Here is a 55942-nt window from a genome sequence, read left to right on the forward strand (position 1 = left end):
CCCTGCGCCGGCACCGGCGCGGCCGGCGGTGCGAGCGGGTTCGCCGGAGCGGCGCCCGGCCGCGGCGTGGCCGGGTCGAGACGGGGAGCCACGGCGGTCGGCGGCAGCGCGCTGCCGCCCTTCATCAGCGCGGTCGGCGCGTCGGCCCCCACCGCGGGCGGCGGGGTGTCCTCGTCGTCCGTGCCCGACAACGGCGGCGCGAACACGGTCGCCGGCAACGGCACCGCCCCGTCCGCACCCCCGGAACTGGCGTTCGCGTCCACCCACGGGCTACTGCCCGACGGCGAAGCCGGAGGGGCGACCGGCGCCGGAGCGGGGACGGGCGCGGGCGCGGGGACGGGCGCGGGAGCGGGCGGAGCCGGCGGCGCGACGGGCGCGTCCTGCACCGCGGGGGCCGCGGGGGCCACCGGCACGGAAGCCGCGGGGGCCGCGGGCGCGGAAGCCGCGGGAGCCGCAGGGGCCGCGGGCGCGGAAGCCGGCACCCCGTCCATCGCCGTCGGCTCGTACGCGGGACCGGACTCCCCGGCGCCGCCTCCAGAGCAGGCACCGACACCGGCACCGACGCCGATCCCGACGCCCTCGCTCGCGTCCACCCCCGACAGCGCCACCGAAGCCGAAGGCACCGCGTCCGCCGCGCCCACCGCCTCCGACGAGTCGTCCGCAGGAGTCGACGAACCGCCGGTCTCCTGCGAGGCGTTCGGTCCGTTGGGGAGGCCGATCTTGTCGGCCGCGTCCTGGAGCCACTCGGGCGGGCTCAGCAGGAACGACGTCTGGTTGAGGTCGATACGGGCCGCGGGCACGGCCGCCTGGGCCGGGACGTCGTCGGCGGAGCCGTACTCCTCCTCGTACCGGCGGATCACCTCGCCCACCGGCAGTCCGGGCCACAGCGTCGCCTCGCCGCTGTCCCGGGCGATCACGAGCCGCTGGCGGCCGCCGTCGGACGTGGGGCCGCCCTCGCGGTCCTCCGCCCACACGACGAAGCCCAGCTCGAACTCCCGTACCCGCACCTCGCGGTGCTGGTAGGACGGCAGTTCGCCGTTGATCCACTCCTCGGCGCGCTCCTGCGCCTGCGCGAACGTCACCACAGCCAGCTCACTCCCCTACCGGGACCACGGGCACGGCACGCGCGAAGCCACCGTCCACCATCAGGTTCGCCACCGTCTCCAGCTCCGGCGGATTGCCCGCGAGCCGCTGGAGGAACGCGTCGAAGTCCGCGCCGCACGGCAGCAGCAGCCGCTCCACGCGCTCCGCCACGGACCAGCCCGCCGCCACCTCGCCGGAGTCCCGCGCGTCGTCGTACGCGCAGAACCACACCGAACCGACCGCCTGACCGCGCACCTTCACCGCGATCAGACCGCCCTGGACGAAGGCGACGCCCAGATAGTCCTTCGTCAGGTGGTCGCGCAGACACTTGTTGACGTAGACGAGGTCGTTGACACCCGCCTCCTCGCGCACCGTGAAGAACGGCTGGTCGACGAGGAGCCCCAGCTCCGCGTCGAGCGCCGCGCCCACCGGGGCGCACCCGCCGGCCGCCTTCAGGAAGGAGCGGTACGCCCCCGGCAGCCGGTAGCCGAGATCCTCCTCGACGCCCTGGAGCTGCTGCTCCGACACCGACACCACGCCCTTCGGCAGCCCGAAGTGCGCCGGCCGGGTCTCCTGCAGCGGCCGCGTGCCGCGCTTCGAGTGGTCGACGGCGGCCGTCGCCACCCCGCCGTGGTGGCGCAGCAGCGCCTTCACCTCGACCGGCACCAGCTCCATGCGGCGGCTGCGCGCCACGTGGTGCCAGGTCCAGCCGTGCGGCGTCGCGACCGACGGGATGGTGTCCCACAGCTCGTGGCCGGTCGCGGCCATCGCCGCGTTCGCCGACACGTAGTCCGTGAGCCGCAGCTCGTCGACGCCGAAGCCCTCCGGCGGGTCGGCGATCTCGGCCGCCGCGCGCGCGTACGGCGAGAAGTCCGGGTGGCCGTGCTCGTCGACCCGTACCCCTCGGGGGTGACGGGAGGCACGGACCGGGTCCGGGAAGTGCACGACCTGCCCGGCGTAGGCCGCGTTCGGTGGCGCGGTGTGCCCGAGCCGACTCGTCATGGCGGATGCCCCCTGCATGGCGTCGCTGACTGCTACTACCGACTGATCCCGCACAGCCTATGCGCTGCCACAAGAGCCGTAACGGCCCCCGCCCGACGGTGACCAAGTGTCACGACGCCATGACAGTCGCACCATGATTCCGACACACCGAAAGCGCGTTTCGGCGCCCCAGCTTCCCCATATGGCTCCCTATTTGGCAGGCTGTCCACGCAACTCGGGGGATTGCAGGAGGGGAAGACCAGCACCATGCACGCAGCAACGACGCCCACACAGGGTGACCCACGCCTCAACTGGAGCAGCAGCGCCGAGGCCACACGCGCGCCCTTACTGCGTCACCGCCGCGACGGAATCCTCCCCACCGTGGGGGCCGCCCTCTCCGTCCGCGGTGAGACCCTCACGTGCACCGCGGGCCGCGGCGACCGGCCGCCCGTCCTGCACGCCCTCGTCCAGGACTTCCTGGACACGCTGACCAGCAGCCAGCGGGAACGCTTCACCGGCCGGTGTCCGGAGGCGATCCTGCTCTCCCGGCACCTCACCGCGACCGAGAACGCCCGCTCCAAGCGCGCCCAGCGTAAGGCGCTCACCCCCGGCGAGGCCCGCCGGTCCCTGAAGGCGGCCAAGGTCACCGCCCGCCGCATCAGGGAGGACGGCGACCCGCTCCACGGCAGTTACGCCGCGCCCTGCCGTTCCTGTACGGCGATGCTCGCCCACTTCGGCGTCCGCGCCGTCGACCCCACCACGCCTGTCGAGAACGGCTGACCGTGCCCATGTCCGACCACCTCAGCACCACCCGCTTCCCCGTCAGCGTCGACGCCGCGCTCCGGGAGGCCGGCTGGCAGCCCGGCCGCTGGGACATCAAGCTCGCCGAGGAATGGGCCGACGCGCTGCGCGCCCACGTCTCCCCCGCCGGGCACCGGCACTGCGTCTTCCCCGCCGCCGTCGAGGCCTGGGCCGAGTTCGGCGGGCTGCGGATCACCGCGCCCGGCCACGGCCGGCAGATAGCGCCCGCCACGGTCCGCTTCGACCCGCTCGCCGGCCTCCACCTGTCCCGCACCCTCGCCGACCTCGGACGCGCCCTCGACACCGAGCTCGCCCCGCTCGGCGAGGAGGGCGAACACCAGGCCGTCCTCGCCATGGACATCGAAGGCCGCGTCTACAGCCTCGACCACGCCGGCGACTGGTACCTCGGCAAGGACATCGACGCGGCGCTCGCCACCCTCGTCACCGGAGCCCACCCGACCCGCCTCACGGCGCACTAGACCCCGGCGCCGAAAAAAGCGGCGCCGGAACCGGAACCGGAACCGGCAGATGCCACGTCACCGGCAGCGCCACCCGCACCGGTCTACGCGACCGGTTCCTCCACGGCCACCGGCAGGACCGCCGACACCCGGAACCCGCCGGCGTCCGTCGTGCCCGACACGAACACGCCGCCGAGCCGGAGCACGCGCTCCCGCATGCCGACGAGGCCGTTCCCGCCGCTGGGCAGCCGTACGTCTGCATCGCCCGCGTCCGACGGACAGGGGCCGTTCTCGACCTGCATGGCGACCTCGCCGTCCCGGTGCGCCAGCCGCACCACGACGGCGGCGCCCACCGCGTGCTTGTGGACGTTGGTCAGCGCCTCCTGCACCACCCGGTACGCCGTCCGCTCCACCTCGGGGGCGTACGAACGCGCCTCGCCCATCACCACCAGCTCCACGGCCGCGCCCGCGAGCCGGGACTGCTCACAGAGCGCCTCCAGGGCGTCCAGGCACGGCCCGTCGTCGGCGGCGGCCTCGGCGGCCGCGGCAGCGGCCCGTCCCACGGCGGCGAGCGGCACCGCGGCGGGAGCCGCCGGGGCGGCCCCCTCCCGGAGCACGCCCAGCATCTCCCGCAGTTCGGTGAGGGCCTGCCGCCCCATGTCACCCACGAGGGCCGCGTTCCGCACCGCCTTCTGCGGGTCCTTCAGCGCCACCGCCTGCAGCGCCGCCGCGTGCACGACCATGAGCGACACGCGGTGCGCCACGACGTCGTGCATCTCCCGCGCGATCCGCGTCCGCTCCTCCTGCCGCGCCCACTGCGCCCGCTGCTCCGCACGGTCCGCGAGGAGCGAGAGCTCCTGCTCCAGGCTGTCCGCCCGCTCCCGCAGGCTCTCCATGAGCCGGCGCCGCGCCCCTATGTACAGGCCGAACAGCACCGGCGGGGCGTTGAGCCCGAGGGTCATGAAGAGCGACACGCTCGGCACGTACCAACCACTCGGGTCGAAGTCCTGGGTGCCGTCGTCGACCTGGGCCACGTCCTGCCGCAGCCGCACCACGGTCACGACGAACACGGCCAGCGTCGACATCCCGGCCAAGACGGCGGTGATCCGGCGGGGCACCTCGGAGGCGGCGAGCGAGTACAGCCCGACGATCCCCATGAGGAAGCCCATCTCGGCGGGCGCCACGGCGATCGAGACGAGCACGACCGCGATGGGCCAGCGCCGCCGCACCAGCAGCACGGACCCCACGATCAGCCCGAACACCACGCCCACGGGCACGGGCAGGCCCGCCTTCCCGGCGAACCCCACCCCCTCGATCGCGCACTCCAGCGCCGATACCAGCGCGAGTCCGACGTCGAGGACGACGCTCCGTCCTCTCCCCCACCACCACCAACTCCCGACGCCCTCGGCGTCCCGGTCTGCCCCCGTTGTGGTCATGGCCACCACCCTACGGGCGGGTCGTCCGATCATCCGGGCAGGCGGGCTCCCGCCCGTACCGTCGCGACGGAGGGGCCTGGTACGGCATAGTGGGAGGCCGCCGGGCGGACGGACCGACAGATCGTCCGTTCGGTGGCGTACACCATCCCCTGTGGTGTAATCGGCAGCACTGGGACCTTTGGAGTCCTATGTCCGGGTTCGAGTCCTGGCAGGGGAGCACGGAGCGAGCGGGTCCTGACCACCACGGTCAGGACCCGCACTCATGTCCGCCCCCTTGCCCCCCGGTATCCTTCGTGGGTCCACCACCCAAAGCCGAAGGGCATACCCGTGAGCGCCAACCGCCCGGCAGCCGTCGTCGTCCTCGCAGCGGGTGAGGGCACCCGTATGAAGTCGAAGACTCCCAAGGTCCTGCACGAGATCGCCGGGCGGTCCCTCGTCGGGCACGTCGTGTCCGCCGCGCGGGAACTGGAGCCCGAGCACCTCGTCGTGGTCGTCGGCCACGCCCGCGAGCAGGTGAGGGGACACCTGGAGGAGCACTACGCGGGCACCCGCACCGCCGTCCAGGAGGAGCAGAACGGCACCGGGCACGCGGTGCGGATGGCGCTGGAGGAGCTGGGCAAGGCGCCCGACGGCACCGTGGTCGTCGTCTGCGGCGACACCCCGCTGCTGTCCGGCGAGACGCTGAAGGCGCTGGCCGGCACCCACGCCGGCGACGGCAACGCCGTGACCGTGCTGACCGCCGAGGTGCCCGACTCCACGGGCTACGGGCGCATCGTCCGCGACGCCTCGGGCGCGGTGACCGAGATCGTCGAGCACAAGGACGCGTCGGACGAGCAGCGCGCCATCCGGGAGATCAACTCGGGCGTGTTCGCGTTCGACGGGAAGCTCCTCGCCGAGGCGCTCGGCCAGGTGCGGACGGACAACAGCCAGGGCGAGGAGTACCTCACCGACGTCCTGTCGATCCTGCGCGAGGCCGGCCACCGGGTCGGCGCCTCCGTGGCGGGCGACCACCGCGAGATCCTCGGCATCAACAACCGGGTGCAGCTCGCCGAGGCGCGCGCCCTCCTGAACCAGCGGCTGGTCGAGCGGGCGATGCTCGCCGGCGTGACCGTGGTCGACCCGGCGTCGGTGCTCGTGGACGTGACGGTGACGTTCGAGCCGGACGCGGTGATCCTGCCGGGTACGCAGCTGCTCGGCGCGACGCACATCGGCGAGGACGCCGAGGTCGGCCCGAACACGCGCCTGACGGACACCACGGTCGGCAAGGGCGCCCGGGTGGACAACACGGTCGCCTATTCGGCCGTGATCGGCGAGTCCGCCTCCGTGGGCCCGTTCGCCTACCTGCGCCCGGGGACGAACCTCGGCAAGAAGTCCAAGGCCGGCACGTACGTCGAGATGAAGAACGCGACGATCGGCGAGGGCACGAAGGTCCCCCACCTGTCGTACGTGGGCGACGCGACGATCGGCGAGTTCACGAACATCGGCGCGGCGAGCGTCTTCGTGAACTACGACGGCGAGGCGAAGCACCACACCACGATCGGCTCCCACTGCCGTACGGGTTCGGACAACATGTTTGTGGCTCCCATCACCATCGGGGACGGTGCCTACACCGCCGCCGGGTCCGTGATCACGAAGGACGTGCCGGCCGGTTCGCTGGCGGTGGCCCGGGGCCAGCAGCGGAATATCGAGGGTTGGGTGGCCAGAAAGCGGCCCGGCAGCGCTGCCGCGCAGGCCGCTCAGGCCACGTCGGAGGACTCCGCCGGCGAAAGCTGACCGGAAACGGGTACGTCGAACTCGGCGTACCGTGATACGTGCACACAAATTCGGCTGGTTCGCACATGCGCTCGACAGGCGCGGGATCGCGGCCAGAGAACACGTCTGAGGAGACAGTGCTGTGACCGGGATCAAGACGACCGGCGAGAAGAAGCTCATGCTCTTCTCCGGCCGCGCCCACCCCGAGCTGGCCGAGGAGGTCGCGCACCAGCTGGGCGTCGGTCTCGTTCCCACCAAGGCGTTCGACTTCGCCAACGGTGAGATCTACGTCCGCTTCCAGGAGTCGGCGCGAGGCGCCGACTGCTTCCTGATCCAGAGCCACACGGCTCCCATCAACAAGTGGATCATGGAGCAGCTGATCATGATCGATGCTCTCAAGCGGGCCTCGGCCCGGAGCATCACCGTGATCATCCCGTCGTACGGCTACGCCCGTCAGGACAAGAAGCACCGCGGCCGCGAGCCGATCTCGGCGCGCCTGGTGGCGGACCTGCTGAAGACGTCGGGCGCCGACCGCATCCTGACGGTCGACCTGCACACCGACCAGATCCAGGGCTTCTTCGACGGCCCCGTGGACCACCTGTCCGCCCTCCCGGTCCTCGCGGACTACGTGGGCGCGAAGGTCGACCGCGACAAGCTGACGATCGTCTCCCCGGACGCGGGCCGCGTGCGGGTCGCCGACCGCTGGTGCGACCGCCTCGACGCCCCCCTGGCGATCGTGCACAAGCGCCGTGACAAGGACGTCGCCAACCAGGTCACCGTGCACGAGGTCGTCGGTGACGTGAAGGGCCGCGTCTGCGTCCTGGTGGACGACATGGTCGACACCGGCGGCACCATCTGCGCCGCCGCGGACGCCCTGTTCGCGCACGGCGCCGAGGACGTCATCGTGACGGCCACGCACGGCATCCTGTCGGGCCCGGCCGCGGACCGCCTCAAGAACTCCAAGGTCAGCGAGTTCGTCTTCACGGACACGCTGCCGGTGCCGGGCGCCCTGGAGCTCGACAAGATCACGGTGCTCTCGATCGCGCCGACGATCGCGCGCGCGGTGCGCGAGGTGTTCGAGGACGGTTCGGTGACGAGCCTCTTCGAGGAGCACTGAGCCACGGAGTGACGTCGAGGGCCGCTTCCCCGTCCGGGGGAGCGGCCCTCCGCCGTCTCCCGCGGTGATCGATTGGGCGGTGGGGCCGGGGGCCGGTAGACTGCCGTAGTTGCTCGGCGAGGGAGGCCGTACCCCCATGGGGTCACGGCGGTCCGTTATCGACGCGCTCTTCGTAGCAGGCCATCGCCAGTCGTGGCCGGGTGACCTTTCTTTCGTCACCTTTCTACGAGGAGTGCACCATGTCCGAGGTCAAGCTCGCCGCTGCCGTCCGCACCGAGTTCGGCAAGGGCGCCGCCCGCTCGATCCGCCGCAACGCCCAGGTCCCCGCCGTCGTCTACGGCCACGGCTCCGAGCCGGCGCACGTGACCCTCCCGGCCCACGACCTGGGTCTGGCGCTCCGCACGCCGAACGTCCTGCTCTCCCTGGACATCGACGGCAAGACCGAGCTGGCGATCCCGAAGGCCGTCCAGCGTGACGCCATCAAGGGCTTCCTGATCCACGTCGACCTGCTGCTCGTCAAGCGCGGCGAGAAGGTCACGGTCGAGATCCCGGTCCAGGCCGAGGGCGAGCTGGCCGCCGGTGGCAACCTGCTGGAGCACGTGCTCTCCACCCTGTCCGTCGAGGCCGAGGCCACCCACCTCCCCGAGGCCGTCACGGTCTCCGTGGAGGGCCTGGAGGCCGGTGCCTCCGTCCTCGCCGGCGACATCACCCTGCCGAAGGGCTCGACCCTGGCGACCGACCCCGAGGCCGTCGTCCTCCAGGTCCTGTCCGCGCAGGCCGAGGAGCCGGCCGCCGAGGCCGTGGCCACCGAGGGCGCCGAGGCCTGAGCCGTAGGCTCTGCCTGACGTGACGGGGTGACGGGCCGTGCGGCCCGTCACCCCGTTTCTCTTGCACGGAAGCACGCACGCGCGTGGACGGATACGAGGAGACCTGACGCACATGACGGACGACGCCAACGCCCCCTGGCTGATCGTCGGCCTCGGCAACCCCGGGCCCGAGTACGCGGCCAACCGCCACAACATCGGCTTCATGGTCGTCGACCTGCTCGCCGAGCGGATGCGCGGTTCCTTCAAGCGCGCGCAGAAGGCCCAGGCGCAGGTCGTCGAGGGCCGGATGGGCCCTCCCGGCCCCGAGAACCGCCGTGTGATCCTCGCGAAGCCGATGTCGTACATGAACCTCTCCGGCGGCCCCGTGACGGCGCTGCGGGACTTCTACAAGGTGCCGACGGCGCACGTCGTCGCCGTCCACGACGAACTGGACATCGACTACGCCACGCTGCGCCTGAAGCTCGGCGGCGGCGACAACGGCCACAACGGCCTCAAGTCCATGACGAAGGCCATGACCGCCGAGTACCACCGCGTCCGCTGCGGCATCGGCCGCCCGCCGGGCCGCATGCAGGTCGCCGACTTCGTCCTCAAGGACTTCTCCTCCACGGAACGCAAGGAACTCGACTGGTTCGTCGACCGCGCGGCCGACTCCGTCGAGTGCCTGGTCGCGGAGGGCCTGGAGCGGGCCCAGTCCGCGTACAACTCGTAGCCCTCCGGCGGTCGGAACGTACGACTGTACGATCGCGGGTCATGACGCACGTCCGTAACGCCGCCATGGCCCTCGTCGCCCTCCTCCTCGTCGTCGCGGGCGCGTGGACCTCCTGGAACTCGGCCCAGCACGTCCTGCTCGCCAAGGGCCGCGAGCACGGGACGCTGACGGTGACCGGCTGCACGGAGGAAACCTGCAGCGGCGCCTACACACCTGAGGACCCGTCGTCGACGCGCCGGACGCTGACGATCGCGCGCTCGGTCGCGGCGGAGAAGGGCACCACGATCCCCGTCGTCGTGAAGCCCGGCACGGACGAGGGCGTACGCACCGGCTGGGGCGGCGGGTTGCACGCCTGGCTCCCGCTCGGCGGCGCACTCCTCCTCGCGGCGCCGCTCATCGGCGGCGGTCTGCGGCTGCCGCGCACGGCGTGGTCGGTCGCGGGGGCCGGCGGAGCACTGCTCGTCGCGGCTTTCCTCGCACTCTGACCGGATTGCGCCGGGTTCCTGGCGCAATCGTTATGGAGCTCTGGGTTAAGGACGGCTTAAGGGGATGGATAGGCTGCCTCAGCCACCTCCCACGGCATCCTCATCCCACAGATGGACGACTGCACATGCGACGTACCCTCATATCCTCTGGCGCGCTCGTCGCGGCCGTAGCGGGGTCCCTGGTCCTCGCCCCTGCGGCCCTCGCCTCCGACGGCGCCAACCACCCGACCCTGCGCCAGGAGCTGCCGCTGAAGGCGGCGGACTTCGAGAACACCGAGGCCGAGTGCCTCGGTGTCCCGGCCAACCAGGACGGCTGGCACTTCGTCCTCCCCGGCGGCACCGCCGACTTCGTGGAGCTGAAGGTGACCTTCGTGCCGGGTGGCACGCAGACCATCACCGACTTCAGCAAGTTCGGCAACCCGGCGGGCAAGCACGCGTACGTGGCCTCCGCGCCGGGTGCCGAGCTGACGAACGTCGAGGCGACGATCACGGGTGGCCCGCTCCCGGGCAAGGGCAACAAGTTCCCGCTCTCCCACACCTGCCCCGCCACCCCGGTCACCGAGACCACCACCCCGGGCACGGAGACCACCACTCCGGGCACGGAGACCACGACTCCCGGCACGGAGACCACCACCCCGGGCACGGAGACCACGACTCCGGGCACGGAGACCACCGCCCCCGGCACCGAGAGCCCGACGCCGGGCGAGACGACGCCGGGTGGCTCCGAGTCCCCGTCGGCGTCCACGTCGGCCGGTCAGACCGGCGGCTCGGACACCAAGGGTGAGGGCGACCTCGCCGAGACCGGTTCCAGCGCCCCCGTGGGGATGCTGGCCGCCGCGGCGCTGGCCCTCGCGGCCGCCGGTGCGGTCCTGGTGACCCGTCGTCGCAAGGCGCAGCAGTAACAGCGCCGTAGCGGCATACGCCTGTGCCCCCGTCGGATGTCCGGCGGGGGCACAGTCATGAACGGGGTACGGGTCAGCCGGTGTTGCGGAGGCCCGCGGCGACGCCGTTGACCGTGAGGAGGAGGGCCCGCGCGAGGAGCGGGTCCGGGTCCTCGCCGCGCTCGGCGTCCGCGCGCTGGCGGGCGAGGAGGGCGACCTGGAGGTACGAGATCGGGTCGAGGTAGGCGTCGCGGATGGCGAACGTCTGCTGGAGGACCGGGTTGGAGTCGAGGAGCTGCTCGCCGCCGGTGATCTTCAGGACCTCGGCGACGGTCAGCGCGTGCTCGGCCTCGATGGTGTCGAAGACGTGCTTGAGGTCGTCGGGGACCAGGGTGTCGACGTAGTGGCGGGCGATCCGCAGGTCCGTCTTCGCGAGCGTCATCTCGACGTTGGCGAGGAAGTTGCGGAAGAAGTGCCAGCGTTCGTACATCTCGCCGAGGACCGGGTCGAGGCCGGCCTCGCGCAGGGCCTTGAGGCCGGAGCCGACGCCGAACCAGCCGGGGACGATCTGCCGGGACTGGGTCCAGCCGAACACCCACGGGATGGCCCGCAGTCCGTCGAGTCCGGCACCCGAGTCGGGGCGGCGCGAGGGACGGGAGCCCAGGTGGAGGTCGGCCAGCTGGTCGACCGGGGTGGCCGCGAAGAAGTACGAGGGGAGGTCCGGGTCCTCGACGAGCCTGCGGTACGCGGTGTGGGCGGCTTCCGAGACGGTGTCCATGGCCGCGTCCCAGCGGGCGAGGGACTCGTCGGACTGGCGCGGCGAGGTGTGCAGGGCGGAGGCCTGGAGCGTGGCGGCGACCGTCAGTTCCAGGTTCTCCCGCGCCAGGGACGGGATCAGGTACTTGTCGGAGATGACCTCGCCCTGCTCGGTCACCTTGATCTCGCCCTCCAGGGTGCCCCAGGGCTGGGCGAGGATCGCGTCGTGCGAGGGGCCGCCGCCGCGGCCGACGGTGCCGCCGCGGCCGTGGAAGAGGCGGAGGCGGACGCCGTAGCGGTGGGCGACGTCGCGGAGCCTGCGCTGGGCGCGGTGGATCTCCCACTGGGAGGTGGTGATGCCGCCGAACTTGGAGGAGTCCGAGTAGCCGAGCATGACCTCCTGGACGTCACCGCGGAGCGAGACGAGGCGCCGGTAGGAGGGGTCGGCGAGCATCCCGTCGAGGATGACGTCGGCGGCCTTGAGCTCGTCGGTGGTCTCCAGGAGCGGCACGATGCCGATCTTGGCCCAGCCGCCGTGCAGGTCGATCAGGCCGGCCTCGCGGGCGAGGACGGCGGCGGCGAAGACGTCGTCGGCGCCCTGGCACATCGAGATGATGTAGGACTCGATGACCTCCGGGCCGAAGCGCTCGAAGGCCTCCTTGATGGTGTGGAAGACGCCGAGCGTCTTCTCGCCGGCGGCGTCCAGCGGCGCCGGGGTGGGGGCGAGCGGGCGGCGCGAGCGGAGCTCCTTGGCGAGGAGCTTCTGCCGGTAGTCGCGGGGCATGTCGGCGTACCGCCAGGACTCCTCGCCGAGGCGGTCGAAGAGCTGCCCGAGGGCGTGGTGGTGGGCGTCGGCGTGCTCGCGGACGTCCATGGTGGCGAGCTGGAGGCCGAAGGCGGAGAGGGTGCGGATGGTGCGGTCCATCCGGCCGTCGGCGAAGAGGCCGCCGCGGTGCTCGCGCAGCGAGGTCTGGATGAGGGTGAGGTCGCGCAGGAGCTCGGCGGTGCCGAGGTAGTCGCGGCCGTCCTGGTGCGGGGTGCCGGTGGCGAGGCGCTCGCGGGTGTTGACGAGCTTCTGCCGGATGCAGGTGGCCTTGAGCCGGTAGGGCTCCTCGGCGTTGAGGCGCTTGTAGCGGGGGCTGATCTCCGGGAGGAGCTCCAGGTCGCGCTGGAGGGAGTCCAGGAGTTCCTGGGTGGCTCCGGCGTAGCGGATGGAGTTGGAGAGCAGTCCGCGCAGGTAGTCGACGAGTTCGAGGGCGTCGGTGATGCCGTGCTCGTGCTGGAGGATCAGGACGTCCCAGGTCACCTGCGGGGTGACGTTGGGGTTGCCGTCGCGGTCGCCGCCGATCCAGGTGCCGAAGGTCAGCGGGCGGGTGCCGGCGGGGAGTTCGACGCCGACGCGCTCCAGCTCGGCGGCGAGGTCCTCCAGGACGTCGCCGACGGCGTTGGCGTGCAGCTCGTCGAGGTAGTAGATGGCGTTGCGGGCCTCGTCGGCGGGCTCGGGGCGGACGACCCGGAGTTCGTCGGTCTGCCAGATGAGGTCGATGTTCTCGGCGAGCCGCAGGTCGTGGCGGCGCCGGTCGGCCTCGATGACCGGGGTCTCCAGGAGGGCGGCGATCCGGCGCAGCTTGTTGAGGACGGAGCGGCGGGCGGCCTCGGTGGGGTGCGCGGTGAAGACGGGCCGGACGTTGAGGTTCCTGACCGTCGCGCGTACGTGCTCGGGGTCGCCGTCCTTGAGCATGTCGACGGTGCGGGCGAGGAGGCTGCCCTCGGCGGCGCGCTTCTCGCGCATCTCGCGGCCGCGGTGGACCTGCTCGGTGACGTTCGCCAGGTGGAAGTAGGTGGAGAAGGCGCGCACCAGCTTGGCTGCGGTCTCCAGCTCGACGCCCTGGAGCAGCTCGGCCGCGGCCTCGCCGTCCTCCCGGGTGAGGCGGCGGACCTTCTCGACGAGGTCGAGGAGCTCGTGGCCCTCCTGGCGGACGAGGGTCTCGCCGAGGAGGTCGCCCAGTCGGCGGATGTCGGCGCGCAGCTCGGTGCTGGCGGTGGGGGTCTGGTCGGCACTGCTCACAGGTGCGGCTCCTTGCAGTGTTTCAGCACGTCTGGAGGGTTCTGGAGGCTTGCGGACCGCGCTGTCCGACGCACCCAGGATAGGTGTCCAACCCGTGGACGGCGGGCAGGGGCCTGTTGTGCCCTCTTGCCGCGCGCCCCGGCGCTGCCATACTTACGACGCCGTAGGTTACGGAGCCGTAGCCTCGGCCGTGTCTTTCCGTACTTTCTCGCACATTCCCCCCACTCTCACCCTCACCCCCAGGGGACATCCATGACCATGAGCCCCGAGGTGACCTCGGCGCCCGAGACGTCCGACGGCACCACGGCCCTGCCCTACGCCACGCTCGGAGGCGACCGCAAGGGTTCGACGGAGCAGCTCGCGCTGCTGCTCTTCATCACGGTGCCGTTCGTGGCACTCCTCGCGGCGGTGCCGCTGGCGTGGGGCTGGGGGGTGAGCTGGCTGGATCTGGGCCTGATGGTCGTCATGTACTTCGTCGGCTGCCACGGCATCACGATCGGTTTCCACCGCTACTTCACGCACGGCGCGTTCAAGGCGAAGCGGCCGCTGCGGATCGCGCTGGCGATCATGGGGTCGCTGGCGGTGGAGGGGCCTCTGGTGCGCTGGGTGGCCGACCACCGCAAGCACCACAAGTTCTCGGACGCCGAGGGCGACCCGCATTCGCCGTGGCGGTTCGGCGAGACGGTGCCGGCGCTGATGAAGGGCCTGTGGTGGGCGCACATCGGCTGGATGTTCGACGAGGAGCGGACTCCGCAGCACAAGTACGCGCCCGACCTGATCAAGGACCCGGCGATCCGGGCGATCTCCCGCCAGTTCGTGCTGTGGACGGTGGTGTCGCTGGCGATCCCGCCGCTGGTGGGCGGTCTGGTGACGTGGTCGTGGTGGGGCGCCTTCACGGCGTTCTTCTGGGGTTCCCTGGTGCGGGTGTCGCTGCTGCACCACGTGACGTGGTCGATCAACTCGATCTGCCACGCGGTGGGCAAGCGTCCGTTCAAGTCGCGTGACCGCTCGGGCAACGTGTGGTGGCTCGCGGTGCTGTCCTGCGGCGAGTCCTGGCACAACCTGCACCACGCGGACCCGACGTCGGCCCGGCACGGGGTGCTGCGCGGCCAGATCGACTCCAGCGCGCGGCTGATCCGCTGGTTCGAGCAGCTCGGCTGGGCGACCGACGTGCGCTGGCCGGCGAAGTCCCGCATCGAAGCCCGCCGCCAGGGCGCGTCCGCAGACGCGGCATGATGGAAGGCGTGGCGATCGAGGGCAGTACCAGCGGTACCGGCGGCAGCGGCGGAGAGCAGAAGCCCCGGCGCGGTCGCCGGGTGCGGATGACGGGCGCCCAGCGCCGGGAGCAGCTGCTCGACATCGGTCGCACGCTCTTCGCGGAGAAGGGCTTCGAGGGCACGTCGGTGGAGGAGATCGCGGCGAAGGCCGGGGTGTCCAAGCCGGTGGTGTACGAGCACTTCGGCGGCAAGGAGGGGCTGTACGCGGTCGTCGTCGACCGGGAGATGCGGCAGCTCCTCGACGGGGTGACGGGCGCGCTGACGGCCGGGCATCCGCGGGAGCTCCTGGAGCAGGCGGCGTTCGCGCTCCTCGACTACATCGAGAACTACACGGACGGTTTCCGGATCCTCGTGCGGGACTCCCCGGTGGCGCAGTCGACGGGCACGTTCGCGTCGCTGATCAGCGACATCGCCACGCAGGTGGAGGACATCCTGGGCCTGGAGTTCAAGGCCCGGGGCTTCGACCCGAAGCTCGCGCCGCTGTACGCGCAGGCGCTGGTGGGCATGGTGGCGCTGACCGGCCAGTGGTGGCTGGACGTGCGCAAGCCGGCGAAGGCCGAGGTGGCCGCGCATCTGGTGAACCTGGCGTGGCACGGGCTGGACGGCATGGAGCAGAAGCCGCGGCTGATCGGGCACCGCAGGAGCTGACGGGCCGGGCGGGGGCCGGGGGCACGGGGACCTGACGCGGTCGGGAAAAAGCGGTGGCTTCCCCATACTCGAACAGGAGTACACTCCGGTCCACATCCGAGGGGGGTGTCCGCCCTCCGTACGTGCCGACTGCCGTACGGACGCGCCGCGGACCCCTGCCACGGGCCCTGTTCTCGTTCCCCAGGGGGGGATCTTTTGCGTTCCGCATTCTCCGGGCGCGCGCGTCGCGTCTCGACCTGCACCGCGCTCGCCCTGTCCGCCGGCATGCTGCTGGCGTCTCCGGCGGTGGCCGAGCCCGCGCCACGTCCGGCCGCGCAGCTGCCGCAGCGCGACCACACGGCCCTGAAGCTCGACTGGTCGGCGCTGTCCGGCACGGCCAAGGCCGGTACGGCCCAGGCCGACGCAGTCATCGCGCCGCGGTTCGACGTGGACGGCGACGGTCGTTCGGACCTGCTCAACCGCGAGTGGACCGGCCAGCTGTACGCGGTGCTGTCCCAGGCCGTGTCCCCGACCGATCCGTGGCTGGGCTCCGGGGGCTCCGGCGTCCTGAAGCACGACATCGTCCCGATCGGCGATCTGAACGGCAACGGCGCCCCCGAGGTGCTGACCGTCTCGAAGTACGGCCAGCTGGAGCTCTTCTCCGACGCCACGGCGACGTACGGCCAGCACCGGTGGACGGGCAACGGCTGGACGATCTACAACAAGGTCTTCTCGCCCGGCGACGTGAACGGCGACGGCAAGGCGGACCTCATGGGCCGCCAGCACAACGGCGAGCTGTACCTGTACCTGGGCACCGGTTCGCTGACGGCGCCGTTCGGGCCGCGCGCGAAGGTGGGTACCGGCTGGAACCTGTACGACCAGGTCGTGGGTCTCGGCGACAACGACGGCGACGGTCTCGGCGACGTCCTCGCCCGGACGCTGAGCGGGCAGCTGTTCTTCTACGGCAGCAGCGGCGACAAGGCGGCCCCGTTCAAGACCCGCAGGTCCGTCGGCACCGGCTGGGACACCTACAACCAGCTCGTGCCCGTCGACGACCAGAACGGCGACGGCAAGGCCGACCTGCTCGCCCGCGACAAGGACGGCAACCTCTGGCGCTACCTGGGCCTGGGCGACGGCCGCCTCGGACCGCGCGCGCAGGCCGGCTACGACCGCGGGTCACGGCAGGTCGACCAGTTCAGCGGCTCGGGCGCGATCGCCGGCTCCGGCAAGAACGCGGTCCTGGCGCGGGACAAGGCCGGCACGCTCTTCGTCTACTACGCCGACAACAACGGCCTCCTCGGCAAGCGGAACCAGGGGGGCGACGGCTGGAACGGCTACTCCCTGTCGTTCGCCTCGTCCCTCGGGCAGGACACCGACGCCGACTTCCTGAAGCTGGTCCAGGGCTACCTGTACGGCAACGACGACACCATCCTCGGCACCGGCTGGCAGATCTACGACAAGATCGCCGGCGTCGGTGACCTGAACGGCGACGGCAAGGGCGACCTGCTGGCCCGGGACGGCGCCGGCAACCTCTACCTGTACCGGGGCAACGGCGAAGCCGCGGGCCTCTACGGCCGGATCAAGGTCGGCACCGGCTGGGCCGGCTACAACGCGATCGTCGGCGCGGGCGACTACTCGGGCGACGGCCGTCCGGACGTGATCGCGCGGGACGGCTCCGGCAGGCTGTTCCTGTACCGGGGCACCGGCAAGGCCGACGCGCCGTTCGGGGCGCGGACGCTGGTCGGCACCGGTTGGACGTACGCCCGGATCGTGGCACCGGGTGACCTGAACAGCGACGGCAAGGCCGACCTGCTCGCGGTGAACGGGGCGGGCGAGCTGTGGCGCTACCTGGGCGTCGGAGACGGCACCTTCAAGCCGCGCGTCCGGATCGGCACCGGCTTCCAGACGTACAACGCCATGTACTGAACCAGCAGGTAGACGGTGAACGCGGGCGCCCCGCACCGGAGTTCCGGTGCGGGGCGCCCGTGCGTCGCGTGCCTCACGTGCCGTGCGCGTCCCCCTGGCTCATCCCCGCTTGCGCGCGACCGCGAAGATGCGCCGGAAGGGGAAGACCGTGCCGTGCGGACCCGGCGGGTAGGCCTCGCTCAGGAGGGCGCGGTACTGGTCGAGGAAGGCGTCGATCGCCTCCTGGTCGTCGCCGAGGGTGGTGAGGACGGGTCGCAGCGCGGTGCCCTTGACCCAGTCGAGGACGGGGTCCTCGCCGTGGAGGAGCTGGCTGTACGTGGTCTCCCAGACGTCCGTCTCGCAGCCGAGGTCGGTCAGCCGGGTGAGGTACTCGGACGGGTCGAGTATGTGGACGAAGCGACGGCCCTGGCCGCCGAGGCGCTCGCGCCACTCGGGGGTGTCGCAGAGCTCGCCGAGGAGGGCGTGGCTGGGCGAGGTGAAGTTGCCCGGGACCTGGAAGGCGAGGGTGCCGCCGGGGTGGAGTCCGTCGACCCAGGAGGCGAGGGACTCGGGGTGGTTGGGGACCCACTGGAGGGCCGCGTTGGACACGATCAGGTCGTAGGGCTCGGCGGGGGTCCAGTGGGCGGCGTCCGCGGGCCGGAAGTCGAGCCAGCCGCCGCCGCGGGTGGTGCCCGCCCAGTCCTTCTCGGCGCGCTCCAGCATCTCCGGCGAGAGGTCGAAGCCGGTGATGTGCGCGTCGGCCCACCGGTCGGCGAGGAGGGCCGTCACGTTGCCGGGGCCGCAGCCGAGGTCGGCGATGCGGGCGGGCCGGTCCTGGGCCGGCAGGTGCGGTATTCGGGCGAGCAGGTCGAGGAACGGCCGGGTGCGGTGGCCGGAGTGACGGAGGTACTGCTGCGGATCCCAGGTTGGTGCGGCGGATTCCACGGAATGCATGTTCGAAGCCCCCTTGCTGGCACGTGTTGCCGAAGCGGAACGGAGTTCCGGCCGGGTCCCTTCCCCGTAGTCCAGGGAAATATATCTTGACTTCAAGATACTTGATATCGAGAAACTCGAACACAAGAGACTTTATGTCAACAGACCCTCTACACTGATCGTCATGGAGGACGAGGTCGACCGGCTGGTCGCTGCATGGCGCCGTGAGCGCCCCGACCTCGACGTGGAACCGCTCGAGGTGCTCAGCCGCGTCTCACGGCTCGCCCGGCACCTCGACCGCGCCCGTCGGCTCGCCTTCTCCGAGCACCAGTTGGAGCCCTGGGAGTTCGACGTCCTCACCTCGCTCCGCCGGGCCGGCGCGCCCTACCAGCTCTCCCCCGGCCAGCTCCTCACCCAGACCCTCGTGACCTCCGGCACCATGACCAACCGCATCGACCGGCTCACCAAGAAGGGCCTGGTCGAGCGGCTGCCCGACCCCAGCGATCGACGCGGGGTCCTCGTCCGGCTCACCCCCGAGGGCCGCGACCGGGCCGACGAGGCCCTCGCCGGCCTCCTCGCCCAGGAGCGCGCCATCCTCGCCCAGCTCTCCCGCGCCCAGCGCGGCGACCTGGCCGCACTGCTACGCCGGCTGACCGCCCCGTTCGACAACGTCCCCGGCTAGCGCGGGAGCCGGCTCGGCCGGCCCGACGCCCGCCCGGCGGGCCAGCGCCACCGCCGCCAGGGTCGAGTGCACGCCCAGCTTCCCCAGCACGTTCTGCATGTGCGTACGGACGGTGTGCGGGGAGAGGAAGAGCCGCTCGGCGACCGCCTTGCGGCCAAGCCCCGCGACCATGCAGCGCAGCACCTCCGCCTCGCGCGGGGTCAGCGACTCCACCAGGCGCTCGCTGTCCGTCCGGTGCTTGCGGGCCGCCGTCAGCTCCCGCAGGACCCCCGTGAGCAGCGCGGGCGGCAGATGCGTCTCGTCCCGCAGCACCCCGCGGACCACGGCGAGCAGCCGCTGGAGCGAACAGTCCTTGGCGACCCAGCCCGAGGCCCCGGCCTGGAGCGCGAGCGCGGCCCGGTGCGGGTCGTCCTTCTCCGCGAGGACGACGGTACGGACGGCGGGCTGGACCCGGCGCACGCCCGCGACCAGGGAGATCCCGTCGACCGCGGCCTCGGGGTCGTCCGGTGCCCGGCCGGCCGCCGCCGCACCGGAGGGCCCCGCGCCGAGTTCGGCGTCGACGAGGAGCACGTCGAACCTGCGCCCCTCCGCGACCCCGCGGTCCAGGCAGCGCAGCGCCGCCGGGCCGCTTCCCGCGGCGGCGACGTCGACGTCGGGCTCCGCCGCGAGGGCCGCGGCCAGCGACTCGGCGAAGATGCGGTGGTCGTCCACCACCAGGACCCGGATACGTGCCACGGACACCCCCATGTGTCGAGGAACGGACCGGCGCGGTACGGCGCCGGAGGCGGGCCCGCCGATCGCCCGGCCGCCGCCGTGCGTTGACTACCCCTCTGCCGGCGCCGTACCCGACGGGTCTCGACCCCTGAAACAGCACCGGCCCCCACCGGCGCTGCCCAACAGAGTAGGGGCGGGGCGGCACGGTGGGGGCCGTTTGGCGTAACTGCGCGAAGTCGTCCGGGTGCGGGGCCCGGTTCAGAGCCGGCGCGCGCCCGCCGACGGCACGGCGGGGAAGATCCCCGGGGCCGCGAATCCGGCGCCGGCGAAGGCCGCGCCGACGGCGGCGGCGACCTCGTCCGCCCGGTCGGCGTCGACGAGGACGACGGCCGAGCCGCCGAAGCCGCCGCCGGTCATCCGGGCGCCGAGCGCCCCCGCCGCGTTCGCCGCCTCGACCACGAGGTCGAGTTCAGGACAGGACACCCGCAGGTCGTCGCGGAGGGAGGCGTGCCCCTCCGTGAGGACCGGCCCGACGGCCCGGGTGTCGCCGGCGTCGAGCAGGGCGATGACGCGCTCCACCCGGGCGTTGTCCGAGACGACGTGCCGGACGTACCGCAGAATCGTGTCGTCGCTCAGAAGGGCGAGGGATTCAGGCAGGTGCACGGCGCTGACGTCGCGCAGGGCCTTCACACCGAGCGCCCGCGCACCCGCTTCACACCCGGCGCGCCGCTCCGCGTACGCGCCGTCTCCGAGCGCGTGCTTCACGCGGGTGTCGACGACGAGCAGCCGGAGCCCCTCGCCGGCCAGGTCGAAGGGGACCTGCCGGTACGAGAGGTCCCGGGTGTCCAGATGGAGGGCGTGGCCCTCCTCGGCGCAGGCGGAGGCCATCTGGTCCATCACGCCGCAGGGGACGCCCGCGAAGGCGTTCTCGGCGCGCTGGGCGATCCGGGCCAGTTCGGAGCGGGAGAGCCCGAGCCCGAACAGGTCGTTCAGGGCCAGCGCCGTGACGACCTCCAGGGCCGCCGACGAGGAGAGCCCGGCGCCGGTCGGCACGGTCGACGTCAGGTGCACGTCCGCCCCCGTCACCGGGTGCCCGGCCTCCCGCAGCGCCCAGACGACGCCGGCCGGGTAGGCCGCCCAGCCGCCGCCGGACAGCGGCTCCAGGGCGTCGACCTCCAGCTGCACGATCCCGCCGTCGATGTCGGCGGAATGCAGCCGCAGGACGCCGTCGTCACGGCGGGAGACGGCGGCGACGGTGGTGTGCGGCAGCGCGAGGGGCAGCACGAAGCCGTCGTTGAAGTCGGTGTACTCACCGATGAGGTTGACCCGCCCGGGGGCGGCCCACACCCCGTCGGGCGCGGCGCCGTACAGCGCCTCGAAGCCGGCGGCGACGCTCATGCCCGTCCCTCCTCGCGGAGCCGCGCGAACGCCCAGGCGTCGGCGACGACGGCGGCCAGGTCGGGGCGGGACGGCGTCCAGCCGAGCCGCTCGCGGGCCGTGTCGGCGGAGGCGACCAGGACGGCCGGGTCGCCGGGCCGGCGGGCGGCGGTGATCTCGGGGACCGGGTGGCCGGTGACCGCGCGGACGGTCTCGACGACCTCGCGGACGGAGAAGCCGTTGCCGTTGCCGAGGTTGCAGATCAGGTGCTCGCCCGCGGTCATGGCGCCGAGCGCCAGGAGGTGGGCCTCGGCGAGGTCGGCGACGTGGATGTAGTCGCGGACGCAGGTGCCGTCCGGGGTCGGGTAGTCCTCGCCGTACACGGAGATCGCCTCGCGCTCGCCCAGGGCGACCTGGAGGACGAGCGGGATGAGGTGGGACTCGGGGTGGTGGCGCTCGCCGAGCGAGCCGTACGCGCCGGCGACGTTGAAGTAGCGCAGCGAGACGGCGGCCAGGCCGTGGGCGGCGCACTCACCGCCGATCATGTGGTCGACGGCCAGCTTGCTCGCCCCGTACGGGCTGGTGGGCGAGGTGGGCGCGGACTCGGTGATCGGGACGGTCTCCGGTTCGCCGTAGGTCGCGGCGGTGGAGGAGAAGACGAGCCGGCGCACCCCGGCGTCGCGCATGGCCGCGAGCAGGGCCATGGTGCCGCCGACGTTGTTCTCCCAGTACTTCTCGGGCTTGGCGACGGACTCGCCGACCTGCGAGAAGGCGGCGAAGTGCAGGACGCCGTCATAGGAGGCGTCGAGCCACTTCGCCGCGTCCTGGATGCGGCCCTCGACGAACTCGGCGCCGTCCGGGACCCCTTCGGCGAAACCGGTGGAGAGGTCGTCGAGGACGGTGACGCGGTGGCCCCGTTCCAGGAGGTGGGCGGCGACGACGCTGCCGACGTAGCCTGCGCCTCCCGTCACCAGGTACCTCTTCGCGTGCGTGGTCATGCGCTCGCCACCTCTCGGAGTCGTCGGGCCGCGTCTTCCGGCCGTACGTCGTTCATGAACGCGCCCATGCCGGACTCGGTGCCCGCGAGGAACTTCAGCTTGCCAGAGGCCCGTCGGACGGTGAAAAGCTCCAGGTGCAGTCCGAAGTCCTCGCGCCGCTCGTCCGTGAACGGCGCCTGGTGCCAGGCGGCGATGTAGGGCGTCGGCGGCTCGTCCGGGCCGAAGAGCCGGTCGAAGCGCCTCAAGAGTTCCAGGTAGACCTGTGCGCACTCTGTGCGGGCGGCCTCGTCGAGGGCGAGCAGGTCCGGGACCCGGCGCTTGGGGTGCAGGTGGACCTCGTACGGCCAGTGGGCGGCGTACGGCACGAAGGCGATCCAGTGCTCGGTCTCCAGGACCACCCGCTCGCCGTCGGCGCGCTCGCGGGCTACGACGTCGTCGAAGAGGTTCCGTCCGGTCGCCGCCCGGTGCTCGTCGGTGCGGCGCCGCATGGCGGCCGTCCGGGGGGACACGTAGGGGAAGGCGTAGATCTGGCCGTGCGCGTGCGGCAGGGTGACGCCGATCTCCCGGCCGCGGTTCTCGAAGCAGTAGACCTGCTGGACGCCGGGCAGGGCGGAGAGCGCGGCGGTCCGGTCGGTCCAGGCGTCGAGGACGAGCCGGGCCCGCTCCTCGGTGAGGTCGGCGAAGGAGACCGTGTGGTCGTCGGTGAAGCAGACGACCTCGCAGCGGCCGACGCCGCCGGAGAGGGAGGGGAAGCGGTTCTCGAAGACCACCACCTCGTAGTCCGCCTCCGGGATCTCGCTCTCGCGGCCGTCCCTGGCGGGGCAGAGCGGGCAGGCGTCGGCCGGCGGGTGGTAGGTGCGGGCCTGCCGGTGCGAGGCGACGGCGACGGGGTCGCCGGTGAGCTCGTCGTACCGGATCTCGGAGCGGGAGACGACGGGGGTGAGGGGGCGCGGGTCGACGGCGGTGCGGACCGCGTCGTCGCGCGTGTCGTAGTAGATCAGCTCGCGCCCGTCGGCGAGCGTGGTGACGGTCTTCTTCACGGGGCTACCCTCCGGGCGGGATCAAACAGAACCACGCACAAAGAATCACATTCAAACATCCGCGTCAATGGCGAAGCCGGGCCCCGCTCCCGGGACCCTCAGCCCTGCCACCTCGAAGGAAGCCCCGCCGGAGGCCTCAGCGGGGGCCGCGCTGCCCCGGAACCGCCCGGTCGAGCAGCCCCGTCCTGGCCGCCAGCGCCGCCGCCTCCAGACGCGATCCGACCCCCAGCTTCATCAGGACCCGCTGCACGTGCGTCCGCGCCGTGCTCGGCGCGATCCCCATCCCCGCCGCGATCAGCCGGGTGTCCTCCCCCTCCGCCACCCGGACGAGCACCTCCACCTCCCGGTGCGTCAGCATCCGCAGCAGCCGCTGCGCCTCGTCGTCCGGCTGGGCGGCGGGGTGCAGCAGCTCCGCGAAGGCGCCCTGGAGCAGCGCGGGCGCCACCGCCGACTCCCCCGCCCTGGCCTTCACCAGGGCGCGCTCGACGCCCTCGATGCGCTCGTCGTGCCGGACGTACCCCGAGGCCCCGGCCGCGAACGCCGCCGCGATCCCGCGCGGCGACGGCACCGGACCGAGCACCACCACGGCCACCTGCGGCCGCTCCCGCTTGATCCGCACGACCACGTCGAAGGCGCCCGGCGCGGCCGGTGCGGCCGTGCCGAGCAGGCAGACCTCCGGCCCCCGGCCCACCACGAGGTCCGCGGCCGCCGCCACCGGCGCGCCCGCCGCGAGCACCCGGTGCCCGCGCAGCTTCAGCGCCGAGGCGAGCGCCTCCGCCAGCAGGCGGTGGTCGTCGACCACCACGAGGCGTACGCCCATCCCGGTCATCCCCCATCCTCCGGGCCCGCCGTCCCCCGGCCGGCCCGCTCGACCCCGAATTCTTCGCCACCCGGCGCGGTGCGCAAACAGCCCGGCACGTCGGGGTGAAACCGACACGCCGGGCTGTTCCCGTCTCACGAACGTCCGTGCGACGTCCGTGTGTTCATCGGGTGCTGTACGACACCGCCAGGTACTTCTTCTCGTCCGGCGCCGACGCCCGCGGCTTGGAGATCATCATGGCGGACATGAACAGGCGACCGTCGCCGTACAGGATCTCCGAGTAGTCCACGGAGAAGCTGTTCTCGATGTCGCGGATCGTCTTGTCCGCCGGGTTCTCCAGGAGCAGCGTCTCCTTCATCGTGCCGCCGTCGATCGACACGATCCGGCCGCCCTTGTCGTACGGGGGCTCCTTGTAGGCGATGAGGTTGCCGCCGTCCATCCGGAGCGGGACCAGGGTGTACTTGTCCCCGGCGTCCGCCTTCTCCGGCAGCGTGCGCCCGGTGTTCAGGTCGAACGCGATGACCTCGTTGGTCTCGTCGCCGTACTCGCCGGTGCTGCCCTCGTGCTCCTCGGTCGGCACGTAGAGCCGGCCGTTGCCGACGAGCGCCTGGGAGCAGGACTCGACCTTCGTCGAGCGGCAGCGGGCCCCGTACTGGTCCGCGTCCGCCGTGATCTTGGCCTTCAGCTTGCCGGTCTTCTCGTCCAGGGAGAAGAAGTCCGAGATGCCGCTGCCGTCGCCGGCGGACTCGCCGACGTCGGCCGCGACGACCAGCGGCTTGGTGGAGACCACCGACGCGTACTTCACGCCGGTCGGCATCTTGTACTGCGAGAGCGGGGCGCCCGTCGTCGGGTTCAGGTTCTGGATCATCACGTACTGGCTGTCGTACGGACCGCACTTGCGGACCGCGACGAGGCCCTCGCCGCCGCCGTACCCCAGGTCGTAGCAGTTCTGGCTGTTGGCCTGCGGCTTCCAGCGCGGGTTGCCGTTGGCCGCGTCGAAGGCGGCGCCGCCGTCGGTGCCGCCGGCCGCGACGGTCGTCCCGCTGAGCGTGACCTCGCCGAACCGGACCTTCTGGTCGCCGCCCGTGCCGCCGGTGACCGACGACGACCACAGCAGCTTGCCGGTGTTCAGGTCGACCATGCCGACCTCGGTGCACAGCTGGTAGTAGCGCGGCGCGACCCGCTTGCTGGCCTCGAAGAGGATCGGCACCTTGTGGTCGGCCGTCATGTGCCGCGAGGAGCCGCAGACCTGGCCGGTCAGCGGCAGCGTCCACAGGACCGTGCCCTTGTCGAGGTCGTAGGCGACCATCGAGTTGACGCCCGTCTTCACGTACGCCTTGTCCGTGATCCAGGAGCCGGACATGTCGGTGACGTCCGGGACCTTCGGCTCGATGACGTCGAAGGCCTTCTTGCCCTGGGTGTTCGCGGGCGCCTTCTCCTTGCCGCCACCGCCGAGGCCCTTGGTGTCACCGGAGCCGCCGCCGGTGGCGCCCTGCGAGGTGCCGCCCGTGCCCTTGGCCTCCTCGTCCTTGCCGTCGCCGCCGGAACCGGCGTACCAGATGCCGACGCCGATGATCACCGCGACGGCGACGACCGCCGCGATCACGATCTGGAGCTGGGCGGACAGCTTCTTCCCACCCGGCGCCGAGGGGGCGGGCGCCGGCTGCTGGTAGCCGCCGTAGGGCTGCTGCGGCTGCGTCGGGTAGCCGTACGGAGGCTGCTGCGGCTGCTGGTAGCCGCCGTACTGCGGGGCCTGCTGCGGCTGCTGGGGCTGCGTGGGGTAGCCGTACGGCTGCTGCTGCGGCGGAGCGGGGGGCTGCTGCGGGTAGCCGTAGCCGGGGTCCGGCTGCGGCTGCTGCGGCGGCTGCTGGGGGTACCCGTAGCCCGGCTCGGGAGCGGGCTGCTGCGGGTAGCCGTACCCCGGCTCGGGCGTCGGTGCGCCGAAGCCGCCCTGGGGATCCGGGGGTTGGTTCGGCGGCGGCGGGGGTGGCTGCGTCATCGGTCCGTGCACCTCACTTGCTGAAGGCCATCATGGTCTTGACCTGCATCTCGTCCTTGTCGTTGGACGCCGACACACGTCCGCTCGCCACCACGAAGGTGCCGCTGCCGTAGGCGTAGCCCGCGCTGTAGAAGCTGCCCTCGATGTCGGAGGCCGAGACCGGGTGCTGGAGCACGATCTTCGGCGCGCCGCCGGTCGGCGCGAGGGTGGCGACGGCCCCGCCCTGGTCGTACAAGGGGGTCACGTACAGCAGGACGTCGGAGCCCTCCATGCGCAGCGGGGTCACCGACCGGCCCTCGGGCGCCTTGGCGCGCCACTTGGCCTTGCCGTTCTTCAGGTCGAAGGCGACGACCTCGTTCGTCTTGCCGTAGCCGCCCTCGGTCGCCATGTAGAAGGTGTTCGCGTCGGCGGCGACTCCGGTGCAGCCCTGGAGGTTCTTGCCGAAGATGACGAAGCTGCCGCCGCAGTCGGGCGCGAACTTGTCCTTGCCGCCCTGGATCTGCGAGCGGAGCTTGCCGTTGGCGTCGAGCGCGAAGACGGTCCACTTCTTCTGCTCGCGCTGCGTGGCCGAGACGACCAGCGGGTCGACCGAGTAGACCTTGTCGACCTCCCAGTCCGCCTCCAGCTTGAAGGTGAACCTGGGCTTGCCGGTGTTGGGGTCGACCTGGCCGACCGCCTGGATCTTCTTGGTGGTGCTGCCGGACGGGCAGTCCATGGCGGCGATCAGCTTGCTGCCGCCCGCGTAGGCGAAGGGCTTGCAGCCGGTGGTGGCGCCCTTGAAGAGCTGCCGGCCGTCGGCGAGCGAGAAGCCGTACGCGCTGCTGGTGCCGGCCGCGGTGACCGTGTTGCCGCTGATGGCCAGGGTGTTGTCGGAGAACGCGAAGAAGCCCGTGGCCTTGGGCACGGCCTTCTTCCAGCCGGCCTTGCCGGTCTTCAGGTCGATCTTCTGGAGCTCGGTGCACTTGGCGCCGTCCTTGGCGCTCTCGGCGTACCCGAACACCATGGAGCCGTCGGCGGCGGGCTCCGGCGGGGCCGCGCACAGCTCGAACGGCACGTCGACGTGCCACTTGCGCTTGCCGTCGCTCAGGTTGTAGCCGTCGACGCCCTTGTACATGGCCTTGACGACGGTGTCGCCGACGATCCACGGGCCGAACACGTCGGAGCCGTTGCGGGGCAGGTCGACGTCGTTCTTGATCAGCCAGGCGACCTTGTCCTCGCCGGGCTTGCGGTCGGCGTTGAGGTCGTCGTCGCCCTCCCGGCCGTCGCCGGAGCCGTCGCCCTGGTCCACCGACTCGGTGGGCTTCGGAACGGCGGAGGTGCTGGCGGAGGTGGTGGGCCCGGCGATCGGGCCCTTCTCGTCGTCCCCGCCGGAGACGACCGCCCAGGTCGTGACGGCGGCGACCAGGACGGCTCCGGCGGCCACGGCCGCGACGATGCCGGTCCGGCCCTTCAGACCGCCGCCACCGGAGGCGGGCGGCGGGGTGGGCGCGCCCGGGTACATCGGCTGGGTGGGGTAACCGCCGTACGGGCCCTGCTGCTGACCCTGCTGCGGGTAGCCGTACGGCTGCTGCGGCTGGCCGTACGGGCCGGGCTGCTGGCCGTACGGACCCGGCTGCTGCGCGTACGGGCCCGGCGCGGCCGGCTGGCCCGGCTGCTGGCCCGGCGCCTGCGGGTAGCCGTACCCGGGCTGCGTCGGCTGGCCGTACGGACCCGGCGCGGCGGGCGGCGGGGTCTGCGGCGCCGGCGGTGCCTGCGGCGGGACCGGCGGCACGGGCGGCATGCCCGGGGTCGGGCCCTGGCTCGGGCCCTGGCTCGGGTCCTTGGGGGCTCCGAAGCCCCCCGGCGGCTGGTTGCTGGGCGGCTGGGTCATCAGCGGTCTCCCCCTTGACGTGAACGGGTTTTCTTTCTACCACTCACGCGATGGCGCAAAAGCGACCGGTCCGCCCCTTGTACCCAAGGGAGGACCGGCCTGTGATGCCCTCGTTATGCGTCCTCGGCCAGTTCGAGCCAGCGCATTTCCAATTCCTCGCGCTCCCCGGCGAGTTCCCGGAGCTCCGCGTCGAGCTTCGCCACCTTCTCGAAATCGGTGGCGTTGTCGGCGATCTGCGCGTGCAGCTTCGCCTCCTTGTCGGAGACCTTGTCGAGCTGCCGCTCGACCTTCTGCAGCTCCTTCTTGGCGGCGCGCGCGTCGGCGGCGGAGACGCCGGGCTTCGCCTGCGCGGGCGCGGCGGCGGGCGCCGGGACGGACGCCTCGATCATCCGCCGGCGCCGCTCCAGGTACTCGTCGATGCCGCGCGGCAGCATCCGCAGGGCCCGGTCGCCGAGCAGCGCGAACGTCTTGTCGGTGGTGCGCTCGATGAAGAACCGGTCGTGGGAGATGACGACCATGGAGCCCGGCCAGCCGTCGAGAAGGTCCTCGAGCTGGGTGAGGGTCTCGATGTCGAGGTCGTTGGTGGGCTCGTCGAGGAAGAGGACGTTGGGCTCGTCCATCAGCAGGCGCAGCAGCTGGAGGCGGCGGCGCTCGCCACCGGAGAGGTCGCCGACCGGCGTCCACTGCTTCTCCTTGGAGAAACCGAACTGCTCGCAGAGCTGCCCCGCCGTCATCTCACGGCCCTTGCCGAGGTCCACGCGGTCGCGGATCTGCTGCACGGCCTCCAGGACCCGCAGGGTGGCGGGGAGTTCGGTGACGTCCTGGGAGAGGTAGGCGAGCCGGACGGTCTTGCCGACCACGATCTTCCCGGCGGCCGGCTGCGCCTCGCCGTCGGTGGTCGAGGCGTCGGCGAGGGCCCGCAGGAGTGAGGTCTTGCCGGCGCCGTTGACACCGACGAGGCCGATGCGGTCGCCGGGGCCGAGCTGCCAGGTCAGGTGCTGGAGGAGGGTCTTGGGACCGGCGGTGACGGTCACGTCCTCCAGGTCGAAGACCGTCTTGCCGAGGCGGGCGTTGGCGAACTTCATCAGCTCGCTGGTGTCGCGCGGCGGCGGCACGTCGGCGATCAGCTCGTTCGCGGCCTCGATGCGGTAGCGCGGCTTGGAGGTACGGGCGGGGGCGCCGCGCCGCAGCCAGGCCAGCTCCTTGCGCATCAGGTTCTGCCGCTTGGTCTCCTCCGTGGCGGCGATCCGCTCGCGCTCGGCGCGGGCGAAGACGTAGTCGGAGTAGCCGCCCTCGTACTCGTGGACGTCACCGCGCTGCACGTCCCACATGCGGGTGCAGACCTGGTCGAGGAACCAGCGGTCGTGGGTGACGCAGACGAGCGCCGAGCGGCGCGTCTGCAGGTGCTGGGCGAGCCAGGAGATGCCCTCGACGTCGAGGTGGTTGGTGGGCTCGTCGAGGACGATCAGGTCCTGGTCCTCGATGAGGAGCCTGGCGAGCGCGATGCGCCGCCGCTCACCGCCGGAGAGCGGGCCGATGACGGTGTCCAGACCGTTCTCGAAACCGGGCAGGTCGAGCCCGCCGAACAGACCCGTGAGCACGTCGCGGATCTTGGCGCTGCCGGCCCACTCGTGGTCGGCCATGACGCCGATGACCTCGTGCCGGATGGTGGCCTTCGGGTCGAGCGAGTCGTGCTGGGTGAGCACGCCGAGGCGCAGCCCGCCGCTGTGGGTGACGCGGCCGGTGTCGGCCTCCTCCAGCTTGGCGAGCATCCGGATGAGGGTGGTCTTGCCGTCGCCGTTGCGCCCCACGACCCCGATCCGGTCCCCCTCGGATACGCCGAGCGAGACGCCGTCGAGCAGGGCACGGGTGCCGTACACCTTGCTGACTGCCTCGACATTGACCAGGTTGACGGCCACGTTGACTCCTGTACGGGGGATCGATCGACGTCCCAGGGTACGTCGCCGGGCCCTTCCCACCCGACGGGTGGCATCAGCGGTAGCATGAGGAGCATGAGCGAGCCCACCCAGAAGTACTCGATCAGCATGCCCCGGGACCTCGCGGAAGCGGCACGCGCGCGCGGAGGCCCCTCCGGGCTCTCGGCCTACGTCGCCGCCGCCGTCGCCCGTCAGATAGAACGGGACGACCTCAACGAGCTCATCGCCGTCGCCGAGGCCGAGCACGGACCCGTCACGGACGAAGAGGTCCAGGCGCGGCGCGAGCAGCTGCGGCAGGCACGCGCGGCACAGACCGGGACGGCACCCGGCCGGTCGAGTGCGGCGTGACGCCACCCCGCACCGAAGCCGCCCCCGGCGGCACCCTGGTGCTCGACAGCGAGGGACTCGCCAGAGCCGTTCTGCGTGACCGCGAGGTCACGGGCTGGCTCGCTCTCGCCCGCGCCGACGACCTGCGGGTCGTGGCGAGCGCGGCCACGCTGGTGGAGGTGATGCACCCCCGCATCAACCGGGCCGCGCTGGAATGGACCCTGTCCCGCATCGTCGTCGAACCCGTGACCGCCGCCCTCGCGCGCCACGCGGCGGCCCTGCTCGGCGAAGCCGGGCTGCACGGCCACGAGTACGCCATCGACGCGATGGTCGCCGCGACGGCCCTCTCGGCCCCGGGGCCGGTCACCGTACTCACGTCCGACCCGGAGGATCTCCTCACCCTCTGCGGAGGCCGGGCGACCGTCATCGCGATCTGATCCGCCCCGCCCGCTCCACCAGCAGCCACCCCACCAGCGCGAGACCGACCGCCGCGGGCGCCGTGACCGGGACGGCGATCAGGGTCGCCGCGTGACCGTCGAGCAGCCCGGCGAAGCCCGTCAGGGAGAGGCCGAGGACGCCGAAGAGCGCCAGCGTGATGCCGAGGGCCGCGAGGGGGCCGCCCGAGTCGGTCGCCGGGGCCGCCGGGGCGGGAGCCTCGAAGCGGCGGAAGACCGCGACGAGCAGCGCCGTGAGCACGGCGGCCGCCGCGAACCGCAGCGGGACCTGCGCCCACCAGCCGGCCGACGCCGGGGCCGGAAGCTCCACGCCGAGCCCGAGCATCGCCCCGTACACGCCGAGCATCGCCGTCAGGTGCCACAGGAACGCCGTCATCGCGATCCCGTTGGCGGCGACCACCGTCCGCCACACCCCGGCGCGGGCGGTGAAGCGGGCCCCCGGGCCCTTCAGGAGCTCGACCGCGCCGACCAGCCACAGACCGTGGCAGAGCAGGGCGAGCGTCGGCGGGGCCATGTTCGACACCTTCTCGCCGGGCATCCCCACCATGGACAGCGGATAGGGGCCGAGGGCGACGAGCGCGGTCGCGCCGGCCAGGCCCGCGCCGGCGAGCAGCGCCGGGCGGCGGATCATGCCGTCGGCGCGCAGGAAGCCGAGCTGGTGGACGGCCAGCCACACGAACGCGAAGTTCAGGAACTCCACGAACGGCACGTCCGCCGCGAACCGCAGCACGTCCACGACGACCGCCCCGCCCGCGAGCACGGCGAACGCGCCCCACCCCCACCGCTCGTGCAGCCGCAGCAGCGGCGGGGTGAACGCCACCATCGCCAGATAGATCCCGATGAACCACAGCGGCTGCGTGACCAGCCGCAGCGCCACTCCCGCGAGCCCGCCGTCCGCGCCGGTCAGCTGGAGCACCAGCGCGGCCGCCCCCCACACCCCGACGAACACCATCGTCGGCCGCAGCAGCCGCTGCAGCCGGGCCCGCAGGAAGGCCGCGTACCGCGGACGGGAGCGGTGGGCCAGGGCGTGCGAGAACCCCCCGACGAAGAAGAACACCGGCATCACCTGGAACACCCAGGTCACCGCCTGGAGCGCCGGCACCACGGCGAGCAGGTTCCCCACCCGCCCGTCACCGTCGACCGCCGCCATCAGCCAGTGGCCGAGCACCACGACCCCGAGCGAGGCGACCCTCAGCAGATCGACGTACCGGTCCCGCGTCGCCGGCGTGGCCGCCGCGACGTCCCGCGCGCTCATTCCCATGCGGCCACGCTCCCGCGACCGCCCTCCGGGCGACAGGGCGCGGATACTCAGCCGGCCGCTGAGTAGCGGGAGACGGCGCCGGACGAAGCGGCGCCGGCCGCGCACGTCGAGCGTGGGGCCCGCGCCGGACGGCCGCCGAGCACCGCGCCCGGCGCTCCTCCCGCGTCAGACGGGCAGGACGACCGCGCCTCGGGCCGGGGAGGTCGCCGGGCGCGCCGTGCGGCAGGTGCCCGAGGCGATCAGGGCGGCTGCGACGGTCTCGGCGGCCTCCGCGTCCTTCACGAGGAAGGCGGTCGTCGGGCCGGAGCCGGAGACCAGCGCGGCGAGGGCGCCCGCTTCCGTGCCGGCCGCGAGCGTCGCGGCGAGCGAGGGGCGCAGGGAGAGCGCCGGGGCCTGGAGGTCGTTGGCGAGGGCGCCCGCGAGGGCGGTGGTGTCGCCGGTGCGCAGGGCGTCCAGGAGCGCCGGGGACGCGGCCGGTTCGGGGATCTCGACGCCGTCGGCGAGCCGGTCGAACTCGCGGAACACCGTCGGCGTCGACAGACCGCCGTCGGCGACGGCGAACACCCAGTGGAAGGCGCCGCCGACCGGCAGCGCGGTCAGCTTCTCGCCCCGCCCGGTGCCGAGCGCCGCCTCGCCGACCAGGCTGAACGGCACGTCGGAGCCCAGCTCCGCGCAGATCTCCAGGAGCTCCTCGCGCGAGGAGCCGAGACCCCACAGCGCGTCGCACGCGAGCAGCGCGCCCGCGCCGTCGGCGCTGCCGCCGGCCATGCCGCCGGCGACCGGGATGTCCTTGGCGATGTGCAGGTGCACGTCCGGGGAGATGCCGTGCCGGGCCGCGAGCAGTTCCGCGGCCCGCGCGGCCAGGTTCGTCCGGTCCAGCGGCACCTTGTCGGCGTCCGGGCCCTCACAGGTGATCGTGAGCCCGTCGGCCGGGGTCGCGGTCACCTCGTCGTACAGCGACACGGCGAGGAAGACGTTCGCCAGGTCGTGGAAGCCGTCGGGCCGCGCCGCGCCGACGGCCAGCTGCACGTTGACCTTGGCGGGGACCCGTACGGTGACGCCGCCGGGGACGCCCCGGGACTCCGTACCGCCGGTCACGCCTTCGCCTCCGCGATCCGGGCGAACTCCTCGACGGTCAGCGCCTCGCCGCGCGCCTGCGGCGAGACGCCGGCCTTGACGAGGGCCTCCTCGGCGGCGGCGGGCGAGCCCGCCCAGGTGGCGAGGGCGGCGCGGAGGGTCTTGCGGCGCTGGGCGAAGGCCGCGTCGACGACCGCGAAGACCTCCTTGCGGGTGGCGGTGGTCGCCAGCGGCTCGGTGCGGCGGACGAGGGAGACGAGGCCGGAGTCGACGTTCGGCGCGGGCCAGAAGACGTTGCGGCCGATGGAGCCGGCGCGTTTCACCTCGGCGTACCAGTTCGCCTTGACCGACGGGACGCCGTAGACCTTGTTGCCGGGCTTGGCGGCGAGCCGGTCGGCGACCTCGGCCTGGACCATGACGAGGGTCCGCTCGATGGTCGGGAACCGCTCCAGCATGTGGAGCAGGACCGGCACGGCCACGTTGTACGGAAGGTTGGCGACGAGCGCGGTCGGCGCCGGACCCGGCAGTTCCTGGACGTGCATCGCGTCGGAGTGGACGAGCGCGAAGCGGTCGGCGCGGGCCGGCATGCGGGCCTGGATCGTGGCGGGCAGCGCGGCGGCGAGCACGTCGTCGATCTCGACGGCCGTCACCCGGTCCGCGGCCTCCAGGAGCGCCAGGGTGAGGGAGCCGAGCCCGGGGCCCACCTCCACGACCACGTCGTCGGGCCGCACCTCGGCCGTGCGGACGATCCGCCGGACGGTGTTGGCGTCGATGACGAAGTTCTGGCCCTTCTGCTTCGTGGGGCGCACGCCGAGGGCGGCGGCCAGCTCACGGATGTCGGCGGGGCCGAGGAGGGCGTCGGGGCTTTCGGGGCCGGTGGTGGTGCTCACCGGTACAGCCTACGGGGCCCCGGTACGGCCGACCTACGGCTCACCGGTGCGGCCCCGCCACGCCCGGCCGCGCACACCGGCGCACGCACCCACCGGTGACGGCCCCGGCCCCCGGAAGGCCGCCCGGTCTCACCCGTGCAGCCGCCGGCCGCAGTGGGGCCACGGACTCGCGCCCCGCTGCACGTACAGCTTCTTGGCGCGGAAGGTCTGCTCGGAGGCGGGCGCGTCCTGGGCGACTCCGCTGCCGCCGAGGGAGCGCCAGGTGCCGGGGTCGAACTGGTAGAGCCCGCCGTACGTCCCCGAGGGGTCGACGGCGTTCGGGCGGCCGCCGGACTCGCAGGCGGCGAGGCCGCCCCAGTCGAGCCCGTCGGCGCCCGCGACGGACGTGGGCAGTGGCCGGGTGCCGATCCGCACCTTGCGGCCGACCGGCTCGCGGACGATCTCCTCGCCCGTCCTGCGGGGCTTCTGCTTGACGCCGTTGACCGTGCGCAGGCTGTAGGTGACGCGGCGGACGCCGGGGACGCCCTGCCGTTCGACGGTCTCGGTGCCGGCGAAGAGCTCCGGGTCGCGGACCGTCTCGACGGCGTACGGGATGGCCTCCTCCCGCACCTGCCGGGAGCCGGTGATCCGCAGCACGTTCACGGTCTGGCCGTCGCGCGGGAACGCGCCGGGCGCCACCGACGTCGTGTCCTGCCCGGCGAGGGTGATCCCGGCCTCGACGAGCGCCTCGCGGACGGTGGCGGCGTTGGTGCGGACGGTCCGCTCCCGCCCGTCCACGAGGAACGTGATCGTCCGCTCGGTCCGTACGTCGAGGGCGAGGCCCTGCCGGGAGATCGCCGCCCCGCGGGACACGGAGAGGTACGCGCCCTCCGCGCGGACCCCGAGCTGGCGCAGCGCCCCCTCGACGGTCCGGGCGGTCGTCCACACCTGGCGGCGCTGCCCGTCGAGGGTGAGCGCGACCGGGCGACCGTAGCGGACGACGATCTCGTCGCCGTCGGCGAGCGCCTCGCCCGGGGCCGGGGCGACGATGTCGTGCGCGCCGACGGCCAGGCCCTCGTCGGCGAGGAGCTCCTCGACCTCGTCGGCGAACGTGTGGAGGGTGCGCGGGACGCCGTCGACGGAGAGCCTGACCTCCTTGTCGTCGGCGACGAAGGCGCTCGTGCCGCCGGCGAGGAAGGCGACGACGAGGGCCTGCGGGACGAGCCGCCGCAGCCCGTCGCCCGCTCCCCCCGAGGCCTTGCGGCGCCGGGCGGACCGCCGGGAGCCGGCCCGGGAGCCCTGTCCGGGGACGGTGCCGGACCCCGGACCGGCCGCCGCACGGGCACCCGGACCGGCGTCCGGCATCACGAGGGGCGCCGCCTGGGTCGGCTGCTCGTGCAGCGGCAGGGCCGCGCCCCGCCGTCCGGCTCGGTGACTGCCCTGGGAAGTACTCACGAGGCCGGGACCCTAGCCCCGACCGTCGTCACTCTCCCGGACGACCCGACTACGACACGTAACCGTTATGGATCAGTAATCGAAGGCGCGGGCGGTGTTCACGGCGATCGCCTCCGCGAGCTCGTTCTCGCCGATCCCCCGCACCTGCGCCATCGCCCGGACGGTGACCGGGATCAGGTACGGGGCGTTCGACCGGCCGCGGAAGGGCGCCGGGGTCAGGAAGGGCGCGTCGGTCTCGACCAGGACCAGCTCCAGCGGGGCGACGGCGAGCGCGTCCCGCAGCGGCTGGGCGTTCTTGAAGGTGACGTTGCCGGCGAAGGACATGTAGTAGCCCTTGGCCGCGCAGATCTCGGCCATCGCGGCGTCGCCGGAGTAGCAGTGGAAGACGGTCCGCTCCGGGGCGCCCTCCTCGTCCAGCACGCGCAGCACGTCGGCGTGCGCCTCCCGGTCGTGGATCACCAGCGCCTTGCCGTGCCGCTTGGCGATCTCGATGTGCGCGCGGAAGGAACGCTCCTGCGCGGCGATGCCGTCCGGCCCCGTCCGGAAGAAGTCGAGCCCGGTCTCACCGACCCCGCGCACGTACGGCAGGGCCGCGAGCCGGTCGATCTCGGCGAGCGCGTCGTCGAGGGCCGCGTCCCCGCCGCCCTCGCGGGCGCCCTGCCGGGACCAGCCGTCGGGGTCCCCGAGGACGATCCTGGGGGCCTCGTTGGGGTGCAGCGCCACGGCCGCGTGCACGTTCGCGTGGGCGGCGGCCGTCTCCGCGGCCCACCGGGAGCCCTTCACGTCGCAGCCGACCTGCACGACCGTCGTCACCCCCACGGCGGCGGCCTTGACCAGCGCCTCCTCCACGGTCCCGGACTGCATGTCCAGGTGGGTGTGCGAATCCGCCACCTCCACGAGGAGCGGTTCGGGCAGCGGCGGCGGGGCGTCCTTGGCACTCATGGCCCGATCGTACGAGGGCCATGAGTGCCACCGCCAAAGCGTTACTTGTTGTGGCGGAAAGGATGCAGGAGGTCCGACAGGTGCCAGTGGTGCGGCACCGGCGGCTTCTCGGGAGTGTCCTCGGTCAGCTCCTGACCGATGGGCCCGGCCGGTGAGACCGGCTTCGTCGCCCGCGCCCCGTGCTGGTGCTTCTCGGTCGCGGCGATCAGGTCGAGCACCGACGACACCTGCCCCGCGCGCATGATGCGGACGACATGACCGCCGCAGTTCATGCAGGTGGGACTGGACAGCGGGGACGGAACCCGCTCCCCGTCGGCCTTGTAGACGACGAATTCCTGGCCGGCGGCGTCGACGTGGTGCTCGATGTCGTACGCCTGCTCCCAGCCGTATCCACAGCGCATGCAGGCGAAGGCGTACGCCTCATGGGCGACGGATATGCCGGTGCCGGTGATCTCGCTCATGCCAGCTCCTCTCCACTGATCAGTGGACGCCTTTTCGGGCCGGAGCGCATCAGCGCGGGACGAACCATGGAAGGCTTTTGGCTCTTCCCTTGCCAAGCACCCTTGGAAGAGTCCCGGCGCCGGGTCGGGCTTTGCCTTTCAGATTAGTCCTTTACCTTTTCCGTGGCCCGAACCGTCCGCGTTCTTTGCCGCCACCACGGCATCGAACACCTCGCGCTTGGGAAGTCCCGCGTCGGCCGCGACGGCGGCGATGGCCTCCTTGCGGCGTTCCCCGGCCTCCTCGCGGACCCGGACCCGGCGCACCAGCTCCTCGGCGTCGAGTTCCGCCGGGCCGGTCTCCGGGGCGCCCTCGACGACGACGGTGATCTCGCCGCGGACACCCTCGGCGGCCCAGGCGGCGAGCTCGGCGAGCGGGCCGCGCTTGACCTCCTCGTACGTCTTGGTCAGCTCCCGGCAGACGGCGGCGCGGCGGTCGGCACCGAAGACCTCGGCCATCGCGGCGAGCGTGTCGTCGAGCCGGTGCGGGGCCTCGAAGTAGACGAGGGTCCGCCGTTCGTCGGCGACCTCGCGGAGCCGACCGAGCCGCTCGCCCGCCTTCCTCGGAAGGAAGCCCTCGAAGCAGAAGCGGTCCACGGGCAGGCCCGAGAGGGCGAGCGCGGTGAGGACGGCGGACGGACCGGGGACGGCCGTGACCTTGATGTCCTGCTCGACGGCGGCGGCGACGAGCCGGTAGCCGGGGTCCGAGACGGACGGCATGCCGGCGTCGGTCACCAGGAGCACGCGGGCGCCGCCGACCAGCGCTTCGACCAGCTCGGGCGTCCGGGCGGACTCGTTCCCCTCGAAGTACGAGACGACCCGGCCCGTGGTGTGGATGCCCAGCGCGCGGGTGAGCCCGCGCAGCCTCCGGGTGTCCTCGGCGGCCACGATGTCCGCGTTCTCCAGTTCGGTGGCGAGTCGGGGCGGAGCGTCCGCGATGTCACCGATGGGGGTCCCTGCGAGTACCAGCGTTCCTGTCACACGGAACATCCTCGCAGCCCGGACAGGCGACGCGCACAGGCGCGTTCCCTACGATGGCGCGGTGACCAGTACCGCACCCGAGACCCTGGAGGGCCGGCAAGCCGTGGCAGAGCCCTCTTCGTGGCAGCAGCGGCTGCGGCGTTTCGGCTACGAGCCGCCCGCCGGAAGCTCCGCACCCATCGGGCTGCGGGAGCGGCTCGTCCCGTCCTACACCCGGCCCTCCGCCCGCGTGTGGTCGCTCGTCGGCCTCGGCCCCGGGCCCGCCGAACGGCTCTGGCGGCTGATGGCCTGGGGCGGTCCGCTCCTGGTCACGGCCGTCGCCGGCCTGCTGCGGTTCTGGAACCTCGGCAAGCCGCGCGCGGTGATATTCGACGAGACGTACTACGCCAAGGACTCCTGGGCCCTGATCAACCAGGGGTACGAGGGCGCCTGGCCGAAGGACATCGACAAGACGATCCTGTCCGACCCGGGCGCGGTGCTCGTGCCGACCGACCCCGGGTACGTCGTCCACCCGCCGATGGGCAAGTGGATGATCGGCGTCGGCGAGAAGCTCTTCGGCTTCGAGCCGTTCGGCTGGCGCTTCATGGTGGCGCTCCTCGGCACGCTGTCCGTGCTGATGCTCTGCCGGATCGGCCGCCGGCTCTTCCGCTCGACGTTCCTGGGCTGCCTGGCCGGCCTGCTGCTCGCCGTCGACGGACTGCACTTCGTGATGAGCCGCACCGCGCTCCTCGACCAGGTGCTGATGTTCTTCGTCCTCGCCGCCTTCGGCTGCCTCGTCCTCGACCGCGACCGGACGCGGCGGCGGCTCGCCGCGGCGCTCCCCGAGGACGAGGAGGGCGTCCTGCGCCCCGACGCGGAGATCGCGGAGTCGCTGCGCCTCGGCTGGCGGCCGTGGCGGCTCGCGGCCGGCGTCTCGCTGGGCCTCGCGGCGGCGACCAAGTGGAACGGCCTGTACGTCATGGTCGCCTTCGGCCTGATGACCGTCCTGTGGGACGTCGCGGGCCGCCGCACCGGGGGCGCCGTCCGCCCGCACCTCGCGGTCCTGAAGAAGGACCTGGTGCCGGCGTTCGTGTCAGTCGTCCCGGTGGCCATCGGCACCTATCTGGCGACCTGGACCGGCTGGCTCGTCTCCGACAAGGGCTACTTCCGCAACTGGGCCGTCGAGCACGACAAGCTGGCCGGCGGCGGCACCTGGGGCTGGCTCCCCGACTGGCTGCGCAGCCTCTGGCACTACGAGTCCGAGGTCTACACCTTCCACGTCGGCCTGACGTCGCCGCACACCTACCAGTCGAACCCCTGGTCCTGGATCGTCCTCGGCCGCCCCGTCTCGTACTTCTACGAGTCCCCGGCCCCCGGCACCCGCGGCTGCCCCTCCACCGCCAAGGAGAAGTGCGCCCAGGAGGTCCTCGCCCTCGGCACGCCCCTCCTGTGGTGGGCCGCCTGCTTCGCCATCCTCTACGTCCTCTGGCGCTGGGCCTTCCGCCGCGACTGGCGCGCCGGCGCCGTCGCCTGCGGCATCGCCGCCGGCTGGCTCCCCTGGTTCCTCTACCAGGAACGCACCATCTTCCTTTTCTACGCGGTCGTCTTCGTCCCCTTCCTCTGCCTTGCCGTCGCCATGATGCTCGGCGCCCTCATCGGCCCCCGCGGCTCCTCCGAAAGACGCCGCACATTCGGCGCGGTGGCCGCCGGCTGTCTCGTCCTCCTCATCGTCTGGAATTTCATCTACTTCTGGCCCATCTACACCGGCACCCCCATTCCACTCGACCAATGGCGAGCCCGAATGTGGCTCGACACCTGGGTCTAGCGGGGGAATTACACGAAGAGGGCGCGACCGGCGGTCGCGCCCTCTTCGTCGTCGTTGTCGGCGGTGGCTGCGCCGGCGGCGTCGGGGGTGGCCGGGTCAGTGCGTGGGGAGGGTGAGGACGCAGTGGGGGAGGTCGTGGTCGGGGTCGCCGACGCGGGCCCAGAGCTTGACGACCTCGTTGTGCTTCAGGGCGGAGTAGGAGTCGGGCCTCCGACCGTCCGCTTCGGGGTGGGCGGCGTCGAAGCGGACGCGGAGGAAGCTCTGCTCCTTGTTGGAGGTCAGTTTCCAGGTGCCCGTTCCGGACCAGGCCAGGTCTTCCTCCCAGCCGACGGCGACGCAGATGTCATGGGCGACGAACGTCCCGTCCGGCTTCAGCGTGAGGGTGCCGTCGTCGGCGTCGGTCCAGGTGGTGACGAGGTCGGCTCGCTTCAGCAGGATCGGTTTGCCTTCGGGTGGCGGGAGTTCGTAGAGCCTGCCGCAGGCCGTGAGGGCGAGGGCCGTGGCGAGCAGGATCGGCGCAGTACGACAGTGACGCGACACTTCCACCCCTAGCGGTTACGCGGGCTGCGTGCGCGGCCGGTGGGCGCGCCCGCATGCCGTACCCTGACACGGAATTTGAACATGTTCAAGTCAAGGTGTCGGGCGGGGACGGGGGGGACGCGCAGAGGGCGCGACCGGTGGTCGCGCCCTCTGCCGTGCGGGTCGTGCGGGTGGATCAGGAGACGAGATCCGTGGTGTCGGCCGGGGTCACGTACGTGTCCTGGGCGGGCAGGAAGGGGAGGTCCCATCGGCCGGTGCCCCTGTACAGCGAGCCCTGGTAGTACGAGCTGCTGATGCCGAGGAGGTCGGGGCGGCCGTCGCCGTCGGCGTCGCCGGCGCCGATGAGCTGGCTGAACTTGTTCCAGCCGGAGCCGATGCGGGTGCGGGAGGCGAAGGTGCCGTCGCCCTTGCCGAGGTACTGCCAGAGGACGCCGTCCTTGTCGCGGGCGACGAGGTCGCCGGCGGCGGCGCCGGCGATGTTGCCGACGGCGGCGAGGTCGTTGTAGATGCCCCAGCCGGTGCCGATCTGCTTGCGGCCGGCGAAGGGCTTGGCGGCGTCGCCGGTGCCGGGGTAGAGCCAGAGGCCACCGGACTTGTCGGTGGCGACGGCGTCCGGGCGGCCGTCGTTCGTGAGGTCGCTGCCGACCGCGATCTTGTCGTAGATCTGCCAGCCGGTGCCGACCTTGAGCCGTCCGCCGAAGCCGCCGACGCCGTTGCCGGGGTACAGCCACAGCACGCCGGTCTTCTCGCGGGCCAGGAGGTCGCCGACGGTCGAACCGCCCAGGTCGCCCGTGGCCTCGACGCGGTCGTAGATGTTCCAGCCGGTGCCGACGAGGGCCCTGGGCTCGACCCCGTGGACGCCCATCTGCTCGTTGATCGGGCGGTAGAAGAGGTCGGTGCGCCAGAGGCGGCCGACCGAGTCCCGGGTGAGCAGGTCGGGGCTGCCGTTGTCGTTGAAGTCGTGCGGCGCGGCCTTGCGGACGACCTTGAAGGTGCCCTTGCTGACGGCTTCCGGGCCGATGCCGTTGACCGGGCGGGCGGCGATCTCCCAGGTGAAGTCGCCGTTGTGGACCTCTTCGTCCCAGTTGCTGTCGACCCAGCCGAAGGACGCCTCCTTGATCCCGTTCGAGGTGAGCGTCTGGGTCTTCCCGGTGCGCACGTGGCGCACGGTCACCGTCGCGTTCGCCGCCCGGGACAGGGCCCAGCGGAAGATGAACCCGTTGTTCTTGTCGAGGTCGAGCTCCGCCGCGGGGACGGCGGTGTCGGTGACGACGAGCTCGGTGGGCTCGCCGGTCGTCGCGACCTTCTCGACCGTCGCGTCCTCGCTGCCCGCGGCGGCGATCCGGTACATGCCCTCGCCCTGCCCGACGAGGCCGCCGAGCACGTAGAGGCTGCCGTCGGGGGCGGGCGCGAGCTGGTAGGCGTGGTCGAGCAGCGGCTTCGACGTCTTGGTGGTGAGGTTGTAGGCGGTGAGCGGGTAGTGCGTGCCGGGCTGCCACTGGCTCATGCCGCCGAGCTGCCCGTACACGACCTGGTCGCCGACGAGGGCGAGGTGGAAGTCGCCCGACGCCGTCCCCTCCCTCACCGGGACCTCCTGGCGGGTGCCGGTGGCGAGGTCCTCGACGTGGACCTGCGGCGTCTCGTACGTCCCCTCGCCGGTGGCCCAGGCGGTGCGGGTGGCGGAGACGGCGTCGTGGCCGACCGTGTTGTACGCGCGGACGGGACCGGCGGACGCGGTGGCGAGGTCGATGACGGCCCACTTGTAGACCTCGCCCTGCCGGAAGTGGACCACGGCCTGGTCGGGCGTGGACGGCAGGACGGTGAGGGAGAGCGCGTCGGTCGGGATGCCGGTCACCGTCGTGCCGGCGCTGTCCGCCTCGGTGTACTTGCGGAGCACCGTGCCGGACTCGGTCACGCGGGTCGTGAAGACGGCGTCGCCCGCGGCGCCGGCGTACTTCGCGTCGGTCGCGGCCGAGCCGACGGCGAGCTGGAGGTTGCCACTCGTGGTCAGGTTCCGCTGCGTGATCTGGGTGGAGCTGCGGAAGACGAGGTAGTCGGTGGTCCGCGTCGACCGCAGGTAGGTGAGGCCCGTGTACGCCTGGCCGCCGCCGTCCGAGTAGCGCCTGAAGGCCGTGACGTTGTCGGGGGAGACGGTCAGGAAGCCGGTCACCCCGGCGCCGGCGAGCCGGCTGCCCTTGGGGTAGGTGATCGGGTCCGCGTCGGTGGTCGCCGCGGTCGCCGCGAGGAACCCGCCTGCCGCCGGTACGGCGTGCGCGGGGGCGGCCAGCGCGCTCGCACCGAGGGTGACGGCGAGCACGGTGGTGACGGCGGCGGCGAGCCGCCGTCGGGTCGAACGAGCCAGGGGCACGTGTCATTCCTCCCGGATGCATCAGGCGCACCATGCGCCTCATGGAACAGACCTCCGGGAGGGCGAAAGGTTGTACGGATCCGGGACACGTGTTGCCCAAGTGGCGCCCGGTGTCTGTCCCTAGGACTCCGTCTCTAGCACTCCGTCTCTAGGACTCCGTGCGGCGCACGCGGAAGCGGAGGACCGAGACGGCGCCCGAGCGCGTCGCGCTGAGCGGTTCCAGGTCCGTCCTGGGGAGACCGGGGGGCAGGAAGCGGACGCCGTCGCCGAGGAGGACCGGGAGGACGTACACGAGGAGTTCGTCGACGAGGCCGCGGCGCAGGCATTGGGCGGCGACGTCGGAGCCGAGGATCTCCAGGTTCTTGCCGCCCGTGGCGGCGCGGGCCGTGGCGACCGCCTGCGCGATGTCGCCGGTGAGGACGGTGACCGCCGGGTCGAGCGGATCCGGCGGCCGGTGGGTGAGGAGGAAGAGGGGTCCGGAGAAGGGGTAGTCGGTGCTGCCGGGCCGTTCGACCTCCATTCGCGCGCCCACGTCGTAGGTCCGGCGGCCGACGAGCATGGCGCCGGTGGCCGCCGCGTTCGCCGCGATCACATCCGGCTCCACGGCGTCGGAGATCCAGTCCATCGCGTCACCGGGGCCGGCGACGAAGCCGTCGAGCGACATCGCCCTGTTCACGACCACTTTGCCGCTGCCGGCGCTCGAACCGCTCATGTCGCTCACCCGTCCCGTATCGTCCCCCCGTCCCCCCGTCCCCCCGTCCCCCCCGTCCCCCCGTCCCCCCGTCCCCCCCGTCCCCCCGTCCCCCGTCCCCCGTCCCCCTGGGGCAAGTGTGACGGAAATGGCGATAGTTGCTCGACACAACGGAAGTGACACGCTTGACTGGACGGCCACCTGGGGAGGGGAGGCGCAGCCATGCGCAGTGGAGCCAAGGTCGCGATCGTCGGAAGCGTGTTCGCCGTGCTGGCGGGCGGGGTGGGATACGGGGGCTACAACCTCTGGAACGGCGTCACGGGAGGCGACTCGGACATCGGTACGCGGTCGGACGCCGCGCCGAAGACCGGGCCGGTCACCGGCGATGAGGTGACGTCGACCGCACGGGACTTCCTCGCGGCCTGGGCGGCCGGCGAGTCGGACCGGGCGGCGCAGCTCACCAACGACCCGGTCGCGGCGGGACCCGCCGTCCTCTCCTACCGGCAGGGCGCGGGCGTCTCCCGGGCCACCATCACGCCGGGGACGCCGGTCGGGGCCAAGGTGCCGTTCACCGTGGAGGCGACCGTCACCTTCGAGGGCGTCTCCAAGCCCTGGTCGTACGCCTCCGAGCTGACCGTCATCCGCGGCGAGGCCACCGGCCGCCCGCTGGTGAAGTGGCTGCCGACCGTGCTCCACCCGAAGCTCACCGCCGGCGGCACCCTGCGCACCGGAGTCGCGACGACCGCCTCCGTCAAGGCCGTCGACCGCGACGGCAAGGAGCTGACGGCGGAGAAGTACCCCTCGCTCGGGCCGGTGCTTGACGAGCTCCGGAAGCGGTACGGGGCCAAGGCCGGCGGTACGAGCGGCGTCGAGACCTGGGTCGAATCGGGCAGCTCGACCGTTCCCGACAGCACCCTCCTCGTCCTGACGAAGGGGAAGCCCGGCCTCCTGAAGACCACCATCGACGCCGGCGTCCAGGCGGCGGCCGAGAAGGCGGTCAAGGCGTACGGGACGGCCGCGGTCGCCGCGGTCGAGCCGTCCACGGGAGCGATACGGGCGGTCGCCAACAGCCCGGCCGGCGGTTTCAACACCGCCTTCCAGGGCCGGCAGGCCCCCGGCTCGACCATGAAGATCGTCACGGGCGCGATGATGATGCAGCGAGGCCTGGCCACGCCCGGCAGCCGGGTCGAGTGTCCGCCCACCGTCGGCTGGTACGGCTACACCTTCCACAACCTCGACGACTTCAAGATCACCAACGGCACCCTCACCGAGGCCTTCGCCCGCTCCTGCAACACGGCCTTCATCAAGTCGGTCAAGCCGCTCAGCGAGAAGGACCAGGAGAACACCGCGCTCGGCGAGACCGCCCGCCGCTCCTTCGGCATCGGCCTGAACTGGCAGGTCGGCGTCCCCACCGCGGACGGCAGCGTGCCCGAGTCGCAGGGCGTCGAGACGGCCGCCTCGTACATCGGCCAGGGCAAGATCACCATGAGCGCCCTAAACGTCGCCTCGCTCTCCGCGACCGTCAAGAACGGCGGCTTCCTCCAGCCGTACCTGGTGGCGCGGGACCTCGACGACCGCGAGTTCGCCACCGCCGACCGGCTCTCCCCCGACGTCGCCTCGGGGCTCCGCCGCATGATGAGCGCGGCGGCCACGAGCTCGGCCGGCACCGCGACGAAGGTCATGGCCGGCGTCCCCTCCCCCAAGGGCGCCAAGACCGGCTCCGCCGAGGTCGGCGACCAGGCCACCTCCAACAGCTGGTTCACCGGCTACTCCGGCGACCTCGCCGCCGCCGCCGTCGTCGAAGCCGGCGGCCACGGCGGCGACGCGGCCGGCCCGGTGGTCGCCCAGGTCCTGCGGGCGGGCTGACGGGGGGCGGTCCGGTGGGGCCTGTGGAGGGGGCGTCGAGAACGTCCCGGCGGACGGCGGGGCGCTGATCGTCGCCAACCACTCGGGGACCGGGCGGGACGCGCGGCGTCCGGTCGGGCCGCGCGACCGCCGTCCGGAACCCGGAACCAGGTCGCGTGCCCCGTACACCCACCGCTAGCGTGCGGTTATGACGACCTCTGACGACGCGACCGCACCCGCGCACCCCCAGTTCGCCGCAGCCCTGAGGGAATTGGGCCTCGATGTCGAGATCAGGCGCTTCCCGGACGAGACCCGCACCGCGCAGCAGGCCGCCGACGCCATCGGGTGCCGGGTCGCGGAGATCGTGAAGTCGCTGATCTTCGCCGCGGACGGGGTGCCGGTCCTCGTGCTGATGGACGGGGCGTCGCGGGTGGACGTCGAGCGGGTACGGGAGGAGCTGGGCGCGGAGAAGGTGACCCGGGCCGACGCGAAGGTGGTGCGGGAGACGACCGGGTACGCGATCGGGGGCGTCCCGCCCTTCGGGCACCGGACGCGGACACGGGTCCTCGCCGACCGCGGGATCCTCGAACACGACGTGGTGTGGGCGGCGGCGGGCACCCCGCACACGGTCTTCGCGCTCGACCCGAAGACGCTGGTGACCCACGCCGGCGGCACGCTGGTCGACGTCCGCGAGCCGTCGGCGTGACCCCGCTCGTCACGCTCGCGGTCCTCGTCGCGGCCGTCACCCACGCCAGCTGGAACGCCATCGCCCACGGCATCAAGGACCAGCTGCTCTCCTTCACCCTGATCGCCGGCGGCGGCGCGCTGATCGGCCTGGCCGCGGTCCCCTTCGTCCCGCTGCCCGCGGCCGGCGCCTGGCCGTACCTGATCGCCTCCGCGCTCCTCCACGTCGGCTACTACGCCCTGCTCATGCGCTCGTTCACGCTGGGCGACTTCGGCCAGATGTACCCGATCGCCCGCGGGTCGGCCCCGCTCGTCGTGACCGTCCTCGCGGCGGTCTTCCTCGACGAGCTCCCCGACGGCTGGCAGCTCCTCGGCGTGGCCGTCGCCTGCGCGGGCCTGACCGGCCTCGCCCTGTGGGGCATCCGCGGCAAGGACGCCCGCCCGCACTGGCCCGCGCTGCTCGCGGCGGGCGCGACGGGCCTGTCGATCGCCCTGTACACGGTCGTCGACGGGGTCGGCGTCCGCGCCTCCGGCACCTCGCTCGGCTACGTCGCCTGGTTGATGATCATGGAGGGCCTGGCGATCCCCGCCTACGCCCTCTGGACCCGCCGCGCCGCCCTCCTCCCCCAACTCCGCCCGTACGCCGCCCGCGGCCTCCTCGGCGCCGCCCTCTCCGTCGCGGCCTACGGCCTCATCCTCTGGGCCCAGACCAAAGCCCCCCTCGCCCCGATCGCCGCACTCCGCGAGTCCTCCATCATCGTCGGCGCCGCCATCGGCGCCCTCTTCTTCAAAGAACGCTTCGGCGGCCCCCGCATCGCCGCAGCGGGCCTGATGGTCGTAGGCATCGGCCTGATGCTCCACGCAGGCTGACGACCCCCCGCGGCACGAGACCGTACGGCGCGGTGCCCCCGGGGGCGGGACCGCGCGGTACGGCACCTCGCGGGGCGGGGGCCCGGCCGTACGGCGCGGCACCGCCACGGGGCGGGACCGCGCGGGTACGGCACCTCGCGGGGCGGGTCGCGGCCGTACGGCGCGGCACCGCCAAGGGGCGGGACCGCGCGGGTACGGCACCTCGCGCGGCGGAGACCCTACGGCGGCGGCACGCTACGGGGTGAGGCCGTCAGGCGCCGGCCGCCTGCGCTCCCGCGCCGTCGCACGACGCCCTGAAGAAGTCCGTACGGATGCGGCGGAAGCCCGTGTGCCCGGTCTCCTGCGCGTGCGCCAGGCACCACAGGGCGGGCCCCCGCCCGTCGTCGGCCGGACCGGACCCGTCATGACACGTCGTGCACTCCGCCTCGGTGATCGGCCCGCTCCCCGCACGGTCTCCCCGTAACGCCCACAGCTTCGGCCGCCACCCGCCCCGCGGCACGACCCCGGCCACCCGAGTCGCCGCCGTCCCCTCACGTCCCATCCGACTCCCCCTCCACGGCAAGCTCCGCCCACACCAGCTTTCCCGCCCCACGCCGATCGCAGACACCCCACTTCGAGGCGAGGACATCAACCAGGGGCAGCCCCCACCCCCCGTCCGCACCACACTCCGGCAGCGCCATCAACGGCCGCCGCTCCGATGCGTCATGGACCTCGATGCGCAGCGTGCCCGACACCCGTGCGAAGCGCGTCTCGATCTCCCGACCACGGACCCGGCCATGCCGCACGGCATTCGTCAGCAACTCCGAGAGCACGAGCGCGGCGGCGTCCTCGACGGCCTTCCACTCCCACCGGGCCAGCGTCCTCCGCAACTCCCGGCGGGCGAGCGGCACGCTCCTCGCACCCTGGCCCCACCGCAGTACGACGGTGCCACCGCACTGGGCGTTCACCTGTGTCGGCTGCTCCATCAGGCCACCTCGATCCCGTGGATCAGCCTCGGCCCCACATCCACCCCATGCACGGCCAACCACAGCGCCCGCCTCCGTTGCCTCTGCACCCGGCTCCGCTGCCGGGCCGCTTCGTGCGCGTCCAGATACGGGCGTACGAGTCGACTGTCCTCACCTCGGAGGAGGGGAACTCTGCTATGACAGCGCGTTGTTGTCGTTGACGCGACGCAGCTGCGGGCGGGGACAGCTGGGGCCGGCGGAGTGACCCCCAAACGCCGACGCCCCGAAGGGGGCAGTAACAGCCGCAGGAACAGTCCGACAAGGCGGACGATAGGGTTACTCATGTTGACGCTCCTCGAACAGCGTTGACCACGCCCCCGGACCGTTAGCGCGGTCGCGGGGGTCTCCTGTTTCACACACAGGCCGACAAGATCACTCCAGCGTCACGAGAGGGCGACGGTGAGTGACCGTGGCCACAGCATGCCCGCGTCCGCCCAAAGAATGCAAGCCTTGCGAAATACCTGTTGGCGTTCGAATCGAGTTGAGCGCCGGCGCAGTGACCACGCACACTCGCGGGTACCAGCCGGCAGAGAAGGGACCGCATCATGCCGGACAAGCGACCACGCCCACCGACCGTCAGACTGCGGCGTCTCGCAGCCGAGTTGAGGAAGCTGCGCGCCGAGGCCGAACTCACCCGCGAGGACGTCACCGAGCGCACCGGGATCAACGAAGCGACGCTCTACCGGATCGAGCGGTCACGGGCACGCCCCCAGAAGCGCACCCTCATCGCCCTGTTGGACATCTACCAGGCCAACGCGACTCAACGAGCCGACCTGTTGGCACTTCAGAGCGGATCCAACGACCAGGGCTGGCTACGGCCGTACCACTCGGAGCTGCCCGAGGAGTACACCTCGTACATCGGCTTCGAAGCCGAGGCGCGGACCGTCCGCAATTACGAGTCTCTGTTCATTCCCGGACTCGCCCAGACCGAGCCCTACGCCTCGGAGGTCGTCAGGGGTGTCCTGCCGATGGCCAGCCAGAAGGAGATCGCGCAGCGCGTCCAGGCACGCATGGAGCGGAAGGCCGTCCTCACCAAGGAGCACCCGCTGCAACTGTGGGCGATCGTGGACGAGGCGGCCCTGAGACGCCGGGTCGGTGGACGGGACGTCATGCGGGGCCAGGCGCGGCATCTGCTGGATCTCATGGCGGAGCCCCACGTGACGTTCCAGGTGATCCCGTTCGAGAAGGGCGCGCACGCCGGAATGACCGGCAGCTTCGTCCACATGGACTTTCCGGATGCGGACGACCCCGAACTCGTCTATCTGGACACACCCGCCGGTGACTTGTTCCTGGAATCGGAGGCAGAGATCCGGCGCTACAAGTCGATGTTCGAGCACCTCCAGGCGGTGGCACTGGGGCCGAACGAGAGCGCCGACCTGCTGACTAGAGTCGCGGAAGCGAAGGACTGAAAGAAGGTGTTGGAAGTGCAGCACGAAGCCTCCGAGCCCACCTGGCGAAGCAGCAGCTACAGCAGCGGGAACGGGCAGTGCGTCGAGGTCAGGGACGGCCTCGCGGACACGGTGCCCGTCCGCGACAGCAAGGCCCCTGCCGGTCCGCGGCTCCTCTTCGAGGCGGAGGCCTGGGCGTCGTTCGTCGGTGCGGTGAAGTCCGAACGGCTGTAAGCCCTCACCGGGAGGAGGCTCCGTGAGGCCGAGCACTATCGGGAGCGGGCAGTGGAGTCGGGGGTGCCGGGGGACGTGGCAGGAGATCCCCGACCGCGTCGCCGCCGCCTACGAACGTCTCCGCGACCAGGGGTTCACCAGTCGGCTCGTCAGGCCGTGAGGCCCGTCGCCCTCCCCCCGGGGTGGCGGGGGCGGAGTGTTCAGAAGGTGCTGGGCGGGAGGGGGAGGGGGAGGCCGGGGAGGCCGTCGATGCTTTGGGCGATGTGGTCCTTCTTGGCGAAGTAGGCGCTGAGGGAGGCGTCGTCCTCGCGGGCGAAGCGCTTGCCGTGGAGGTCGCGGTCTTCGTCGTAGGACATGAAGGGGACGCCGTATCCGCAGGAGTCGCGGACGAGTTCGGCGGTGACGACGATGATGGCGCGCAGGCCGTGGAGGGACGGGTCGATGTCCGGGAAGTGGGCGAGCAGGTCCGTGAAGCGGGGGTCGTCGCGGAAGACGGGCTCGCCGCGGCCGTGGACGCGCACGATGTTGGGCGGGCCCTGGAAGGCGCACCACATCACGGTGATCCGGCCGTTCTCGCGCAGGTGGGCGACGGTCTCGGCGGTGCTGCCGGCGAAGTCGAGGTAGGCGATGCGGTGTTCGTCGAGGACCGCGAAGGAGCCCTTGAGGCCCTTGGGGGAGAGGTTGACCGTTCCGTCGCCGTCCAGCGGGGCGGTCGCGGTGAAGAAAATCGGCTGCTGCTCGATGAAGGTGCGCAGGCGGCCGTCTATGCGTTCATAAGTCTTTCCCATGTCTAAGGATTATGTAAGGAAAAGCTTCGCCTGTCTAACGACCCTTGCTACGGTCGGCCGTTGACCTGCGAACCCTTCACCGACGGGGCGACCGGACCGGGCGTCACGGGCACCGGCCGGGGCTCGGTGACGGCCGGGGTGCGGGCCGGCGGGGCGGGCTCCGGGTTCACGGGGGCGCCCGGGCCGAGGACGAGGCCGTGAACGACCGCCGCCGCCACCGCCGCCGTACCGAGGGCGGCGAGGGCCAGGCCGTACACCCGGCGGGTCCCCCACCTGCGGCCCCGGGGAGGGGCGGCGGGGCGGAGGTCCTGGGGGGTGACCAGGGACGCGCGGGCCACGAGGGCGGCCCGCAGGCGGGCCTCGGTGGTGCGGTGGGGAGTCATCGGGACGTCGCCTCCAGCTGTTTCTCCAGCGCGTCGAGGGCGCGGCTCGCGGTGGATTTGACGGTGCCACGGGAGAGACCGAGGGTCTGGGCGATCTGGGCCTCGGTCAGTTCGGACCAGTAGCGCAGGACGAGGACCTCGCGCTGCCGGCGGGTGAGCCGGGCCAGCGCGTCGAGGACGTGCCGGTGCTCCTCGGCGAGCAGCAGCGCCTCGTCGACGGGCGGACCCGCGCCCTGGTGGGGCGGGGTGTACGCGCGGGCGGTGCGGCGGCGGCGCAGGACGGAGCGGGCCGCGTTCACGACGGCGGTGTGCAGGTACGCCCCGGGGTCCTGGAGCCCGGACAGCGCCGTCCCGTACCTGCGGCACACGGCCGCGAAGGCGTCCTGGACGACGTCCTCGGCCGTGTGCAGGTCGTCGACCAGGAACAGCGCGAGCCGCACCATGTCCATCCGCCGCGCCCGGTACAACTCCGTCAGCGAGGGCGGCCGTTCGTCGTCCCGCACGGCCGGCAGGGCCCGCAGGTGCCGGCCCGGCCCTATCACCGGCACGTCCTCGGCTCCCGACACTCGGGCGAGCAGGCGGGACCACCACGACGGGGGCGCTGCGGATATCGCGTACTGCATGGGCCTCGTTCCGGAGGGGTGGAGAGGGGTGGAGGGGCGGGCGAGCGGACCGCCCGCCCGCCCCTCCCGTGGTGCTACTTCGTGGTGCCGGGGGCGGGGGCGGGGGCGGTGGCGGTGCCGGGGTGGATCACCTTGGGGGCGGTCCCGGAGGACGACTTGGCCGGCCCAGCCGGGGCCGGGACCGGGGCCGGGGTCGGCCGGGCCGACGACTTGGCCGGCACCGGGACCGGCTTCACGGACGGCGCGGCCGGGGCCGGGGTCGGCGCGGCCGGGGCCGGGGTCGGCGCGGCCGGGGCCGCCACAGGCTTGGGCGCCGCCACAGGCTTGGGCGCCGTTACGGGCTTGGGCGCCGTCACGACCTTCGGCGCGGCCGGGGCCGGCTTCGGGGTGGAGTCGGCGACGGCCTGGGCGGTGAAGGCGCCGCCGAGGAGGAGGGCGGCGGCGGTGACGGCGCCAAGGATCCGGGGGCGGAGGGTCCGCTGGATGCGGGCGGTGGACATGGGGCTCTCCCGAAGGGGTGAGGGGACACGGTCTGGGTCGTGCGGTGAAGGGCGCCTTCAACCCACCAGACGTGCGGCACCTCCCGAGGTTGCGCCTCGGTACGGGATTCTTTCGGCGGCTCGACGGCACGACGGCACGACGGCTCGACAGCTCGACGGCACGGCAGCACGGCTGCTCGCCGGGCCCCCGGGGGCCCAGACCCCCGGCCCCAGACCCCAGGCCCCAGACCCCAGGCCCCAGACCCCCGGCCCCCGGGCCCCCCGCCTCAGTCCCCCAGGACCTCCGCGAAGTGCGTGTTCACCGCCAGGAGCCCGCCGTCCACGCGGAGGACCGTGCCGGTGATCCAGGAGGCGTCGCGGGAGGCGAGGAAGGCGACGGCGGCGGCCACGTCGTCGGGGGTGCCGACACGGCCGAGGGGGTAGACGCGGTCGGCGAGGGCGGCGAGTTCGGCTTCCTTGCCGGCCCAGCCGGTGGTCGCGATCGTGCCGGGGTTGATCTGGTTGACGCGGACGCCGCGCGGGGCGGCGTCGCCGGCCAGGGTGCGGGTGAAGGACGCGAGGCCCGCCTTGGCGGCGCTGTAGGCGTGGTTGCCGAAGTCCGCCTCGGCGTTGACGGAGCCGATGGTGACGACGGCGCCGCGCCCGCCGGCCGCCGCGAGGTGCGGGAGGGCGGCGCGGGAGCAGCGGACGGCGCCGAGCAGCGTGACGTCGAGCTGGCCGTCCCACCCGTCGTCGGAGTCGTCCTCGAAGCGTGCGGAGTCGGGGACGACCGGGGCGAAGGCGTTGTTGACGAGGACGTCGAGACCGCCGAAGGTCCGCACGGCGTACGCGACCGCCGCCTCGACCGACGCCCGGTCGCCGACGTCGCAGCGAAGGGCCTCGGCGCCGGGGAGGTCCGCCGCCGTCCTGCCGGCCTCCTCCTCGTCGATGTCCGTGACCAGGACCCGGGCGCCCTCCGCCGCGAGCCGCCGGGCGGTGGCCGCGCCGATGCCGCGCGCCGCGCCGGTGACCAGTGCCCCGTATCCCTCGAACCGCCGTGTGAGTTCCATGGGGCGATCTCAGCACCGATCGATCCGTCCGCACCAGGGCGCCGACTCTGTCACCTCGCCCTCGCGCACCGGGCCGGCGATCGACTAGCGTCACGGGTCCGCTCCGATCGCGGTGCGGACGGAGTGGGGGATCGGGAACATGGGTCAGTTGATCGCCGTAGCGGTCATCACGGTCCTGGCTGTCATCAGCCCGGGCGCGGACTTCGCGATGACGGTCCGCAACAGCTATCTGTACGGGCGGGTGGCGGGGGTCCTCGCGGCCGTCGGGATCGCCCTGGGCGTGCTCGTCCACGTCACGTACACGATGCTGGGCGTGGGCCTGCTGGTGAGCCGGTCGCCGATGCTGTTCACGGCGATGAAGCTGATCGGTGCGGCGTACCTGGTGTACATCGGGTACAAGACCTTCGTCGCGAAGTCCCAGGTGGACGTCGACCTGTCGGACGGCGCCGGTCTGTCGAAGGCGGGGGCGCTGCGCACCGGTTTCCTGACGAACGCGCTCAATCCCAAGACGATGCTCTTCGTCCTGAGCACGTACACGCAGGTCGTCAGCGCCGACACCCCCGTCTTCCAGCAGGTCGGCTACGGCCTGTTCATGTCGTTCGCGCACCTGGTGTGGTTCGGTCTCGCCGCGGTCTTCTTCTCCCACGAGAGCCTGCGGGCGCGGCTGCTGCGGAAGCAGGCCGTGCTCAACAAGGTGATCGGCACGGTGCTCGTCGGCCTCGGGATGGTGCTGGCGCTCACGCCGGCCGTCGCCTGATCCCGGTCCCTGTATCTGTCCGGATACGGGCGCGCGTGCGGGTCCCGATCCGGGTCCGGGTGCGCGGGCCCGGTCAGTCGGTGGACACGGGCTCGACGCGCGGCTCCGCGATCGACAGGTAGTCCTTCGCGGACAGGGCGAGCGAGCGGTCGAGCCGTGCCGCGTTGAAGTAGAACTCCTCGTGGACCAGCAGCCCCGGGTCGACGAACAGGTCGAGGCGCGCGTCGAAGGAGAACGGCAGGATGGTGCCGCTCGGGGAGCCGGCGAGCTCCTCGGCGGTCTCCGGGGAGGCGAAGGAGACGTACGTGCCGCCGTACAGCGCCTTCACCGCGGCGAGGTCAATCCGCTTGTCGCCGGGGACGACGACGAGCGCGAAGCGCTTCTCCTTCTTGCCGATCTTCACCATCGCGATGATGCACTTGGCCGCCTGGGCGGTCTCGTGTCCGCGGAGCGCGCTGACCGCCTCGGTGGCGCCCTCGGGGGCGTGTTCGATCACCCGGTAGGCGGCGCCGCGCTCGTCGAGCAGGGCGAGCAGCTTCTCGTACGTGGCGTGCGTGGCGTGCGTGGCGTGCGTGGCGTGCGTGTCGTGCGTGGCGTGCGTGTCGTGCGTGGTGTTCGCGGAGTCCGCGGTCATGTGCCCTGTTCCCCTTGCGACTTGGGTACTGCTCCGGTGCCCGACCCTACTCGGCGGAGCGGGTCGCGGCGCCGACCGCCCGGACCAGGGCCTGGGCGCGGGGGTCGGCCGTGACCGTCTTGCGCATGCCGTTGGTGACGTAGCCGAAGGCGATGCCGGAGTCGGCGTCGGCGAAGGCGAGGGAGCCGCCGCGGCCGGGGTGGCCGAAGGAGGACGGGCCGAGGAGCGGGGAGGCCGGGCCGTGGAGCATGTGGCCGAGGCCGAAGCGGGTGGAGACGAGGAGCACCTTGTCGGGGCCCGCGGACTCCTCGGTGTGGGCGAGGGCGAGCGTGGCCGGTGCGAAGAGGCGGTCGGCGCCGTCGACGGGGCCGAGGGTCGCGGCGTAGAAGCGGGAGAGCGCGCGGGCGGTGGCGACGCCGGCCGAGCCGGGGAGTTCGGCGGCCCGGTAGGCGGGGTCGTTCTCGTCGGGCGCGGGCTCGATGACGCCGAAGGCACGGCGGGTGAGGGAGGAGGGGTCCTTGTAGGCCTCGGTGACGGCGCGCTTGGGGCGGAGTCTGAGGGCGCCGCTGTCCGGCGGTTCGATCTCCTCGACGGGGCCGAGCCGGCCGACCCGGTGGGTCTCGGCCTCCGGGAGGCCGATCCACAGGTCGAGGCCGAGGGGGCCGGTGATCTCCTCGGCCACCCAGCGGCCGATGGTGCGGCCGGTGACGCGGTGGACGAGGCCGGAGAGCAGCCAGCTGAAGGTGTGGGCGTGGTAGCCGTGGGCGGTGCCGGGCTCCCAGGCGGGGGCCTGGGCGGCGATGGCGCCGGTCGCCGTCGGGAGGTCGATCGCCTCTTCGAGGGTGAGCGGGTGGTCGAGTACGGGGACGCCGGCCCGGTGCGCGAGCAGCTGCCGTACGGTCACGCGGTCCTTGCCGGCGGCCTTGAACTCGGGCCAGTACGCGGCGACGGGGGCGTCCAGGTCGAGCAGCCCGCGCTGGTGCAGGAGCAGGGGTACGGCGGCGGCGACGCCCTTGGTGGCCGAGCGGACGACCTGGGCGGTGTCTTCGGACCACATCTCCTGGCCGTCGGCATCCTTGGTCCCGGCCCACAGGTCGACGACCTTGACGCCGTCCCTGTGGACGGCGACGGCCGCGCCGCGCTCGCCGCGCTGTGCGAAGTTGTGCAGGAAGGCGTCCCTGACGGGCTCCCAGCCCGCCGCCACCGTGCCCTGGACGTCCACCCTGCTCACACTCCCTTTCGTGCGACCGCACTCCTTCGCGTACGACCGGCTCCCATGGTGCAACGTGGACGGCCGGGGTCCGATTCCGGGGGTGCCGGGCGGCGGAGCCGGGGTCCGGTTCCGAGGGGTGTCGGACGATCGAGTCGGGTCCGGTTCCGAGGGGTGTCGGACGATCGAGTCGGGTCCGGTTCCGGGGTGGGTGTCAGGCGACGGAGCCGGGCACGAAGCCGAACGGCAGCTCCAGGCGGTGGCCGGCCATCAGCTTCTCGTCGGCGAGGATGTCGCCGGTCCGTCCGTCGGCCGCGATGACGCCCTCGCTGAGGATCACCGAGCGCGGGCAGAGCTCCAGGGCGTACGGCAGGTCGTGCGTGACCATGAGGACGGTGACGTCGAGGGAGCGGAGGATGTCGGCGAGCTCGCGGCGCGAGGCCGGGTCCAGGTTGGAGGACGGCTCGTCGAGGACCAGGATCTCCGGTTCCATGGCGAGGACGGTCGCGACGGCGACGCGGCGGCGCTGCCCGAAGGAGAGGTGGTGCGGCGGCCGGTCCGCGTACGCGGCCATGCCGACCCGGTCGAGGGCCTTGCGGACGACGGCTTCGAGTGCGGCGCCCCGGACGCCCGCCGCGGCCGGTCCGAAGGCCACGTCCTCGCGGACGGTCGGCATGAAGAGCTGGTCGTCGGGGTCCTGGAAGACGATGCCGACCTTGCGCCGGATCTCGGCCATGTGCTGCTTGCCGACCGGCAGTCCGGCGACGGTGACGGTTCCGGCGCCGCCGGCGAGGATGCCGTTGAGGTGGAGGACGAGGGTGGTCTTGCCGGCGCCGTTGGGGCCGAGGAGGGCGACGCGCTCGCCGCGTCCGACGGTCAGGTCGACGCCGAAGAGGGCCTGGTGGCCGTCGGGGTACGCGTACGCGAGGCCGCGGACTTCGAGCGAGGGTGCGGGGGCCAGGGTCATAGCGTCCATCCGAGGAGGCAGATCAGGAGTGCGGTGAGCGGGAGCGCGGCGGCCGTGGCCCATTGGGCACGGGTGGCGGTCACCTCGTCGATGACGGGCATGGTGCCCGCGTAGCCGCGGCTGACCATGGCGAGGTGGACCCGTTCGCCGCGCTCGTACGAGCGGATGAAGAGGGCGCCGGCGGACTTGGCGAGGACGCCCCAGTG

General features: G+C 72.6%; 53 protein-coding genes, 1 tRNA gene and 1 pseudogene (1 of these 55 cut by a window edge). 22 read left to right on the plus strand and 33 right to left on the minus strand.

The features are described 5' to 3' along the window. Together MRBLMG1_RS22980 and MRBLMG1_RS22985 are read right to left on the minus strand one after the other, a co-directional pair. Positions 1–1085, minus strand: a pseudogene (locus MRBLMG1_RS22980) (hypothetical protein); the annotation flags it as partial. Between the two features lie 7 nt (positions 1086–1092). Further along, positions 1093–2085 carry an SMI1/KNR4 family protein gene (locus tag MRBLMG1_RS22985; RefSeq protein WP_367825986.1) on the minus strand — a complete coding sequence of 331 codons (993 nt, stop codon included), beginning with the start codon at positions 2083–2085 and terminating at the stop codon, positions 1093–1095. A 246-nt stretch (positions 2086–2331) separates the two neighbouring features. Here MRBLMG1_RS22985 and MRBLMG1_RS22990 point away from each other — a divergent pair, with 246 nt between their 5' ends. Together MRBLMG1_RS22990 and MRBLMG1_RS22995 are read left to right on the plus strand one after the other, a co-directional pair. Then, positions 2332–2844, plus strand: a complete 513-nt coding sequence (locus MRBLMG1_RS22990) for a YwqJ-related putative deaminase (RefSeq protein ID WP_367825987.1) — start codon at positions 2332–2334, stop codon at positions 2842–2844. Between the two features lie 8 nt (positions 2845–2852). Next, positions 2853–3344: an SUKH-3 domain-containing protein gene (locus MRBLMG1_RS22995; protein ID WP_367825988.1), complete on the plus strand. Its 492-nt coding sequence runs from the start codon at positions 2853–2855 to the stop codon at positions 3342–3344. Between the two features lie 83 nt (positions 3345–3427). Here MRBLMG1_RS22995 and MRBLMG1_RS23000 read toward each other — a convergent pair whose 3' ends face one another. Further along, positions 3428–4759, minus strand: a complete 1332-nt coding sequence (locus tag MRBLMG1_RS23000; RefSeq protein ID WP_367825989.1) for a sensor histidine kinase — start codon at positions 4757–4759, stop codon at positions 3428–3430. A 145-nt stretch (positions 4760–4904) separates the two neighbouring features. Between MRBLMG1_RS23000 and MRBLMG1_RS23005 the strand changes: the two genes are divergently transcribed. The 7 genes from MRBLMG1_RS23005 to MRBLMG1_RS23035 all read left to right on the plus strand — a co-directional run bounded on the left by MRBLMG1_RS23005 (position 4905) and on the right by MRBLMG1_RS23035 (position 10551). Further along, positions 4905–4976, plus strand: a tRNA-Gln gene (locus MRBLMG1_RS23005). Between the two features lie 110 nt (positions 4977–5086). Next, positions 5087–6532, plus strand: a complete 1446-nt coding sequence (gene glmU, locus MRBLMG1_RS23010; RefSeq protein WP_367825990.1) for a bifunctional UDP-N-acetylglucosamine diphosphorylase/glucosamine-1-phosphate N-acetyltransferase GlmU — start codon at positions 5087–5089, stop codon at positions 6530–6532. 121 nt (positions 6533–6653) lie between these two features. Then, a complete protein-coding gene (locus MRBLMG1_RS23015) occupies positions 6654–7628 on the plus strand; it encodes a ribose-phosphate diphosphokinase (RefSeq protein ID WP_116160552.1) in 975 nt (324 codons plus the stop codon). A gap of 239 nt (positions 7629–7867) precedes the next feature. Further along, positions 7868–8455 carry a 50S ribosomal protein L25/general stress protein Ctc gene (locus MRBLMG1_RS23020; RefSeq protein WP_367825991.1) on the plus strand — a complete coding sequence of 196 codons (588 nt, stop codon included), beginning with the start codon at positions 7868–7870 and terminating at the stop codon, positions 8453–8455. A 112-nt stretch (positions 8456–8567) separates the two neighbouring features. Beyond that, positions 8568–9164: an aminoacyl-tRNA hydrolase gene (gene pth / locus MRBLMG1_RS23025; RefSeq protein ID WP_367825992.1), complete on the plus strand. Its 597-nt coding sequence runs from the start codon at positions 8568–8570 to the stop codon at positions 9162–9164. A gap of 41 nt (positions 9165–9205) precedes the next feature. After that, a complete protein-coding gene (locus MRBLMG1_RS23030) occupies positions 9206–9649 on the plus strand; it encodes a hypothetical protein (protein WP_367825993.1) in 444 nt (147 codons plus the stop codon). Positions 9650–9774: 125 nt separating this feature from the next. Next, positions 9775–10551 (plus strand): LPXTG cell wall anchor domain-containing protein, encoded by a 777-nt coding sequence (locus MRBLMG1_RS23035; protein WP_367825994.1) that lies wholly within the window; start codon positions 9775–9777, stop codon positions 10549–10551. Between the two features lie 73 nt (positions 10552–10624). Here MRBLMG1_RS23035 and ppc read toward each other — a convergent pair whose 3' ends face one another. Next, on the minus strand, positions 10625–13354 hold the full coding sequence (ppc, locus tag MRBLMG1_RS23040) for a phosphoenolpyruvate carboxylase (protein ID WP_367825995.1): 2730 nt from the start codon (positions 13352–13354) through the stop codon (positions 10625–10627). A gap of 252 nt (positions 13355–13606) precedes the next feature. On the opposite strand from ppc, the gene MRBLMG1_RS23045 reads away from it, so the two are divergent. The 3 genes from MRBLMG1_RS23045 to MRBLMG1_RS23055 all read left to right on the plus strand — a co-directional run bounded on the left by MRBLMG1_RS23045 (position 13607) and on the right by MRBLMG1_RS23055 (position 17184). Next, on the plus strand, positions 13607–14590 hold the full coding sequence (locus MRBLMG1_RS23045; protein WP_367825996.1) for an acyl-CoA desaturase: 984 nt from the start codon (positions 13607–13609) through the stop codon (positions 14588–14590). Then, positions 14587–15279, plus strand: a complete 693-nt coding sequence (locus MRBLMG1_RS23050) for a TetR family transcriptional regulator (RefSeq protein WP_414721629.1) — start codon at positions 14587–14589, stop codon at positions 15277–15279. The genes MRBLMG1_RS23045 and MRBLMG1_RS23050 overlap by 4 nt, the downstream gene beginning before the upstream one ends. A gap of 195 nt (positions 15280–15474) precedes the next feature. Beyond that, entirely contained in the window at positions 15475–17184 is a 1710-nt protein-coding gene (locus MRBLMG1_RS23055) for an FG-GAP repeat domain-containing protein (protein WP_367825997.1), read from the plus strand. Between the two features lie 99 nt (positions 17185–17283). Here MRBLMG1_RS23055 and MRBLMG1_RS23060 read toward each other — a convergent pair whose 3' ends face one another. Then, on the minus strand, positions 17284–18117 hold the full coding sequence (locus MRBLMG1_RS23060) for a trans-aconitate 2-methyltransferase (RefSeq protein ID WP_367825998.1): 834 nt from the start codon (positions 18115–18117) through the stop codon (positions 17284–17286). A gap of 163 nt (positions 18118–18280) precedes the next feature. Between MRBLMG1_RS23060 and MRBLMG1_RS23065 the strand changes: the two genes are divergently transcribed. Continuing rightward, positions 18281–18778 carry a MarR family winged helix-turn-helix transcriptional regulator gene (locus tag MRBLMG1_RS23065; protein WP_367825999.1) on the plus strand — a complete coding sequence of 166 codons (498 nt, stop codon included), beginning with the start codon at positions 18281–18283 and terminating at the stop codon, positions 18776–18778. Here MRBLMG1_RS23065 and MRBLMG1_RS23070 read toward each other — a convergent pair. The 8 genes from MRBLMG1_RS23070 to MRBLMG1_RS23105 all read right to left on the minus strand — a co-directional run bounded on the left by MRBLMG1_RS23070 (position 18737) and on the right by MRBLMG1_RS23105 (position 29515). Then, positions 18737–19525, minus strand: coding sequence for a LuxR C-terminal-related transcriptional regulator (locus tag MRBLMG1_RS23070; RefSeq protein ID WP_367826000.1), 789 nt, complete (start codon positions 19523–19525; stop codon positions 18737–18739). The two genes, MRBLMG1_RS23065 and MRBLMG1_RS23070, sit on opposite strands and share 42 nt — an antisense overlap. A 225-nt stretch (positions 19526–19750) precedes the next feature. Then, the gene (gene galK, locus MRBLMG1_RS23075; RefSeq protein ID WP_367826001.1) at positions 19751–20890 is read right to left on the minus strand and encodes a galactokinase; all 1140 of its coding nucleotides are present in this window, start codon (positions 20888–20890) and stop codon (positions 19751–19753) included. After that, positions 20887–21867 carry a UDP-glucose 4-epimerase GalE gene (gene galE, locus MRBLMG1_RS23080; protein WP_367826002.1) on the minus strand — a complete coding sequence of 327 codons (981 nt, stop codon included), beginning with the start codon at positions 21865–21867 and terminating at the stop codon, positions 20887–20889. Before galE ends, galK begins: the two co-directional genes overlap by 4 nt. Next, complete coding sequence (gene galT, locus MRBLMG1_RS23085) at positions 21864–22907, minus strand: galactose-1-phosphate uridylyltransferase (protein ID WP_367826003.1); 1044 nt, start codon at positions 22905–22907, stop codon at positions 21864–21866. The genes galE and galT overlap by 4 nt, the downstream gene beginning before the upstream one ends. Positions 22908–23043: 136 nt before the next feature. After that, entirely contained in the window at positions 23044–23727 is a 684-nt protein-coding gene (locus tag MRBLMG1_RS23090; protein WP_367826049.1) for a helix-turn-helix transcriptional regulator, read from the minus strand. A gap of 163 nt (positions 23728–23890) precedes the next feature. Next, positions 23891–25726 carry a PQQ-binding-like beta-propeller repeat protein gene (locus MRBLMG1_RS23095; protein ID WP_367826004.1) on the minus strand — a complete coding sequence of 612 codons (1836 nt, stop codon included), beginning with the start codon at positions 25724–25726 and terminating at the stop codon, positions 23891–23893. A gap of 13 nt (positions 25727–25739) precedes the next feature. Next, positions 25740–27596 carry a PQQ-binding-like beta-propeller repeat protein gene (locus MRBLMG1_RS23100; RefSeq protein ID WP_367826005.1) on the minus strand — a complete coding sequence of 619 codons (1857 nt, stop codon included), beginning with the start codon at positions 27594–27596 and terminating at the stop codon, positions 25740–25742. A gap of 113 nt (positions 27597–27709) precedes the next feature. Next, on the minus strand, positions 27710–29515 hold the full coding sequence (locus MRBLMG1_RS23105) for an ABC-F family ATP-binding cassette domain-containing protein (protein ID WP_367826006.1): 1806 nt from the start codon (positions 29513–29515) through the stop codon (positions 27710–27712). 93 nt (positions 29516–29608) lie between these two features. Between MRBLMG1_RS23105 and MRBLMG1_RS23110 the strand changes: the two genes are divergently transcribed. Then, a complete protein-coding gene (locus tag MRBLMG1_RS23110; protein ID WP_367826007.1) occupies positions 29609–29881 on the plus strand; it encodes a CopG family transcriptional regulator in 273 nt (90 codons plus the stop codon). Beyond that, positions 29878–30297, plus strand: coding sequence for a DNA-binding protein (locus tag MRBLMG1_RS23115; protein ID WP_367826008.1), 420 nt, complete (start codon positions 29878–29880; stop codon positions 30295–30297). Before MRBLMG1_RS23110 ends, MRBLMG1_RS23115 begins: the two co-directional genes overlap by 4 nt. Here the strand turns inward: MRBLMG1_RS23115 and MRBLMG1_RS23120 are convergent. The 7 genes from MRBLMG1_RS23120 to rsmI all read right to left on the minus strand — a co-directional run bounded on the left by MRBLMG1_RS23120 (position 30284) and on the right by rsmI (position 37406). After that, positions 30284–31576: an acyltransferase family protein gene (locus tag MRBLMG1_RS23120; RefSeq protein ID WP_367826009.1), complete on the minus strand. Its 1293-nt coding sequence runs from the start codon at positions 31574–31576 to the stop codon at positions 30284–30286. The genes MRBLMG1_RS23115 and MRBLMG1_RS23120 overlap by 14 nt on opposite strands. Positions 31577–31741: 165 nt before the next feature. Continuing rightward, positions 31742–32674, minus strand: coding sequence for a 4-(cytidine 5'-diphospho)-2-C-methyl-D-erythritol kinase (locus tag MRBLMG1_RS23125; RefSeq protein ID WP_367826010.1), 933 nt, complete (start codon positions 32672–32674; stop codon positions 31742–31744). Beyond that, entirely contained in the window at positions 32671–33543 is an 873-nt protein-coding gene (rsmA, locus tag MRBLMG1_RS23130) for a 16S rRNA (adenine(1518)-N(6)/adenine(1519)-N(6))-dimethyltransferase RsmA (RefSeq protein ID WP_367826011.1), read from the minus strand. Before rsmA ends, MRBLMG1_RS23125 begins: the two co-directional genes overlap by 4 nt. 129 nt (positions 33544–33672) lie before the next feature. Next, positions 33673–34977 carry a ubiquitin-like domain-containing protein gene (locus MRBLMG1_RS23135; RefSeq protein ID WP_367826012.1) on the minus strand — a complete coding sequence of 435 codons (1305 nt, stop codon included), beginning with the start codon at positions 34975–34977 and terminating at the stop codon, positions 33673–33675. A gap of 72 nt (positions 34978–35049) precedes the next feature. After that, complete coding sequence (locus tag MRBLMG1_RS23140) at positions 35050–35919, minus strand: TatD family hydrolase (protein ID WP_367826013.1); 870 nt, start codon at positions 35917–35919, stop codon at positions 35050–35052. Between the two features lie 41 nt (positions 35920–35960). Next, entirely contained in the window at positions 35961–36380 is a 420-nt protein-coding gene (locus MRBLMG1_RS23145) for a hypothetical protein (protein ID WP_367826015.1), read from the minus strand. Between the two features lie 138 nt (positions 36381–36518). After that, on the minus strand, positions 36519–37406 hold the full coding sequence (rsmI, locus tag MRBLMG1_RS23150; RefSeq protein WP_367826016.1) for a 16S rRNA (cytidine(1402)-2'-O)-methyltransferase: 888 nt from the start codon (positions 37404–37406) through the stop codon (positions 36519–36521). 52 nt (positions 37407–37458) lie between these two features. On the opposite strand from rsmI, the gene MRBLMG1_RS23155 reads away from it, so the two are divergent. Further along, positions 37459–39201 (plus strand): dolichyl-phosphate-mannose--protein mannosyltransferase, encoded by a 1743-nt coding sequence (locus tag MRBLMG1_RS23155; RefSeq protein WP_367826017.1) that lies wholly within the window; start codon positions 37459–37461, stop codon positions 39199–39201. A gap of 96 nt (positions 39202–39297) precedes the next feature. On the opposite strand, the gene MRBLMG1_RS23160 is transcribed toward MRBLMG1_RS23155, so the two are convergent. The 3 genes from MRBLMG1_RS23160 to MRBLMG1_RS23170 form a co-directional block, all read right to left on the minus strand. Then, positions 39298–39741, minus strand: a complete 444-nt coding sequence (locus MRBLMG1_RS23160; protein WP_367826018.1) for a hypothetical protein — start codon at positions 39739–39741, stop codon at positions 39298–39300. A gap of 175 nt (positions 39742–39916) precedes the next feature. After that, positions 39917–42109: an FG-GAP repeat domain-containing protein gene (locus MRBLMG1_RS23165; protein WP_367826019.1), complete on the minus strand. Its 2193-nt coding sequence runs from the start codon at positions 42107–42109 to the stop codon at positions 39917–39919. 148 nt (positions 42110–42257) lie between these two features. After that, positions 42258–42821 carry a dihydrofolate reductase family protein gene (locus tag MRBLMG1_RS23170; RefSeq protein WP_367826020.1) on the minus strand — a complete coding sequence of 188 codons (564 nt, stop codon included), beginning with the start codon at positions 42819–42821 and terminating at the stop codon, positions 42258–42260. A 201-nt stretch (positions 42822–43022) separates the two neighbouring features. On the opposite strand from MRBLMG1_RS23170, the gene MRBLMG1_RS23175 reads away from it, so the two are divergent. The 3 genes from MRBLMG1_RS23175 to MRBLMG1_RS23185 all read left to right on the plus strand — a co-directional run bounded on the left by MRBLMG1_RS23175 (position 43023) and on the right by MRBLMG1_RS23185 (position 46199). Further along, positions 43023–44666 (plus strand): penicillin-binding transpeptidase domain-containing protein, encoded by a 1644-nt coding sequence (locus MRBLMG1_RS23175; RefSeq protein WP_367826021.1) that lies wholly within the window; start codon positions 43023–43025, stop codon positions 44664–44666. Between the two features lie 187 nt (positions 44667–44853). Further along, positions 44854–45351 (plus strand): YbaK/EbsC family protein, encoded by a 498-nt coding sequence (locus MRBLMG1_RS23180; RefSeq protein WP_367826022.1) that lies wholly within the window; start codon positions 44854–44856, stop codon positions 45349–45351. Continuing rightward, positions 45348–46199 carry an EamA family transporter gene (locus tag MRBLMG1_RS23185; protein ID WP_367826023.1) on the plus strand — a complete coding sequence of 284 codons (852 nt, stop codon included), beginning with the start codon at positions 45348–45350 and terminating at the stop codon, positions 46197–46199. The genes MRBLMG1_RS23180 and MRBLMG1_RS23185 overlap by 4 nt, the downstream gene beginning before the upstream one ends. Positions 46200–46729: 530 nt before the next feature. Here MRBLMG1_RS23185 and MRBLMG1_RS23190 read toward each other — a convergent pair. Then, positions 46730–47164, minus strand: coding sequence for an ATP-binding protein (locus tag MRBLMG1_RS23190; RefSeq protein ID WP_367826024.1), 435 nt, complete (start codon positions 47162–47164; stop codon positions 46730–46732). Positions 47165–47748: 584 nt separating this feature from the next. On the opposite strand from MRBLMG1_RS23190, the gene MRBLMG1_RS23195 reads away from it, so the two are divergent. After that, positions 47749–48612, plus strand: a complete 864-nt coding sequence (locus MRBLMG1_RS23195; protein ID WP_367826025.1) for a helix-turn-helix domain-containing protein — start codon at positions 47749–47751, stop codon at positions 48610–48612. A gap of 15 nt (positions 48613–48627) precedes the next feature. Further along, positions 48628–48825: a DUF397 domain-containing protein gene (locus MRBLMG1_RS23200; RefSeq protein ID WP_367826026.1), complete on the plus strand. Its 198-nt coding sequence runs from the start codon at positions 48628–48630 to the stop codon at positions 48823–48825. A 200-nt stretch (positions 48826–49025) separates the two neighbouring features. Here the strand turns inward: MRBLMG1_RS23200 and MRBLMG1_RS23205 are convergent, their stop codons facing one another. From MRBLMG1_RS23205 to MRBLMG1_RS23225, 5 genes are all read right to left on the minus strand, one after another. Next, the gene (locus MRBLMG1_RS23205) at positions 49026–49613 is read right to left on the minus strand and encodes a pyridoxamine 5'-phosphate oxidase family protein (RefSeq protein WP_367826027.1); all 588 of its coding nucleotides are present in this window, start codon (positions 49611–49613) and stop codon (positions 49026–49028) included. Between the two features lie 47 nt (positions 49614–49660). Beyond that, entirely contained in the window at positions 49661–49996 is a 336-nt protein-coding gene (locus MRBLMG1_RS23210) for a hypothetical protein (protein WP_367826028.1), read from the minus strand. Beyond that, positions 49993–50619, minus strand: a complete 627-nt coding sequence (locus MRBLMG1_RS23215; protein WP_367826029.1) for an RNA polymerase sigma factor — start codon at positions 50617–50619, stop codon at positions 49993–49995. Before MRBLMG1_RS23215 ends, MRBLMG1_RS23210 begins: the two co-directional genes overlap by 4 nt. Before the next feature lie 74 nt (positions 50620–50693). Beyond that, entirely contained in the window at positions 50694–51119 is a 426-nt protein-coding gene (locus tag MRBLMG1_RS23220) for a hypothetical protein (RefSeq protein ID WP_367826030.1), read from the minus strand. A 266-nt stretch (positions 51120–51385) separates the two neighbouring features. Continuing rightward, complete coding sequence (locus tag MRBLMG1_RS23225; RefSeq protein ID WP_367826031.1) at positions 51386–52168, minus strand: SDR family NAD(P)-dependent oxidoreductase; 783 nt, start codon at positions 52166–52168, stop codon at positions 51386–51388. A gap of 139 nt (positions 52169–52307) precedes the next feature. On the opposite strand from MRBLMG1_RS23225, the gene MRBLMG1_RS23230 reads away from it, so the two are divergent. Further along, positions 52308–52925, plus strand: a complete 618-nt coding sequence (locus MRBLMG1_RS23230) for a LysE family translocator (protein WP_367826032.1) — start codon at positions 52308–52310, stop codon at positions 52923–52925. A 73-nt stretch (positions 52926–52998) separates the two neighbouring features. Here MRBLMG1_RS23230 and MRBLMG1_RS23235 read toward each other — a convergent pair whose 3' ends face one another. The 4 genes from MRBLMG1_RS23235 to cbiQ form a co-directional block, all read right to left on the minus strand. Continuing rightward, a complete protein-coding gene (locus MRBLMG1_RS23235; protein WP_367826033.1) occupies positions 52999–53559 on the minus strand; it encodes a YbaK/EbsC family protein in 561 nt (186 codons plus the stop codon). A gap of 46 nt (positions 53560–53605) precedes the next feature. Beyond that, entirely contained in the window at positions 53606–54781 is a 1176-nt protein-coding gene (locus MRBLMG1_RS23240; RefSeq protein WP_367826050.1) for a serine hydrolase domain-containing protein, read from the minus strand. A gap of 202 nt (positions 54782–54983) precedes the next feature. Beyond that, on the minus strand, positions 54984–55745 hold the full coding sequence (locus tag MRBLMG1_RS23245; RefSeq protein WP_367826034.1) for an energy-coupling factor ABC transporter ATP-binding protein: 762 nt from the start codon (positions 55743–55745) through the stop codon (positions 54984–54986). After that, positions 55733–55942, minus strand: partial view of a cobalt ECF transporter T component CbiQ gene (gene cbiQ, locus MRBLMG1_RS23250; protein WP_367826035.1) — the 3' end only. It continues 552 nt past the right edge of the window; the window shows 210 of its 762 coding nt (coding positions 553–762); its start codon lies beyond the right edge, outside the window; its stop codon occupies positions 55733–55735. The genes MRBLMG1_RS23245 and cbiQ overlap by 13 nt, the downstream gene beginning before the upstream one ends.

Origin of the sequence: Streptomyces sp. LMG1-1-1.1, from assembly GCF_040815545.1 — a bacterium.
In the GTDB taxonomy this organism is placed as follows: Bacteria; Actinomycetota; Actinomycetes; order Streptomycetales; family Streptomycetaceae; genus Streptomyces.

Coding starts and splice junctions, on each gene's coding strand:
- MRBLMG1_RS23035 (WP_367825994.1), top strand. CDS start 9,775: ATGCGACGTACCCTCATATCCTCTGGCGCGCTCGTCGCGGCCGTAGCG.
- MRBLMG1_RS23235 (WP_367826033.1), bottom strand. CDS start 53,559: ATGACCGCGGACTCCGCGAACACCACGCACGACACGCACGCCACGCAC.
- galK (WP_367826001.1), bottom strand. CDS start 20,890: ATGAGCGTCGCCGCCGGCTTCGAGGCGCTGTACGGCGCCGCGCCCGAC.
- MRBLMG1_RS23100 (WP_367826005.1), bottom strand. CDS start 27,596: ATGACCCAGCCGCCCAGCAACCAGCCGCCGGGGGGCTTCGGAGCCCCC.
- MRBLMG1_RS23110 (WP_367826007.1), top strand. CDS start 29,609: ATGAGCGAGCCCACCCAGAAGTACTCGATCAGCATGCCCCGGGACCTC.
- MRBLMG1_RS23225 (WP_367826031.1), bottom strand. CDS start 52,168: ATGGAACTCACACGGCGGTTCGAGGGATACGGGGCACTGGTCACCGGC.
- MRBLMG1_RS23180 (WP_367826022.1), top strand. CDS start 44,854: ATGACGACCTCTGACGACGCGACCGCACCCGCGCACCCCCAGTTCGCC.
- MRBLMG1_RS23205 (WP_367826027.1), bottom strand. CDS start 49,613: ATGGGAAAGACTTATGAACGCATAGACGGCCGCCTGCGCACCTTCATC.
- MRBLMG1_RS22985 (WP_367825986.1), bottom strand. CDS start 2,085: ATGACGAGTCGGCTCGGGCACACCGCGCCACCGAACGCGGCCTACGCC.
- pth (WP_367825992.1), top strand. CDS start 8,568: ATGACGGACGACGCCAACGCCCCCTGGCTGATCGTCGGCCTCGGCAAC.
- galE (WP_367826002.1), bottom strand. CDS start 21,867: ATGACCACGCACGCGAAGAGGTACCTGGTGACGGGAGGCGCAGGCTAC.
- MRBLMG1_RS23170 (WP_367826020.1), bottom strand. CDS start 42,821: ATGAGCGGTTCGAGCGCCGGCAGCGGCAAAGTGGTCGTGAACAGGGCG.
- MRBLMG1_RS23220 (WP_367826030.1), bottom strand. CDS start 51,119: ATGTCCACCGCCCGCATCCAGCGGACCCTCCGCCCCCGGATCCTTGGC.
- MRBLMG1_RS23175 (WP_367826021.1), top strand. CDS start 43,023: ATGCGCAGTGGAGCCAAGGTCGCGATCGTCGGAAGCGTGTTCGCCGTG.
- MRBLMG1_RS23215 (WP_367826029.1), bottom strand. CDS start 50,619: ATGCAGTACGCGATATCCGCAGCGCCCCCGTCGTGGTGGTCCCGCCTG.
- MRBLMG1_RS23210 (WP_367826028.1), bottom strand. CDS start 49,996: ATGACTCCCCACCGCACCACCGAGGCCCGCCTGCGGGCCGCCCTCGTG.
- MRBLMG1_RS23000 (WP_367825989.1), bottom strand. CDS start 4,759: ATGACCACAACGGGGGCAGACCGGGACGCCGAGGGCGTCGGGAGTTGG.
- MRBLMG1_RS23245 (WP_367826034.1), bottom strand. CDS start 55,745: ATGGACGCTATGACCCTGGCCCCCGCACCCTCGCTCGAAGTCCGCGGC.
- MRBLMG1_RS23230 (WP_367826032.1), top strand. CDS start 52,308: ATGGGTCAGTTGATCGCCGTAGCGGTCATCACGGTCCTGGCTGTCATC.
- MRBLMG1_RS23120 (WP_367826009.1), bottom strand. CDS start 31,576: ATGGGAATGAGCGCGCGGGACGTCGCGGCGGCCACGCCGGCGACGCGG.
- MRBLMG1_RS22990 (WP_367825987.1), top strand. CDS start 2,332: ATGCACGCAGCAACGACGCCCACACAGGGTGACCCACGCCTCAACTGG.
- MRBLMG1_RS23190 (WP_367826024.1), bottom strand. CDS start 47,164: ATGGAGCAGCCGACACAGGTGAACGCCCAGTGCGGTGGCACCGTCGTA.
- MRBLMG1_RS23065 (WP_367825999.1), top strand. CDS start 18,281: ATGGAGGACGAGGTCGACCGGCTGGTCGCTGCATGGCGCCGTGAGCGC.
- MRBLMG1_RS23050 (WP_414721629.1), top strand. CDS start 14,587: ATGATGGAAGGCGTGGCGATCGAGGGCAGTACCAGCGGTACCGGCGGC.
- MRBLMG1_RS23090 (WP_367826049.1), bottom strand. CDS start 23,727: ATGGGCGTACGCCTCGTGGTGGTCGACGACCACCGCCTGCTGGCGGAG.
- MRBLMG1_RS23030 (WP_367825993.1), top strand. CDS start 9,206: ATGACGCACGTCCGTAACGCCGCCATGGCCCTCGTCGCCCTCCTCCTC.
- MRBLMG1_RS23070 (WP_367826000.1), bottom strand. CDS start 19,525: ATGGGGGTGTCCGTGGCACGTATCCGGGTCCTGGTGGTGGACGACCAC.
- MRBLMG1_RS23060 (WP_367825998.1), bottom strand. CDS start 18,117: ATGCATTCCGTGGAATCCGCCGCACCAACCTGGGATCCGCAGCAGTAC.
- MRBLMG1_RS22995 (WP_367825988.1), top strand. CDS start 2,853: ATGTCCGACCACCTCAGCACCACCCGCTTCCCCGTCAGCGTCGACGCC.
- rsmI (WP_367826016.1), bottom strand. CDS start 37,406: ATGTTCCGTGTGACAGGAACGCTGGTACTCGCAGGGACCCCCATCGGT.
- MRBLMG1_RS23095 (WP_367826004.1), bottom strand. CDS start 25,726: ATGACGCAGCCACCCCCGCCGCCGCCGAACCAACCCCCGGATCCCCAG.
- MRBLMG1_RS23145 (WP_367826015.1), bottom strand. CDS start 36,380: ATGAGCGAGATCACCGGCACCGGCATATCCGTCGCCCATGAGGCGTAC.
- MRBLMG1_RS23195 (WP_367826025.1), top strand. CDS start 47,749: ATGCCGGACAAGCGACCACGCCCACCGACCGTCAGACTGCGGCGTCTC.
- MRBLMG1_RS23140 (WP_367826013.1), bottom strand. CDS start 35,919: ATGAGTGCCAAGGACGCCCCGCCGCCGCTGCCCGAACCGCTCCTCGTG.
- MRBLMG1_RS23020 (WP_367825991.1), top strand. CDS start 7,868: ATGTCCGAGGTCAAGCTCGCCGCTGCCGTCCGCACCGAGTTCGGCAAG.
- MRBLMG1_RS23045 (WP_367825996.1), top strand. CDS start 13,607: ATGACCATGAGCCCCGAGGTGACCTCGGCGCCCGAGACGTCCGACGGC.